Source organism: Actinosynnema sp. NPDC050801, assembly GCF_040673975.1.
Classification (GTDB): domain Bacteria; phylum Actinomycetota; class Actinomycetes; order Mycobacteriales; family Pseudonocardiaceae; genus Actinosynnema.
Genome location: NZ_JBFAQZ010000017.1, coordinates 1 through 56,574, shown reverse-complemented (window position 1 = coordinate 56,574; position 56,574 = coordinate 1). Strand labels below are relative to the sequence as shown.

52 protein-coding genes (1 of these 52 only partly in view) are annotated in these 56,574 nt (G+C 71.9%); 34 read left to right on the top strand and 18 right to left on the bottom strand.

Annotated elements, in window-relative coordinates; genetic code table 11:
* Positions 1-1,255, bottom strand: partial view of an FAD-dependent monooxygenase gene (locus tag AB0K14_RS30215; RefSeq protein ID WP_360456266.1) — the 5' portion only. Its footprint begins 356 nt before the window's first position; only the first 1,255 of its 1,611 coding nucleotides appear in the window; it begins with the start codon at positions 1,253-1,255; its stop codon lies off the left edge, out of view.
* 142 nt (positions 1,256-1,397) lie between these two features.
* Here AB0K14_RS30215 and AB0K14_RS30210 point away from each other — a divergent pair, with 142 nt between their 5' ends.
* Genes AB0K14_RS30210 through AB0K14_RS30130 form a run of 17 tightly spaced genes read left to right on the top strand, consistent with a single transcriptional unit; the run spans position 1,398 to position 17,119 of the window.
* The gene (locus AB0K14_RS30210) at positions 1,398-2,144 is read left to right on the top strand and encodes a 3-oxoacyl-ACP reductase family protein (protein ID WP_360456263.1); all 747 of its coding nucleotides are present in this window, start codon (positions 1,398-1,400) and stop codon (positions 2,142-2,144) included.
* 57 nt (positions 2,145-2,201) lie between these two features.
* Entirely contained in the window at positions 2,202-2,507 is a 306-nt protein-coding gene (locus tag AB0K14_RS30205) for a phosphopantetheine-binding protein (protein WP_360456261.1), read from the top strand.
* Entirely contained in the window at positions 2,504-2,983 is a 480-nt protein-coding gene (gene fabZ / locus AB0K14_RS30200; RefSeq protein WP_360456258.1) for a 3-hydroxyacyl-ACP dehydratase FabZ, read from the top strand. Before AB0K14_RS30205 ends, fabZ begins: the two co-directional genes overlap by 4 nt.
* A 7-nt stretch (positions 2,984-2,990) precedes the next feature.
* Positions 2,991-4,064, top strand: a complete 1,074-nt coding sequence (locus AB0K14_RS30195; RefSeq protein WP_360456255.1) for an aminomethyl transferase family protein — start codon at positions 2,991-2,993, stop codon at positions 4,062-4,064.
* 45 nt (positions 4,065-4,109) lie between these two features.
* Positions 4,110-6,383 carry a beta-ketoacyl-[acyl-carrier-protein] synthase family protein gene (locus AB0K14_RS30190; protein WP_360456252.1) on the top strand — a complete coding sequence of 758 codons (2,274 nt, stop codon included), beginning with the start codon at positions 4,110-4,112 and terminating at the stop codon, positions 6,381-6,383.
* Positions 6,380-7,108, top strand: coding sequence for a nitroreductase family protein (locus AB0K14_RS30185; protein ID WP_360456249.1), 729 nt, complete (start codon positions 6,380-6,382; stop codon positions 7,106-7,108). The genes AB0K14_RS30190 and AB0K14_RS30185 overlap by 4 nt, the downstream gene beginning before the upstream one ends.
* Complete coding sequence (locus AB0K14_RS30180; RefSeq protein ID WP_360456246.1) at positions 7,105-8,355, top strand: FAD-dependent oxidoreductase; 1,251 nt, start codon at positions 7,105-7,107, stop codon at positions 8,353-8,355. Before AB0K14_RS30185 ends, AB0K14_RS30180 begins: the two co-directional genes overlap by 4 nt.
* On the top strand, positions 8,352-9,233 hold the full coding sequence (locus AB0K14_RS30175) for an alpha/beta hydrolase (protein WP_360456243.1): 882 nt from the start codon (positions 8,352-8,354) through the stop codon (positions 9,231-9,233). The genes AB0K14_RS30180 and AB0K14_RS30175 overlap by 4 nt, the downstream gene beginning before the upstream one ends.
* A 50-nt stretch (positions 9,234-9,283) precedes the next feature.
* On the top strand, positions 9,284-10,198 hold the full coding sequence (locus AB0K14_RS30170) for an ACP S-malonyltransferase (RefSeq protein WP_360456240.1): 915 nt from the start codon (positions 9,284-9,286) through the stop codon (positions 10,196-10,198).
* A complete protein-coding gene (locus AB0K14_RS30165; RefSeq protein WP_360456237.1) occupies positions 10,195-10,638 on the top strand; it encodes a phosphopantetheinyl transferase in 444 nt (147 codons plus the stop codon). Before AB0K14_RS30170 ends, AB0K14_RS30165 begins: the two co-directional genes overlap by 4 nt.
* On the top strand, positions 10,629-11,477 hold the full coding sequence (locus tag AB0K14_RS30160) for an ester cyclase (protein WP_360456234.1): 849 nt from the start codon (positions 10,629-10,631) through the stop codon (positions 11,475-11,477). Before AB0K14_RS30165 ends, AB0K14_RS30160 begins: the two co-directional genes overlap by 10 nt.
* Positions 11,478-11,496: 19 nt before the next feature.
* Positions 11,497-12,270 (top strand): alpha/beta hydrolase, encoded by a 774-nt coding sequence (locus tag AB0K14_RS30155; protein WP_360456231.1) that lies wholly within the window; start codon positions 11,497-11,499, stop codon positions 12,268-12,270.
* The gene (locus AB0K14_RS30150; protein WP_360456228.1) at positions 12,267-12,782 is read left to right on the top strand and encodes a phosphopantetheinyl transferase; all 516 of its coding nucleotides are present in this window, start codon (positions 12,267-12,269) and stop codon (positions 12,780-12,782) included. Before AB0K14_RS30155 ends, AB0K14_RS30150 begins: the two co-directional genes overlap by 4 nt.
* Entirely contained in the window at positions 12,773-13,801 is a 1,029-nt protein-coding gene (locus AB0K14_RS30145; protein WP_360456226.1) for a right-handed parallel beta-helix repeat-containing protein, read from the top strand. The genes AB0K14_RS30150 and AB0K14_RS30145 overlap by 10 nt, the downstream gene beginning before the upstream one ends.
* A gap of 13 nt (positions 13,802-13,814) precedes the next feature.
* Entirely contained in the window at positions 13,815-14,753 is a 939-nt protein-coding gene (locus AB0K14_RS30140; RefSeq protein ID WP_360456223.1) for an ABC transporter ATP-binding protein, read from the top strand.
* 30 nt (positions 14,754-14,783) lie between these two features.
* Positions 14,784-15,977, top strand: a complete 1,194-nt coding sequence (locus AB0K14_RS30135) for an ABC transporter permease (protein WP_360456220.1) — start codon at positions 14,784-14,786, stop codon at positions 15,975-15,977.
* Positions 15,974-17,119, top strand: a complete 1,146-nt coding sequence (locus AB0K14_RS30130) for an ABC transporter permease (RefSeq protein WP_360456217.1) — start codon at positions 15,974-15,976, stop codon at positions 17,117-17,119. The genes AB0K14_RS30135 and AB0K14_RS30130 overlap by 4 nt, the downstream gene beginning before the upstream one ends.
* Positions 17,120-17,353: 234 nt before the next feature.
* Here the strand turns inward: AB0K14_RS30130 and AB0K14_RS30125 are convergent, their stop codons facing one another.
* Both AB0K14_RS30125 and AB0K14_RS30120 read right to left on the bottom strand, forming a co-directional pair.
* On the bottom strand, positions 17,354-18,889 hold the full coding sequence (locus AB0K14_RS30125; protein ID WP_360463391.1) for a non-reducing end alpha-L-arabinofuranosidase family hydrolase: 1,536 nt from the start codon (positions 18,887-18,889) through the stop codon (positions 17,354-17,356).
* A gap of 410 nt (positions 18,890-19,299) precedes the next feature.
* Entirely contained in the window at positions 19,300-20,247 is a 948-nt protein-coding gene (locus tag AB0K14_RS30120) for a WYL domain-containing protein (RefSeq protein ID WP_360463388.1), read from the bottom strand.
* A 60-nt stretch (positions 20,248-20,307) separates the two neighbouring features.
* Here AB0K14_RS30120 and AB0K14_RS30115 point away from each other — a divergent pair, with 60 nt between their 5' ends.
* Positions 20,308-21,441 (top strand): epoxide hydrolase family protein, encoded by a 1,134-nt coding sequence (locus tag AB0K14_RS30115; RefSeq protein ID WP_360463385.1) that lies wholly within the window; start codon positions 20,308-20,310, stop codon positions 21,439-21,441.
* A gap of 266 nt (positions 21,442-21,707) precedes the next feature.
* Entirely contained in the window at positions 21,708-22,340 is a 633-nt protein-coding gene (locus AB0K14_RS30110; RefSeq protein ID WP_360463382.1) for a hypothetical protein, read from the top strand.
* 10 nt (positions 22,341-22,350) lie between these two features.
* Here AB0K14_RS30110 and AB0K14_RS30105 read toward each other — a convergent pair whose 3' ends face one another.
* The 6 genes from AB0K14_RS30105 to AB0K14_RS30080 all read right to left on the bottom strand — a co-directional run bounded on the left by AB0K14_RS30105 (position 22,351) and on the right by AB0K14_RS30080 (position 29,152).
* On the bottom strand, positions 22,351-22,914 hold the full coding sequence (locus tag AB0K14_RS30105) for a TetR-like C-terminal domain-containing protein (RefSeq protein WP_360463379.1): 564 nt from the start codon (positions 22,912-22,914) through the stop codon (positions 22,351-22,353).
* Positions 22,907-23,743 carry an alpha/beta hydrolase gene (locus AB0K14_RS30100; protein ID WP_360463376.1) on the bottom strand — a complete coding sequence of 279 codons (837 nt, stop codon included), beginning with the start codon at positions 23,741-23,743 and terminating at the stop codon, positions 22,907-22,909. The genes AB0K14_RS30105 and AB0K14_RS30100 overlap by 8 nt, the downstream gene beginning before the upstream one ends.
* Before the next feature lie 263 nt (positions 23,744-24,006).
* Positions 24,007-24,762 carry an NPP1 family protein gene (locus AB0K14_RS30095; protein ID WP_360463373.1) on the bottom strand — a complete coding sequence of 252 codons (756 nt, stop codon included), beginning with the start codon at positions 24,760-24,762 and terminating at the stop codon, positions 24,007-24,009.
* A 45-nt stretch (positions 24,763-24,807) separates the two neighbouring features.
* Positions 24,808-26,037 carry a PQQ-binding-like beta-propeller repeat protein gene (locus tag AB0K14_RS30090; protein ID WP_360463369.1) on the bottom strand — a complete coding sequence of 410 codons (1,230 nt, stop codon included), beginning with the start codon at positions 26,035-26,037 and terminating at the stop codon, positions 24,808-24,810.
* Positions 26,038-26,067: 30 nt separating this feature from the next.
* Positions 26,068-26,616 carry a hypothetical protein gene (locus AB0K14_RS30085; protein ID WP_360463366.1) on the bottom strand — a complete coding sequence of 183 codons (549 nt, stop codon included), beginning with the start codon at positions 26,614-26,616 and terminating at the stop codon, positions 26,068-26,070.
* Between the two features lie 61 nt (positions 26,617-26,677).
* Positions 26,678-29,152 (bottom strand): hypothetical protein, encoded by a 2,475-nt coding sequence (locus AB0K14_RS30080; protein WP_360463363.1) that lies wholly within the window; start codon positions 29,150-29,152, stop codon positions 26,678-26,680.
* Between the two features lie 164 nt (positions 29,153-29,316).
* Between AB0K14_RS30080 and AB0K14_RS30075 the strand changes: the two genes are divergently transcribed.
* The 9 genes from AB0K14_RS30075 to AB0K14_RS30035 all read left to right on the top strand — a co-directional run bounded on the left by AB0K14_RS30075 (position 29,317) and on the right by AB0K14_RS30035 (position 42,971).
* On the top strand, positions 29,317-29,991 hold the full coding sequence (locus tag AB0K14_RS30075; RefSeq protein ID WP_360463360.1) for an FHA domain-containing protein: 675 nt from the start codon (positions 29,317-29,319) through the stop codon (positions 29,989-29,991).
* Positions 29,992-30,079: 88 nt separating this feature from the next.
* A complete protein-coding gene (locus tag AB0K14_RS30070; protein WP_360463357.1) occupies positions 30,080-31,705 on the top strand; it encodes an FHA domain-containing protein in 1,626 nt (541 codons plus the stop codon).
* Positions 31,706-31,773: 68 nt separating this feature from the next.
* Positions 31,774-34,035, top strand: a complete 2,262-nt coding sequence (locus tag AB0K14_RS30065; RefSeq protein ID WP_360463354.1) for a serine/threonine-protein kinase — start codon at positions 31,774-31,776, stop codon at positions 34,033-34,035.
* A gap of 23 nt (positions 34,036-34,058) precedes the next feature.
* Positions 34,059-35,045, top strand: a complete 987-nt coding sequence (locus AB0K14_RS30060) for a MoxR family ATPase (RefSeq protein WP_360463351.1) — start codon at positions 34,059-34,061, stop codon at positions 35,043-35,045.
* On the top strand, positions 35,042-36,202 hold the full coding sequence (locus AB0K14_RS30055; RefSeq protein WP_360463348.1) for a DUF58 domain-containing protein: 1,161 nt from the start codon (positions 35,042-35,044) through the stop codon (positions 36,200-36,202). Before AB0K14_RS30060 ends, AB0K14_RS30055 begins: the two co-directional genes overlap by 4 nt.
* On the top strand, positions 36,202-38,280 hold the full coding sequence (locus AB0K14_RS30050; protein WP_360463345.1) for a transglutaminaseTgpA domain-containing protein: 2,079 nt from the start codon (positions 36,202-36,204) through the stop codon (positions 38,278-38,280). Before AB0K14_RS30055 ends, AB0K14_RS30050 begins: the two co-directional genes overlap by 1 nt.
* Positions 38,281-38,620: 340 nt before the next feature.
* Positions 38,621-41,881, top strand: a complete 3,261-nt coding sequence (locus AB0K14_RS30045) for a tetratricopeptide repeat protein (protein ID WP_360463342.1) — start codon at positions 38,621-38,623, stop codon at positions 41,879-41,881.
* A 158-nt stretch (positions 41,882-42,039) separates the two neighbouring features.
* Entirely contained in the window at positions 42,040-42,543 is a 504-nt protein-coding gene (locus tag AB0K14_RS30040) for a Chromate resistance protein ChrB (RefSeq protein ID WP_360463339.1), read from the top strand.
* On the top strand, positions 42,540-42,971 hold the full coding sequence (locus tag AB0K14_RS30035; protein WP_360463336.1) for a chromate resistance protein ChrB domain-containing protein: 432 nt from the start codon (positions 42,540-42,542) through the stop codon (positions 42,969-42,971). Before AB0K14_RS30040 ends, AB0K14_RS30035 begins: the two co-directional genes overlap by 4 nt.
* A gap of 4 nt (positions 42,972-42,975) precedes the next feature.
* Here AB0K14_RS30035 and chrA read toward each other — a convergent pair whose 3' ends face one another.
* The 5 genes from chrA to AB0K14_RS30010 form a co-directional block, all read right to left on the bottom strand.
* Positions 42,976-44,343 (bottom strand): chromate efflux transporter, encoded by a 1,368-nt coding sequence (chrA, locus tag AB0K14_RS30030; protein ID WP_360463333.1) that lies wholly within the window; start codon positions 44,341-44,343, stop codon positions 42,976-42,978.
* A gap of 102 nt (positions 44,344-44,445) precedes the next feature.
* Positions 44,446-44,691, bottom strand: coding sequence for an acyl carrier protein (locus AB0K14_RS30025; protein ID WP_360463330.1), 246 nt, complete (start codon positions 44,689-44,691; stop codon positions 44,446-44,448).
* 4 nt (positions 44,692-44,695) lie between these two features.
* Entirely contained in the window at positions 44,696-45,907 is a 1,212-nt protein-coding gene (locus tag AB0K14_RS30020) for a hypothetical protein (RefSeq protein WP_360463327.1), read from the bottom strand.
* A 13-nt stretch (positions 45,908-45,920) separates the two neighbouring features.
* Positions 45,921-47,441, bottom strand: a complete 1,521-nt coding sequence (locus tag AB0K14_RS30015; protein WP_360463323.1) for an MBOAT family O-acyltransferase — start codon at positions 47,439-47,441, stop codon at positions 45,921-45,923.
* Between the two features lie 80 nt (positions 47,442-47,521).
* Positions 47,522-48,874 carry a hypothetical protein gene (locus tag AB0K14_RS30010; RefSeq protein WP_360463320.1) on the bottom strand — a complete coding sequence of 451 codons (1,353 nt, stop codon included), beginning with the start codon at positions 48,872-48,874 and terminating at the stop codon, positions 47,522-47,524.
* Positions 48,875-49,003: 129 nt separating this feature from the next.
* Here AB0K14_RS30010 and AB0K14_RS30005 point away from each other — a divergent pair, with 129 nt between their 5' ends.
* The gene (locus tag AB0K14_RS30005; protein WP_360463317.1) at positions 49,004-49,264 is read left to right on the top strand and encodes a hypothetical protein; all 261 of its coding nucleotides are present in this window, start codon (positions 49,004-49,006) and stop codon (positions 49,262-49,264) included.
* A gap of 62 nt (positions 49,265-49,326) precedes the next feature.
* On the opposite strand, the gene AB0K14_RS30000 is transcribed toward AB0K14_RS30005, so the two are convergent.
* Positions 49,327-50,661: an MFS transporter gene (locus AB0K14_RS30000; protein WP_360463315.1), complete on the bottom strand. Its 1,335-nt coding sequence runs from the start codon at positions 50,659-50,661 to the stop codon at positions 49,327-49,329.
* Between the two features lie 55 nt (positions 50,662-50,716).
* Between AB0K14_RS30000 and AB0K14_RS29995 the strand changes: the two genes are divergently transcribed.
* The 3 genes from AB0K14_RS29995 to AB0K14_RS29985 all read left to right on the top strand — a co-directional run bounded on the left by AB0K14_RS29995 (position 50,717) and on the right by AB0K14_RS29985 (position 52,347).
* Positions 50,717-51,073: a metalloregulator ArsR/SmtB family transcription factor gene (locus tag AB0K14_RS29995; protein WP_360463312.1), complete on the top strand. Its 357-nt coding sequence runs from the start codon at positions 50,717-50,719 to the stop codon at positions 51,071-51,073.
* Between the two features lie 217 nt (positions 51,074-51,290).
* Complete coding sequence (locus AB0K14_RS29990) at positions 51,291-51,809, top strand: hypothetical protein (RefSeq protein WP_360463309.1); 519 nt, start codon at positions 51,291-51,293, stop codon at positions 51,807-51,809.
* A 61-nt stretch (positions 51,810-51,870) separates the two neighbouring features.
* Positions 51,871-52,347, top strand: a complete 477-nt coding sequence (locus tag AB0K14_RS29985; RefSeq protein ID WP_360463306.1) for a HupE/UreJ family protein — start codon at positions 51,871-51,873, stop codon at positions 52,345-52,347.
* A gap of 361 nt (positions 52,348-52,708) precedes the next feature.
* Here the strand turns inward: AB0K14_RS29985 and AB0K14_RS29980 are convergent, their stop codons facing one another.
* Complete coding sequence (locus tag AB0K14_RS29980) at positions 52,709-53,347, bottom strand: TetR/AcrR family transcriptional regulator (protein ID WP_360463304.1); 639 nt, start codon at positions 53,345-53,347, stop codon at positions 52,709-52,711.
* Between the two features lie 91 nt (positions 53,348-53,438).
* On the opposite strand from AB0K14_RS29980, the gene AB0K14_RS29975 reads away from it, so the two are divergent.
* Together AB0K14_RS29975 and AB0K14_RS29970 are read left to right on the top strand one after the other, a co-directional pair.
* The gene (locus tag AB0K14_RS29975; protein ID WP_360463301.1) at positions 53,439-54,089 is read left to right on the top strand and encodes a class I SAM-dependent methyltransferase; all 651 of its coding nucleotides are present in this window, start codon (positions 53,439-53,441) and stop codon (positions 54,087-54,089) included.
* Entirely contained in the window at positions 54,086-54,268 is a 183-nt protein-coding gene (locus AB0K14_RS29970; protein ID WP_360463299.1) for a hypothetical protein, read from the top strand. The genes AB0K14_RS29975 and AB0K14_RS29970 overlap by 4 nt, the downstream gene beginning before the upstream one ends.
* A 64-nt stretch (positions 54,269-54,332) precedes the next feature.
* Here AB0K14_RS29970 and AB0K14_RS29965 read toward each other — a convergent pair whose 3' ends face one another.
* Together AB0K14_RS29965 and AB0K14_RS29960 are read right to left on the bottom strand one after the other, a co-directional pair.
* The gene (locus tag AB0K14_RS29965) at positions 54,333-55,466 is read right to left on the bottom strand and encodes an ROK family transcriptional regulator (RefSeq protein ID WP_360463296.1); all 1,134 of its coding nucleotides are present in this window, start codon (positions 55,464-55,466) and stop codon (positions 54,333-54,335) included.
* 128 nt (positions 55,467-55,594) lie between these two features.
* Positions 55,595-56,302: an SGNH/GDSL hydrolase family protein gene (locus AB0K14_RS29960; RefSeq protein ID WP_360463293.1), complete on the bottom strand. Its 708-nt coding sequence runs from the start codon at positions 56,300-56,302 to the stop codon at positions 55,595-55,597.
* Positions 56,303-56,574 lie beyond the last annotated feature (272 nt).

Here is a 56,574-nt window from a genome sequence, read left to right as displayed (position 1 = left end):
GGACGTACGTCCGGTAGGGGTCCTCGACCGCCGGTGCGTCCGTGCCGTCCGGCACGACGGCGGCCGAGTCGTAGTGGAAGCCGAGGACCAGGCCCTCACAGCTGCGCCGGCCCGCCTGCTGGGCGATGGCCTCCTTCATGGACAGCTTGCCCTCCATCATCTGGAACGTGATGAAGGCGTTGGCCAGGCTCTCGCCGACGGTGCGCTCGCCGATCGGGTGGCGCTCGGCGTCGTAGGTGTCGAGCAGGGCCTCGCCGGCCGTGCCGGCCAGCACCGCCGCCAGCTTCCACACCAGGTTGTGCGCGTCCTGGATGCCGCAGTTCATCCCGAACCCGCCCTGCGGCGTCGACACGTGCGCCGAGTCGCCCGCCAGGAACACCCGGCCCGAGCGGAAGCGCGTCGCGGTCACCGCCTGTTGCAGCCACGGCATCACGCCGACCAGCTCGACGTCCAGGTCCGGCACCCCGACGGCCTCGCGCACCACCTGCACGCAGAACTCGGGCGTGAAGTCGGCCTCGCTGCCGCCCTCCGCCGGGTCGTAACCGGTCTGGATGATCCAGCGCCGCTGGTTGTCCACCGCCTCCACCGCGCACGGGATCGCGCTGCGGATGAAGTACAGCGCGCACATCCGGTCGGTCAGCAACGGCACCAGGTCGGCGTCGAACATGATGCTGATCATGTGCCCGAGCGGCGGCGGACCCTCGACGCCGATGCCGAGCCGGTCGCGCACGGTGCTGCGCCCACCGTCGGCGGCGATGGCGTAGCGGGCGCGGACGGTGGCGCGGCCGGACGCCGACTCGACCACCGCGTCCACGCCGGACTCGTCCTGGTCCAGGGACGTGAGGGTGGTGGCGAACCGGACGTCGGCGCCGGGCAGGCGTTCGGCCAGGTCCCGCAGGACCACCTCGAACCTGTCCTGCGCGCAGATGTAGGTGTACGTGGGGCTGTGCGGCGCGTCCTCGGCGACGGGGGCGACCTCGCGGTGGAAGTCGGCCGCGGTCAGCGAGGAGCCGACGCCCACGGCCAGGCTGTCCTCGCGCGGCAGGCCGACGCGCTCGACCTCCTCCGCCAGCCCCCACGCCCGCACCAGCTCCATCGTGCGGGTCGACACCAGGCGCGCCTTGGGGAAGATCGACGTGCCGGTGTGCCGCTCCACCAGCAGCGACGTCAACCCGTGCCGGGAGCACTCGATCGACGCGGCGAGGCCGACCGGGCCACCACCCACGATCAGGACGTCGACCTCGAAGTCAGCCATGCGCAGGAGCGTGCGACACCGCCGCGGGGACGTCAAGGAGGCGGATATCGAAGTGATAGAGCACTGAAGTCGCAGGTCAGTAGCGTTGCGCCGAACGACGGCGTGCGCAGCGGGCAAGCCTTGGACAACGTGGGGAGGCACCATGTTCGCCGAAGGATCGGTCGCCGTGGTCACCGGCGGGTCGCGCGGGATCGGGCGGGCCGTCGTGGTCGACCTGGCGGCCCACGGCGTGCACGTCGTGGTCAACTACTCGCGCTCGGAGGAACAGGCCAAGGAGTTGGTCGCGCAGGTCGAGCAGGACGGCGGCAGCGCGACCGCGGTGCGGGCCGACGTCACCGACGAGGACGCGGTGCGCGAGCTGTTCCGCTCCGTGCGCTCCGAGCACGGCAGGCTCGACGTGCTGGTCACCAGCGCGGGCGTGACGCGGGACCGGCACCTGGTCGCGATGAGCAGCGCCACGTTCCGCGAGACGATGGACATCAACGTGCACGGCACGTTCCTGGCCTGCCGCGAGGCGATGCGCATCATGCAGCACCAGCGGCGCGGCGCGATCGTGACCCTCAGCTCGGCGAGCGGCCTGGACGGCGGCTTCCCCGGCCAGACGAACTACGTCGCGTCCAAGGGCGCGATCATCGCGTTCACCAAGGCGCTGTCCTACGAGGCCGCGCCGCACGGCGTGCGCGTCAACGTGGTGGCGCCGGGGTTCGTCGAGACCGACATGACCAAGGTCATCCCCGCGAAGCTGCGCGACGGCTACGCCTCGCGCATCCGGCTCGGCCGCATGGGCCGGCCCGAGGAGATCGCGAACCTGGTCACGTTCCTGGCCTCCGACAAGGCGTCCTACATCACCAGCGAGACGTTCGTCGCCAACGGCGGCGGGCTCGGCTGACCCCCGCGCCGGAACACCCCCGAGCCGGAGCACCACCCAGCGGACGGAAGGACAAGCGTGACCCTCGACGAACTGCGCGCCACGGCGGCCGCCCGGCACGACACGTGCGCCCAGATCAAGAAGATGATCGTCTCCCGGCTCGACCTGCCGATCGAGCCCGCGTGGATCACCGACGACCAGCCGCTGTTCGGCCGCGGACTGGAGTTGGACAGCCTCGACGTGCTGGAGCTGTACGTGGCGATCGAGGCCGAGTTCGGCGTCGCCCTCTACGACAGCGACATGTCGGTGTTCGGTTCGGTGTCGCGCCTGGCCGACCACGTGAACCCGGCCCTGGTCGAGCAGGCGCCGACCGGTTCGGCATGACGACGACCCGGGAGCCCGTGCGGGCGGGGACGTCGCTGACCAACGACCAGCTCCGGGAGATCCTGCCGCACCGCTGGCCCTTCCTGCTGATCGACCGGGTCGAGAAGGTCGAGCCGGGTGTCGGCGCGGTCGGGATCAAGAACGTCGCGGCCACGGAGATGTGGTTCCAGGGGCACTTCCCGACCGCCGCCGTGCTCCCGGGCGTGATCGTCGTCGAAGCGATGGCCCAGCTGGCCGGCGTGGTGTTCGCCCTCGCCGGCGCGGGGCCGATCGGCTACCTCGCGGGCGTGCGGTCGATGCGGTTCCGCCGCCCCATCGTGCCGGGGGACCAGCTCGTCCTCACCGCCGACCGCACGGCGGGAGGCCGGGGCTTCAGCGAGTTCAAGGTGAGCGCCAGGGTCGACGGCCAGGTCGCCGCCGAGGGCACCATCACCATCGCCGACCCGGCAGCCACCAGCCCTACCGGAAAGGTTTGACACGACAATGGAACCCCTGACGTCGCCGGTGAAGGCCGCGCACCCCGAGGGCGCCGTGTACGGCACCGTCCTGGACGCCGAGGTCGCGCTGCGGTTCAGCACGCTCGACGCCGAGTACGAGGCGATCCGGGAGCGGGCCGCCCTGCTGGACCTGTCCGGCGAGCGGATCATCGAGCTCTCCGGCAGCGGCGCCACCGACTTCGCGCAGAAGGTGCTGGCGCGCGACGTGGAGTACCTGACCGCCGAGCGCTGCATGACGAGCCTGGTGCTCACCGAGGACGGCGCTGTCGTGGACCAGGTCGTGGTGTGGGGCCGGGAGGGCGGCTTGCTGCTGGAGTCCTCCACCGGTGCGGGCACCCGGCTGCTGGAGCACCTGCGCGCGCACGCCGAGCCCGACGTGGAGATCACCGACCGCACCGCCGAACACGCGCTCTTCGGCCTGGAGGGCCCGTACGCGTGGGGCGTGGTCGGCCGGCTGATCGACGGTGAGCTGGCCGCGCTGCCGTTCGAGTCCGTCGTGGACGGCCAGTGGGACGGCGTGGACTTCCTCTTCGCCCGCACCGGCGTGACGGGCGAGTACGGCTACAAGGTGCTGGTGCCGCGCGAGTCGGCCGAGCGGCTGTGGACCAAGGCCCTGGAGCACGCCGTGCCCGCCGGTCAGGAGGCCGTGGAGCTGGCGATGCTGGAGGTGCGGCAGCCGGTCGTGCGCCACGAGGCGGGCGAGGGTGTCGACGTGCTGGAGATGGGCGCGGGCTGGCTCGTGGACGTCACCAAGGACGAGTTCATCGGACGTGACGCCGTGCTGGCCGCCTTCGAGGGCACGGCCGAGCGCCGCACGGTGGGCTTCGCCGGCGGTACCGAGGTGCCCGCGCCGGGCACACCGGTCACCGTGGGCGGGGAGAAGATCGGCGAGGTCGTGCACGCCGTTCACAGCGTCGGGCTGAAGTCCTCCCTCGGCCTGCTTCGGCTGCCGCCGGACCTGGCCGCCGCCGGCCTCACGGTCACCGTCGGCGACACCGAGGTCGTCACGCTGACCAGCCCGTACGTCACGCCCAAGAGCTGGAGCACCCCGATCATCTGATCTGGTCACCCGGGCGGTCGTCCGGGGTCGCGAGGAGGAGCAAGCATGGCGCTGCGGCCAGTGGTCATCACCGGAGTCGGGGTGATCTGCGCGGTCGGTCGGGACCCGGAGGAGTTCTGGGCACGGCTCACCGCGGGCGGGGGCGGCATCACCGCCGTGGACGACGAGCGGTTCGCCGCGTTCGAGGCCAGGTTCGCGGGCCAGGTGCCCGACGAGTGGATCGACGCGCAGTTGCCGGCCGAGGACACCGGGCTGGACCGCACGGCCCGGCTCGCCCTCGTCGCGGCCCGGCAGGCGGTCACCCAGGCGGGACTGGCCGCGGCCACGCCCGCGGACCTGCCCGGCGAGCGGTTCGGACTGGTCCTCGGCAAGTGCCAGGCCACTCCGACCGCGGCGGGCGGCTACCAGCCCATGCACGCCACCGGCGACGTCGTCGCCCGCAAGCTGGGCATGGCCGGCCCGCGCATCCTGGTCTCGACCGCGTGCGCGGCGGGCGGCAACGCGGTCGGCCTGGCCAAGGACAAGATCCTCACCGGTGAAGCGGACGTGGTGCTCGCCGGCGGTGTCGACCCCCTGCTGTTCGGCACCTATGCGGGATTCGCGGGCCTCCAGGCCCTCAGCGCCCGCCCGTGCGGCCCCTACAGCCGCTCGGACGGCCTGAACCTGGGCGAAGGCGCCGCGTTCCTGGTGGTGGAGGCGCTGGACCACGCGCTGGCCCGGGGCGCGGAGCCGCTGGCCGAGGTCGCGGGCTACGGCCTCTCCGCCGACGCCTACCACGCCACCGCGCCGGACCCGACCGGCCGCGGCGGTGCCACGGCCATGCGCCGGGCGCTGGCCGACGCCGGTCTGGACACCGACGCCGTGGACTACGTCAACGGGCACGGCACCGGCACGCCCGCCAACGACGCCATGGAGAAGAAGGTCATGCGCGCCGTGTTCGGCGAGCGGGCACCGCAGGTGCCGACCAGCAGCATCAAGAGCTTCATCGGGCACACGCTGGGCGCGGCGGGCGCGGTCGAGGCGGTGGCCAGCGTGCTGGCCCTGCGCACCGCGACCGCGCCGCCCACCATCGGGTTCACCGACGAGGCGATCGCGGAGTCCACCTTGGACTTCGTGCCGAACAACGCGCGTGCGCTGCACATGGACGTCGTGGTGTCCAACAACTATGCGTTCGGCGGCAACAACGCCTCGCTCGTGCTGCGCCGCCCAGGCGGCCCGCGCGAGTACGACGAACTGCCCGCCACCGAGGTCGTCCTCACCGGCCTCGGACCGGTCACCGGCCTGGGCACCGGCATCGCCGAGGTCGCCGAGGCGGTCGCCAACGGCCGCACCGCGGTCGGCGCGCAGCCGTCCCTGGAAGGCCGCACGTTCGCGCCGCGCTCGCTGTGGCGGCACATGAACAACCTGTCGCGCATGGCGATCGCCGCCTCCCGACTGGCCTGGGAGGACGCCGGGCTGAAGCTGCCCCGCGCCGCCCTGGACAACGTGGGCGTCATCTTCGCCACCGCGGCGGGTTCGGTGGAGAGCACCGACGGGTTCGACGAGAGCGTGCTGGCCAACCCGAACAAGCCCGCCGTGCTCAGCTTCTCCAACGTGGTGCTCAACGCCACCGGCGGCGCGGTCTGCCAGACCCTGGGCCTGCGCGGCCCGACCACCACCATCTGCAACGGCAACGCGTCGGCGTCCATCGCGCTGGACTGCGCGGTGGAAACCATCCGGGCGGGCAAGGCGGACGTGGTGATCGTGGTCGCCGCCGACGAGGCGCCGAGTCCCGGCGACGGCGCGCAGGTCAACCCCTACGACCGGAACTCGGGCCAGGCGTACGCGTCCGCGTCGGTGGCCCTGGTCGTCGAGTCCGCCGCGCACGCCGCCGCCCGGGGCGCGACCCCGTACGCGCGGGTGCTGGGCAGCGCCCACGCGGGCTCGGGAGCGGGCGACGAGCGGTCCCTGGTGGAGCGCACCATCGCCGCGCTGCCCACCGGAGGCGTGGACCTGGTGATCGGTGCGGCCATCGGCGGCGCGACCGACGAGGCGGAGGCGGGCGCGGTGCTCGACGCCGTCCCGTCCGCCCGGCTCACCGCCACCGCGGGCCTGACCGGCGACGCGGGCGCGGCCACCGGCGCGCTGAACCTGGCGCTGGCCGCGCTCGCCTTGCGTGACGGCGTCGCACCGGCCATCCCGGGGCTGACCAGTCCTCGTGCCGGCGCGGTCGAGTCCTACGTCACCAAGCCCGAGCTGCCGGCGACGCCGGCCAAGGCCCTCGTGCTCAGCGCCGCGCCCGGCTCGGTGCGCGGCGGAACCCTGCTGGGTGCGGTATGACCGGCCTGCCCTTCGACGTGCTGGAGACCGACCGGCTGCTCACCACCACCCGGTCGGTGCGCCGCCGGCTCGACCTCGACCGGCCCGTGCCGCGCGAGGTGATCGAGGAGGCGCTGGAGGTCGCCGTCCAGGCACCGACCGCGAACGACCAGCAGAACTGGCGCTGGGTCGTGATCACCGAGCAGGCGGTGAAGGACCAGCTGGCGGAGCTGTTCGACATCTCCTGGCAGTTCCACCAGAAAGAGGTGTGGACGCGGTCCGGGCGCCGGCGCAACAACCCGCAGGCGAGGAAGAACAACGCCTCGGCCGCCACGCTGGCCGAGACCATCGCCAAGGTGCCCGCGCTGGTGATCCCGTGCGTGCTCGGCCGGCCGCCGGACATCGGCGCGATCGACGCCGAGTGGCTCGGCGCGACCGGCACCCGCAACCTCGGCACCTGGCAGGAGGGCGTGCGGATCGGGGCCATGCGGGCCAGCAACTTCTACGGCTCGATCTTCCCCGCCGTCTGGTCGTTCCAGCTGGCCCTGCGCAGCCGCGGTCTCGGCAGCACGATCACGTGCATGCACCTGCCGTTCGAGCGGCAGGTCGGCGAGCTGCTCGGCATCCCCGCCGGTGTCACCCAGGTCTGCCTGGTACCGGTCGCCTACACGATCGGCACCGACTTCCGCCCCGCCAAGCGGGTTCCGGCCAAGGAGCGCACGTCCTGGGAGAGGTGGCAGGCATGACCGTCGAGCACACCGGGATCGACGTCGTCGTGGTCGGCGGCGGTATCGCGGGCGCGTCCGCCGCGGCCAACCTCGCGCTGAACGGCCTGTCCGTGGTGCTGCTGGAGAAGCAGGAGACCTACCAGGACATCGTGCGCGGCGAGTGGATCGCGCCGTGGGGCCTGCGCGAGGCGCAGACGCTGGGCGTGGAGGACGCGTTCGGCCTCGGCGGCGCGTGGGAGATCCGCGAGTGGACGCAGTGGGACGAGACGGTCGACCCGGCCGAGGCGGAGACCGTGGACATGACGCGGTTCGTGCCCGGTGTCGGCGGCCCCATGTCGTTCCCGCACCACGAGGTCTGCGCGCTGATGGCCGAGCAGGCCGAGGACAACGGCGCGACCGTGGTCATGGGCGCGCAGCGGGTCCGGGTCACCGCCGGGACCAGCCCGGAGGTCCGCTGGACCCGTGCCGGGCAGGAGCACCTGGCCAAGCCGCGCATGGTCATCGGCGCCACCGGTCGCGGCTGCACGGTCGGTCGTCAGGTCGGCGTGTCCATGGCGACCTCGGTGCACCACTGGGGCGGCGGGCTGCGGGTCACCGGCCTGGACGACTGGCCGATGGACGTGCAGGCGATGGGCACCGAGGACGAGAAGATGTTCATGGTGTTCCCGCAGGGCGACGGCAACGCCCGGCTCTACATCAACTTCCCGACCGCCAACCGGAAGCTCTACCAGGGCCCGGAGGGCGAGAGGCGGTTCATCGCGGACTTCGAGCTGTCGTCCCTGCCCGACCGGGGCAAGGCCGTGTACGGCGCCGCGAAGTCGATCGGGCCGCTCAAGCTGTGGCCGTCGGTGGCGATGTTCCCCGAGCAGTCGGTCGTCCTGGACGGCGTGGTGCTCGTCGGGGACGAGGCGGGCAACGCCGACACCGTGCTCGGCACCGGCCTGTCGTGCAGCCTGCGCGACACCCGTGCCGTGTGCGAGGTGCTGACCGGCGGCGACGACTGGTCGCCCGCGGCCTTCGAGGGGTACCTGACCGAGCGGAAGTTCCGGATGGACCGGCTGCACTTCGGCGCGGGCATCATCGCCAAGCTGCACTGCGAGTTCGGGCCCGTCGCGGCCGAGCGCCGCCGCCGGGCGCGCGAGCTGATGGCCGAGAACTTCGCCGCGTCGGTGACCGGCCTGCTCAACATGGTCCCGCCGGAGGACGTGCCGGAGTTCGGGTTCAGCGAGTTCTTCGCCGAGAGGCTGTTCAGGGAGAGGGCATGAGCGTCAAGGACACCCTGCTGACCGGGTCGGTGCACGTCAACGGCATCGACATCGCCTACGTGGACAAGGGTGAGGGCGACCCGGTCGTGCTGCTGCACGGCTTCCCCGACTCGCACTACCTGTGGCGGCACCAGATCGACCCCCTGGTGGAGGCGGGCTTCCGCGTCATCGCGCCCGACCTGCGCGGCTTCGGCGAGTCGGGCAAGCCGCAGGAGGTCGAGGCGTACGACATGCGCACGATCGTCAACGACGTCGTGGCGCTGACGCAGCACCTCGGCATCCCCAAGGCGCACATCGTCGGACACGACTGGGGTGCTGCCATCGCGTGGATGTACGCGTTCCTGATGCCGCGCCGCGTCGACCACCTCGCCGTGCTGTCGGTCGGCCACCCCGGCGTGTTCGGCACGCCGTCGATCGAGCAGCGCAAGGCCAGCTGGTACATGCTCTTCTACCAGTTCCCCGGGGTGAGCGAGCAGCTGCTGCGGCGCAACGGGTGGCGGCTGTTCAAGGAGATCATGGGCGGCGAGGGCGACCACCAGCGCTACCCGCGCGAGTTGGCCAAGCCGGGTGCGCTCACCGCGGCGCTGAACTGGTACCGCGCCAACCGCTCGCCCGAGGCGGAGCTGCGCGTGGAGAGCAACTTCCCGCCCGTGCTCGCGCCCACCCTCGGCATCTGGTCCACCGGGGACAAGGCGCTGCTCGAAGAGGGCATGACGGGCTCGGTGAAGTTCGTCAAGGGCTCGTGGCGCTACGAGCGCGTCGAGGACGCCAGCCACTGGATCCCGCTGGACCAGCCGGAGATCGTCACCAAGCTGCTGCTGGGCTTCCTGGGCACCGAGAAGGCCGCGGCGGTGCCCACCCGGCGGCGCCGGCTCTAGCCGACACCCGGCTCGTCGGCAAGGCAGCGCAGGAGACTGGAGGTTCGCAGGTGATCGGCTTCGTGTTCCCCGGTCAAGGCACGGTCCGGATCGGCATGGGCGGCTGGCTGCGCCGCGACCCGGCGGGCGCGGCGGTGATCGCGCGCGCCGACGAACTGCTGCCCGAGCCGGTGTCCGAGCTGTGCTCCCGCGGACCGCTGGACAAGCTCGTCGACACCTTGCACGCGCAGCCCGCCGTGATCGCGTGCAACCTCGCCGCGCTCGCGGTCCTGCGGGAACGCGGCGTGGAGCCGGACATCGTCGCCGGGCACAGCGTCGGCGAGATCAGCGCGCTGTGCGCGGCGGGCGTGCTGGACGTCGACACCGCGCTGCGCCTGGTCGCCACCCGCGCCCGGCTGATGGCCGACCTGCCCGACACCGGTGGCATGACCGCCGTGCTGGGGTTGACGCCGGAGCGGGTGGAGGAGCTGGCCGCCGAGGCGGCCCGGCCGGGTGAGCCGCTGGTCGTCGGCTTGGAGAACGCGCCGGACCACACCGTGGTCTCCGGCGCGACCGCCGCCGTCGACCGGCTCGTCGCGCTGTCCGCTGCGGCCGGTGCCCGCAAGGTGGTGGCGCTCAAGGTGAGCAACGCGTTCCACTCCCCGCTGATGGCGGGCGCGCTGGACGGCTGGGCCGAGGCGGTGCGCGCGACACCGATGCGCCCGCCGCGCGTGCCGGTGGTGCCGAACGTGACCGCGGAGCCGACCACGGACCTGCCGACCATCGTGGACGCGCTGATCACGCAGCTCACCGCGCGGGTGCGGTGGACCGAGACGATGCGCGTGCTCGCCACCGCCGAGACCCTGGTCGAGGTCGGCGACAGCAAGACGCTCGCCGCGCTGCTGCGCGGCGTCGGCGCGAGCTGCGTCAGCATGTCCGACCCGGCCGCCGTGCGCAGGCTGCGCCGCCCGGAGCCCGCGGCATGACCACGTGGGGGAGTGCCGCGGTCTCGTTCGGCGAGCTGACCGCACCGTGGCAGCTGGTCGAACCGATGCCGCTGGAGGCCGTGTTCACCCGCCCGGAACGGCTGCGGTCCGGCGCCGGGCGCACCCTCCAGCACTGGGCGGGCAGGCTCGCCGCCAAGTACGCCGTGCTGCGCCTGCTGGACGAGCCCGTGACCGCGGCGCACCTGGGCGCGGTGGAGGTGCTGCCCCTGCCCGCGCCCCTGTGCAGCCGCACGGCGGCCTGCCTGCACGGTCACCCGCCGGGTGTGCGCCTGATCGGCGCGCTGGACGGCAGGGAGCCGGCGGGCACCCGCATCCGGGTCTCGGTCAGCCACACCGCCGACCTCGCGTTCGCGGTGGCACTGATCTCGGCCCGGCTGCCCGAGGACCACGACCTGGAAGTGGTGACCGCATGGACCTGATCGAGACCGCCTCGCGGTGGGCCGCGGCCTGGCGCGAGCGCGACGCCGCAGCCGTCGCGGACGCGGTGGCGGAGTTCGTCGACCCGGACACCCCGGGACCGGTGGCCGGCGCGGACCTCGTCGCGCACGTCGAGGCCGTGCTGACCCGGTTCCCGGACCTGGTGCTCGACTTCGCGCCGGCCGTCGACGCGGGCGACACCGCCGTGCTCACCTGGACCCTGACCGCCACGCACCGCGCCCCCTACCTGGGGATACCGGGCACGGGTGGCGCGGCGGCCGTGAGCGGCGTGGACGTGTTGACCGTCGTGGACGGCGTGGTGCGCGTGCGCCGCCACTTCGACCGGGTCGCGCTGGCCTCCTCGCTCGGCCACACGGCACGCTTCCTCCTCGACCGCGACGAGGTGCAGGAGTACGGCATCAGCGCACGCACCACGATGGGCAGGACCGACTACCCGCGCGTGCTCACGTTCACCTACCTGGACTTCCGCGACGACGTCGAGGGTGCGGACGTCGACCTGCTCAGCACCGAGGTGGTCAAGTCGCTGCGCGCCTCGAAGGGCTTCCTCGGCGTGGGCACGTTCGAGATCGGCACCCGCAAGTACACGATCAGCGCCTTCGACCGCCCGGAGTCGGTCCGCGCCGTGCACGCCCGGCCGCACCAGCGGTCCCTGCGGAAGTTCTTCCGAGGCGGCCTGTGCACCGGGGCGTACACCAGCGTGTGGGTGCTGGAGCGGGAGAGCTTCCACCTGCGCTGCCCCGACTGCGAGGAGGTGGTCGACGCGGGCGCGGGCAAGACCTGCGCGTGCGGCACCACCCCGACCCCCGACCCCCTGTTCTGATGACGCCAGGAGCTGCCCGATGACGGTCTTCACCGCCGACCACCGGCCCGCGGCGGGCGGTCGACCGCTGGTGGTCTTCATGTCCGCCCTGTTCGCGGGCGGCTGGATCTGGGACCACCCGTTCGCCGCCCTCGCCGCCGCCGGGTGGCCGGTGCTGCGCACCGAGGAGCCCATCTGCGGGGTGGACGCGAAGATCGCGGGTTCCATCGAACGCCTCGGGGACGCCCTGATGGAGGCCGTGGACGCGGCCGGCGCAGAGGAGGTCGTGGTCTGTGCGAACTCCCTGGGAGGTCTGGTCGCCATCGACCTCGCGGGCCGCTTCCCGGACCGGGTGAGAGCCATCGCGGTCAGCGGCGCACCCGGCCTGAGCGCCGACCCCGACGTGGGCCTGAACATGGACCGGCGCGGCGACGTGCGGTTGCAGGGCGAGCAGTTCCGCGACCGCATGCTGGCCGCCCTCTTCCACGGTGAACCCCTGTTCACCGACGAGCAGGTGGAGTCGACCGCGCAGCTGCTGCGCCAGGGCTCGGCGATGGTCGCGATGGCCCGCAGCATCCGCGCCACCAGGACCTACCGGGTCGACCCGGCCATGGACAAGGTCACGTGCCCGTCGCTGTACATCTGGGGCCGCCACGACCGCATGACGCCGATCGAGCCGTGGCTCGAACTGGTGCCGAAGCACGCGAACACCGAGTTCGTCACCGTCGAGGACTGCGGGCACATCCCGATGATCGAGCGCGGCGAGGTCTACACCGCCGAGCTGCTGCGGTTCCTCGACAGGGTCACCGGGTGACCGCGCCGCTGATGCTGTTCGGGGTGGACGTGGTGGACGTCGCCAGGGTCACCCGCGCCATGTCCTACAGCGGGCCCGCCTACACCCGGCACGTCGCCTCACCCGCCGAGCGCGACCTGCACCCGGATCCCGGCCTGGCCACCGCGGCCACGGTCGCGGTGAAGGAGTGCCTGGTGAAGGCGATCGGCGGCCGGCCGCCCGGGTTCTCCTGGCACGACTTCGAGGCGTGCGGCGAGGTGCCGCTGCCCGGTGCGGAGTGGGCCGACCCACTGCTGGCCGCCGCCGTGCCCGAGGTCGAGGCGGCCACCCGGGTGTCGATGACCGAGCGTTGCGCCTACACCGTGTTCGGTGCCAGCGGTTCGGCCGCCCTGGCGCGGCTCACCGAGCGGTCCGCCGACCCGGGCGACGGCGCGGCCGTCGTGGGCATGGCCCGCTGGGGCTTCCGCGGTGACCTGATCGTCGCCCTTGCCATACTGACCACCACGTCGAGAGGAGCGCTGCGATGCCCGTGACCGAGGCCGCGGCCGAAGTTCGCATTCAACCGGGGGATTCCGTCCAGGAGGCGCTCGACACCTGCGCGCCGGGCGCGGTGCTGCGCCTGGCCGAGGGGACCTACGAGGGCAGCCTGGTGATCGGCCGCCCGGATGTCGCGCTCGTCGGCGCGGGCGCGGGCCGCACGGTGATCGTGCCCGGCGCCGTCGCGCCCAGCGCCGTGCCGGCACTGCACGACGCGCCCGCCGACGTGGTCAGCGGCATCACCGTGCACGACGTGTCCGGTGTGACCGTCGAGGGCCTGACCGTGCGCGGCTTCTCCGGCGCGGGCGTCTACGCGCACACCGCCACCGACCTGCGACTCGTCGACGTCGAGTCGGTCGGCAACGCGGTGTGGGGCCTGTACGTGCGCGAGTCGGCCAAGGTGGAGGTGCTGCGCTGCCGCGCCGAGGGCAGCCAGTACGGCGGCATCGCGCTGGCGTTCTGCCCGGCCGCCGACGCGCTGATCGCCGACAGCGAGAGCACCGCCAACGCCTTCGGCGTGTTCGTCGACAACTCCAGCCGCGCGCGGGTGCTGCGCAACCACAGCCACGGCAACGCGGCGGGCGTGCTGCTGCTGCACCAGACCTACGAGGGCGAGCTGCCCGGCGGCGTCGCCGACGTGCTCGTCGCGGACAACGACATCACCGGCAACACCCTGGCCTCCGGCGGCGACGAGCCCGGCGTCCTGGGTTTCGCCGGCCCGCCGATCTCCGGCGTCGGCATCGCCGCCATCGGCGTCCAGCGCGTCTCGGTCGTCGGCAACCGGTTGCACGGCAACGAGCCCGGCGGCCCGTCGGTGATGGGCGCCGCGCTGGTGCTGGCCTCGTCGGCGGACTGGGGCGGTTCCGACTCGGTGGACAACTGCTTCGAGTGGAACACCATCACCGGCAACAGCCCGTTCGACGTGCAGATCGGCACCGACCCGGGCAACCAGCGCTTCCGGAACAACGTGGTGGGCGCCTCCCAGCCGGAGCGGATCGACGGGTGCGGACCCTGATCGAGAGGACGACATGACGCCAGCGCTGGTGTGCGAGGGCCTGGTCAAGCGCTACGGCGACAAGACCGTGGTCGACCGGGTCGGCTTCCACATCGACGAGGGGGAGGCGTACGGGTTGCTCGGCCCCAACGGGGCCGGCAAGACCACGACCATCTCCATGCTCGTCGGGCTGCTGCGCCCGGACGAGGGCTCGGTGCGGGTCGGCGGCATCGACGTCGACGAGGACCCGGTGGCCGCCAAGCGGCTCATCGGGTACGTGCCGCAGGAGATCGCGCTGTACCCGGAGCTGACCGCCCGGGAGAACCTGCGCTACTTCGGCAGGCTCCACGGCCTGCCGCGGCGTGAGCTGGCCTCGCGCATCGGCGAGGTGCTCGACCTGGTCGGCCTGGCCGGCCGCGGCGACGACAAGGTGGACACCTACTCCGGCGGCATGAAGCGGCGCACCAACATCGCCGTGGCCCTGCTGCACCGGCCGAGCCTGCTCATCCTCGACGAGCCGACGGTCGGCGTGGACCCGCAGAGCCGCGTCGCCATCCTGGACCGGGTCGAGGCGCTGGTCGGCGAGGGCATGAGCCTGCTCTACACCTCCCACTACATGGAGGAGGTGGAGCGGGTGTGCACGCGGGTCGGGATCATCGACCGGGGCCGTGTGGTCGCCGACGGGACCAAACGCGAACTGGTCGCCGAACTGGGTGGCACGGACCGCGTGGAGCTGACGCTGGACGGCGACGTCACGGCGGCGACCGAGAAGCTGCGGGTCGTGGAGGGCGTGTCCGAGGCGGTGGTCACCGGGTCGTCGTCGATCCGGCTGCTCGTCGCCGGCGGGCGGCACCTGCTGCCCGCGCTGCTGGCCGCCGTCGGCGACGCGGGTGCGGTGACCGGTGTCGAGGTCGTCGAGCCCGACCTGGAGGCGGCGTTCCTGCACCTCACCGGCAGCACACTGCGGGACTGACGCGGACCGAGCTAGGGATGGGCGAGAACCTTGGGGAAGAGCACCCTGCGTGCCCTGCTGGTCGTGGGCGGCCACGAGTTGCGGTCGCGGCTGCGGGACGGCACCGCGCCGCTGATCGCGCTCGTCGCGCCGATCCTGCTCGCGACCCTGTTCGGGTTGGCGCTCGGCGGTGACGACGACCCGCCGCTCAAGGCGACCATCGGCGTGGTCGACCTCGACGGTGGCGAGTTCCCGGCCAGCGTGCAGCGCGAAGCGCTGAACACCGACGAGCTGAAGGGCGTGCTGACCTTCCGCCAGTACCCGGACGAGGCGGCGGCGCGCCGCGCGGTCGACGGCGGCGAGACGGGTGCGGCCCTGGTGTTCCCCGCCGGGTTCAGCGAGGGCGTCGGCGCGGGCCGCGGCGGGCAGGTGTCCGTCCTGGAGTCGCCCGAGTCGCCGCTGGCGGGTGTGGTGGCGCGCAGCATGGTCGACCGGATCTCGGCCCTGGTCGAGGCCAGGACGCTGGCCGTGCGCGCCTCGCTGGAGGCAGGCGTGCCCGCCGACCGGGTGCAGCTGTTCGTCGAGGAGAACGGCGCGGCCGGACCGGCGTTGTCGCTGGTCGGCGACCCGGTCGCGGGCGGCCGGGTGGACCTGGCCGTGCACTACGGCGCGGGCATGGCGGTGATGTTCGCGTTCTTCGTCGTCGGCACCACGGCCCGCAGCCTGCTCACCGAGCGGCAGAACGGCACGCTCGACCGGATGCGCGCCGCGCCGGTGCCGCTGTGGACGGCGCTGGTGGGCAAGAGCGCCGTCGGGTTCGGGCTGGCGCTGGTCAGCATGTGCGCCACCTGGCTGTCGTCGGTGCTGATCTTCGGCGCGAGCTGGGGCGACCCGCTCGGGGTGTTCCCGCTGCTGCTGGCGCACGTGTTCGCGGCGACCGCGATCGTGATGCTGGTGGCCAGCCGCGCGAAGACCGACGCGCAGGCCGACGGCTACACGCTCGGCGTGGCGTTCGTGTTCGCGTTCCTGGGCGGCAGCATCGTGCCCGTCTACAACCTGCCCGAGTGGCTGCGCGGCGTCTCGCTGATCACGCCCAACGGGTGGGTGTCGGCGGGCCTGTCGGAGCTGGCGGGCACCGGCGCCGGGCCGTCCGCCGTGCTCGTGCCGATCGCCGTGGTCACCGGCATCGGCGTCGTCGCCGGCGCGCTGGCGCTGCTCGGCTTCCGCAAGGGGAGGTTCGCGTGAGGCCCCGTCCCGTCACCGCGCTGGTGCTGGCGAACCTGAAGCGCCAGCTGCGCGACAAGGTCGGCATGTTCTTCATCGTCGTCATGCCGTTCGTGACGATCGTGTTCGTCGGCATGGCCCTGGGCGGCGCGGCGGACGCGAAGCTGCCGGTGGCCGTGGTCGCCGACACCTCGGACCCGGTGTCGGCGGCCGTGGTCGCCGAGCTGGAGTCCGACGAGGCGCTCGAGGTGCGGCGCGCGGAGTCCGAGGAGGAGGTCCGCGACGGCGTCCGCCAGGGTGAGCTGGCCGCGGGCCTGATCGTGGCACCGGGTGACACCAGCCTCGAACTGGTCATGACCCAGACCAGCGGCAGCGGCATGGCCGCGCGCAGCGAGATCGACGTGGCGGTCGGCAGGGTGGCGGCGGTGCTGGAGGCGACCCGCGCGGCACGGGCCGCGGGCGCGTCACCGGAGCAGGCCGAGGAGTACGTGCGCAAGGCGCGGGAGGAGTCGGTGGCGGTCACCGTCACCTCGACGGGTGGCGAGGAGTCCGCCAAGCCGACCGGCTTCGCCTACACCGCGCCCGCGAACCTGCTGCTGTTCACGTTCGTCAACTCGATGGCCGTCGCCGCCGCGCTGGTCGAGAGCCGCCGCATCGGCATGGTCCGCCGCTCCCTGGCCGCACCGGTGCGGCGGAGCCGGGTGCTGCTGGGCGAGGCGCTGAGCCGGTTCGCGGTGGCGCTCGCGCAGTCCCTGCTGATCATCGTGGTGAGCCGGTTCCTGTTCGACGTGCGGTGGGGCGACCCGCTGGGCGTGGCGGTGGTCGTCGCGCTGTTCTGCCTGATCGCCACGGGTGCCGCGATGCTGGTCGGCGCCCTGGTGCGCTCGCCGCAGCAGGCTCCCGCCATCGGTCCTCCGGTGGGCATCGTGCTGGGCATGCTGGGCGGCTGCCTGTGGCCGCGCGAGGTGGCCGGCGAAGCGCTCGGCACGATCGGCTACCTGTTCCCGCACTCGTGGGCGATGGACGCGCTGCTCACGCTCTCCCGCCCGTCAGCGGGGCTGGGTTCGGTGCTCGTCGAGGTCGCGGTGCTGGCGGGCATGGCGGTGGTGGTGCTCGGCGTCGCGCTGGTGGTGTTCCAGCGGCGGGCGCTGGCGACGGTCTAGACGTGAAACCGGCCGCCTCACCGGGCTGACACGTTGCGCGTCTCGTGGTCGACCAGGACGAAGCCGTTACGACCCGGGTTCTCCGCGTGAGCGGGCGGGCTCGGCCTTGGCCGAGCCCGCCCGTTTGACCTCTACCCGTTCCTGATCGCTTGCTGTGACGCTCGCCCGGTTCGGCGTACGTGGTCGCCTGCGGAAATCAGGGACACCGGAGCCGGAGCTGTGCCACGCGGCCGGCTAGCGCTGCAGTGTCAGCACGCCCGGCCGGTACGGCAGGATGCCGTAGTCCATGTTGTCGGTGCTGGGGTCGCGCCCCTGGTAGAGGAACTGCAGGTTGCACGGGTCGATGGTCTTGGTCTGGTCGGGGTTGGTGCGAACCAGGTCGCCGTGGCTGATGTCCCTGGTCCAGGCCGTCGCGCCGCTGTTGGCACTGCCGGCGAAGGGGCTGGTCACGGTGTCGGCCTGCGGCTGCGGTGTCCACGTGCCGTCGAGGCTGGTGGCCGTGAACGAGCGGAAGTAGCGACCGTACCCCGTGTAGTTCTGGGCCTCGACGATCATGTGGTACTGGTTCTGGCCCTGGACCTTGTAGACCTCGACCGCCTCGAACAGGTTGAGCGCCGTGTCGCTCATGATCTTCGTGAACGAACCGAAGGTGCCCGGGAAGTTGCCGATGGGCATGCCGGCGCGGTAGATGCCGCCCTCATCGTCGGCGAAGAACATGTACATGTTCGCGTCGTCGCCGATGAGGGTCACGTCGAGGGGACCGACCTGCCGGCGCTTGCCGTCGGGCTCCACGATGTCCGGGAGGGTGGTCGTGAAGAGTTCCTGCTGCGCGGACCAGCCGTTGGGGTTGGTGGGGTCGCTGGAGGTGCGGTAGCCGAAGCTGTACGGCCAAGCCCCGTTGTAGGCGAGCACCCAGATGTTCTTCGGCGCGAAGTAGAACAGCGTCGGCGCGATGCCGTCGAAGGGGATCGTGTTCTGGGTGGCGGTGGCCATGTCGGACCAGTTCGTGAAGGGGCTGAAGCTCATCAACCCCCACCTGCCGTCTTTGCCGGCGATGGTGTTGTGCGTCGTGGCGTAGACGATGTGCTGTCCGTTGTGGACGACGTTGGTGAAGTCCTTGAGCGAGGCCCACCCCGCCTTCGGGGTCGCCAGCGGGCCGGTCGACGTCCAGCGGTACGTCGACGGCAACGCGCAGGTGCCGCCACCCCCGCCGACGCGGACGAGTTGCCACTGCTGGTTGGTGCCGCCCCAGTCGCTGTACTGCACGACGCCGGCGCCGTCGGCGGTCGAGGCGTTCTGCACCTCGGCCACCTTGCCGCTGTTGCGGTTGACCAACCGGACGTAGCCGCTGTCGGAGTCCGCGAGCCGGAACTGCTGGTTGGCGCCGTTGCCGTCGGTCCACTGGTGGATGGCGGCACCGTCGGCCGTCGACCAGCTGGACACGTCGATCACCTTGCCCGAGTGCCGCGCCTTGATCCGGTAGTAGCCACCGCCGGAGTCCACGAACTGGAACTGCTGGTTGGTCCCGTCGTGCCGGGCCCACTGCGTGACGGCGGCGCCGTCGGCGCTGCTCACCCCCGCCACGTCCAAGGCCTTTCCGCTGTTGCGGTTCACCAGTACGTACCAGGCGGTGGTGTCCACCGTGGCGGCCGACGCCGGCGTCGTGACCACCGAGAGCAACCCGCCCACGAACGCCAGCGCTGCCGCAGCGGCCAACCCCGACCGCCACCGACCGCGCCACCTCGCGGTGCGCGCAAACCCAACCGACATAGCGTCTTTCCTCTCATCATTGGGGGATCGCCGACATGAGGCGGGCCGCATCGGCGCGGACGCCGACGACACCCGCGCACGGACAACTTCCCGGAAAGTGCGGTGTTAGCGTTAACAATTTCCGAGGACGGTCCGTGCCGGATACTGAGGTATACGATTGTTAGTAGCCAACGGTGGTGCGACCTGGCCGCACCACGAGGACTGTGAACGATAACATCGGCGTCGTCAAGATGTGACGGGAAGGTTTCGGGGAAGTCCTGCACCAGGGGCTGGGCCTCGCCGAGGCCCAATGCCGTCAAGCCGACCCCGGCCTTTCACCAACCGTCGGACCCGCGATCCGGGCGATTGTTCGAGGACCTGGGCGGGGCTCCTCGCCCGCCCGCCCACGGCCTCCCGGGTGGTTGCGGTGGTCAGGCGCGGGCGTAGCGCTCGGCGAGGGTGCGCAGCAGTGGCCTGAGCTCGCTGGGCGACTCGACGGTGAAGTCCATGCCCAGCATGCCGATGTAGGCGGCGATCGTGTCCAGCGAGTCGGCGCCGGTGACGAGGACCGAGGTGGTGTCGGTGACCGTCTCGACCACGCCGACGCCTGGGTGGATCCGGTCGAGGACGGCCTGGGCCGGCGCGTCGACCCGCAGGCGTGCGTGCACCTGCCAGCCGCTGAACGCGACACGGCGCATGGTGAAGCTGGTGTAGTCGTCGTCGGGGAGGGCGGTGGGGGCGAACCGGCGGTGGGTGCGCATGCGTGGCGTGATCCAGTCCGCCCGGTAGACGTCCCACTCGCCACTGGACGGGTCGCGGGCCACGAGGTACCAGCGTCGCCTCCAGGCGAGCAGGCGGTAGGGCTCGACGAGCAGCGAGGTGTCGCGGTAGTCGAAGCGGAACCACTCGACGTCGTGGATCGCGGTCGCGATGGTGCGCAGCACGGTGGGGTCGACCTCGGGGTCCGGGGCGTCGGTGTCGGTGTTCTCCGGCGCGTGGTCGACGACCGAGGCCAGCGCCTCCACCATCGGCCGCAGGCGGGGCGGCAGGACCTGTTCGAGCTTGGCCAGCGCGCGGGCGCTGGAGGTCTCGATCCCGGCGATGCCGCGGCCGGCGCGCAACCCGATCGCCACGGCCACCGCCTCCTCGTCGTCCAGCAGCAGCGGGGGGAGCTTGCCGCCCGCGCCGAGCCGGTAGCCGCCCGTCGCGCCGCGGGTGGCCTCGACGGGGTAGTCGAGCGTGCGGAGGCGCTCCACGTCGTTGCGGATGGTGCGGGTCGTGACGCCCAGCCGCTCGGCGAGTTCGGTGCCGCTCCACGACGGTCGCGACTGGAACAGCGCCAGGAGCGCGAGGAGCCGCGCCGATGTGTCCGCGGTCACTGCGACCACCTCCGCCTTATAGGAACGAATTCTTCCTATAAGCACTCTAACGTCTGTGTCATGACGAACACGGAGATCCGCCCCTTCCGCATCGAGGTCACGCAGGCCGAGCTGGACGACCTGAACGGTCGCCTCGACCGCACCCGCCTGCCGCAGCCGGCGCCGGGCGACACCTGGGAGCACGGCACCCCCAACCACTACCTGCGGGAGGCCGTGACGGCGTGGCGCGCGTTCGACTGGCGCGCCGTCGAGGAGCGCATCAACGCCCACCCGCACTTCGTCACCGAGATCGAGAACCAGCCGATCCACTTCATCCACGTCGAGTCGCCGCACGAGGGCGCGACGCCGCTGCTGCTCGCGCACACCTACCCCGGCTCGTCGGTCGACTACCTCGACATGATCGGCAGGCTCACCGACCCCGTCGCCCACGGCGGGCGCGCCGAGGACGCGTTCCACGTCGTCGTCCCGGACGCACCCGGCTTCGGCTTCTCCAACCCGGTCACCGAACCGGGCTGGACCACCGCCCGCGTGGCCCGCGCCTACGACACCCTCATGCGCAGGCTCGGTTACGAGCGCTACGGCGTCCACGGTTCCGACCACGGCGCGATGGTCGCCCGCGAGCTCGGCCTCCTCGCCCCGGAGGGTTTCCTGGGGTTGCACGTGCTGCAGCTGTTCTCCTTCCCGTCGGGCGACCCCGCGGAGTTCGAGCGGCTCGAACCGCAGGACTACGCCGGTCTGGAGCACATGCAGTGGTTCCAGAAGGTCGGCGGCTACAACACCATGAACGCCAGCAGGCCGCAGACGGTCGCGGCCGGGCTCAGCGACTCGCCGATCGGGATGCTCGCCTACAGCGAGCTGTTCAACTCCTTCGGCAACGGCACGTCCCTGGTGCCGCTGGAGACCATCCTCACCGAGGTGTCCGTCAACTGGTTCGCGAACGCCGCCGCGGGCATGTCCCGGTCCTATTTCGACAACGCGGCCGCCCCCGCCGACGAGCCCGCCCCGGTGAACGCCGCCCCGACCGGCGTGGCCGTGTTCGCCGACGACTTCCAGACCATCAAGGTGTTCGCGGAACGGGACAACTCCAACATCGTGCACTGGAGCCGTTTCGAGAAGGGCGGCCACTTCGCCGCACTGGAGGTCCCGGAGATCGTGGTGGACGACATCCGGACGTTCTTCGCCGCCCTGCGGTGACCTCTTCAGAACGGCCTCCCGACCCCCGGTCCGCGACAGGCGGATCCGGGGGTCGGGCTTTCTGCCTCGGTCAGCCCACCGGCCGCTACCCGAGCCGGGCGTGAAAAGCGTCCAGGCTGAGACGGGACCTGGAGTTGTGGTGGCGCACGAGGAGATTCCGGTGGGTCGGACGGCGAGTCGTGATGGCCGGTGGCCGGGTGGCAGCGTTTGGCGCGTTGCCGGAACGGGGATCCGCGTACTTGCGGATCGAGTGCGGGGAGGCGCCGGTGGACGAGGAGGTTCGGCGGGCGCGTGACGAGGTGGTCAACATGGTGGCGCTGCGCCCGGTGGCGACCTCGATCGACCGCGGGGCACTGCCGCGCAGACTCCTCCGGCGCGACCTGGGGCTGTCAATGGCGTCTGGTGTGCTGAGCCTCGTGGCCGCGGCGGCGGTGGTGGCTGTGGGCCCGGACGCGTGGTTCACCACCGCAGCCGGTATCGGGTTGGCCGTGGTCGGCGCGAACGCGATCGTCGAGGTCTTCCAGGAGTCGCGCCGGCGGACGGGCGAGGTCGCACGCATCCGCGAGTACGGCGCGGACGAGGTCGACACCCTGACGGATCTGCGCGCTGACGTGCCGAGCCCCCTGTGGGGCACGGTCGTCCGGGTGTTGTACGAGCTGCTCCTGCTCACCATGGTGGCGATGGTCCTGGCCTGGTCGGAAGGGGCATACGCTCGGGTGGCCGTGGTGGCCGCCCTGATCTGCTGCCTCATCGCCGCCGTGCTGAGACACCGGTACGCCCGCCGTCGGGAGCGGTGGAGGGCGGACTTCATGCGCGGGGAAGACGTCGCGCTGCCTCCCCTGCCGAACAGTTGGCGCGTTCTCGTGCCGCGCCCACCGGACGCTCAAATCTCTTCCTAGTGCGTGAGGTTCATGTGGGGCGGAGGGGAGTTCGGAGGCCCGTGACCACCATGTGGATCAGCAGGTCGTAGGTCTCGTCCAGCTTTTCGGGTAGTTGGAACGCGTTCTGCGCTTCCAGCACCGCGAAGCCGTGCATGGTCGCACGCAGGCAGCGGGTCGCGTGGATGGCTTCGGAGTCCTCCATGCCGTACGCGCGCAGGGCGGCCAGCATGATGTCGACCAGCCGCTGCCCGGCCTGCGCCACCATCGGCTCGGGTGTCTGGACGAGCGCGGAGTAGCGGTGCGGGTGTTCCACCACGTACTCGCGCCAGGTGGTCATGAGCGCGCGGATCGCCTCGTCGGCGGAGCGGCCGAGCACCGCGCCGCCGATCCGCTCGGCCAGGTCGTCCATGATCTGCACCGACATGAGCGCGCGCAGCTCGGCCAGGTTCCGGACGTGCTTGTAGAGCGACGGCGTGGCCACGCCCGCGCGGGAGGCCACGGCCGCCAAGGTCAGCGCGGCCGCGCCCTCGTCGTCGACCAGGCGCAGCGCGACGTCGACCACCGCGTCCGCGGACAGCGCCGCCCTAGCCACGGGTGCCCGCCCGGAGGAAGGCCAGGACCGCCGCGGCGACCTCGGCCGGGAACTGCACGTGCGGGTAGTGGCCCGCCCCCTCGATCACCTCGACCCGGCCCAGCCCTGGCGGCATGGCCGCCACGATGCCCTCACCCTCGGCGCGGGCATCGGTCCAGTCGGGGTCCAGCGAGCCCTCGACGACCAGCGCGGGGCAGCGGATGTCGCCGAGCCGGGCGCCCGCGTCGGTGGGCGCGGACATGCCCATGCTGCTCACCACCGCCATCCGGCCGGGCCTGCGCAGGTCCGCGTCGAGCCCGGCGACGTGCTCGGCGAAGCCCGCCGGCTTGGTGCCGGGGTAGGCGTGGTCGAGGTAGCGCTTCCACAGCCCGATGCTGCGGAACATTCCCGCGCCCATGAGCAGCGCCATTCCCTTGCGGTAGCGGGCATTGGAGAACAGACCGCCGAAGTCGATCTTCTGTGCCCGGGTGAACGGGCTGATCTGCACGATCGTGCTGACCGACTCGGGCTCCTGCGCGGCCGCGATGGTGACGGAGCCGCCGGTGAACGAGTGGCCCACGAGCACGGCCGGACCGCCGAGGTGCCGGACCAGGGCGAGCAGGTCGGCCGCCGAGTCGGTGCGGGTGTAGGAGGCCCAGCCGGTGCTGGACTCGCCGTGGCCGCGCTGGTCCACGACGGCGACGCGGTACCCGGCGTCGGCCAGTCGGACGGCCACCTCGCGGTAGGCGGTCCGGTTGTCGCCCATGCCGTGGGCCAGCACGATCAGCGGCCCCTCGCCGATCACGTCGTAGGCGAGCCGGCCGCCGTCGAGCTCCAGGAACTGCGTCATGTCCATCCCCTAACGGCTAATGGCTGTAGCTCATAAGCTAATGCCATTAGCCACCCCTGTCAACCGCCTCGGCACGGGCCGCCGAACCGCCACGTCGACTCCGGATGTGACGGGTCATCGGCGGCCGGTCGGTGGTGTCGACCGATGACGGGTTGGTCCATGAACCGGTGACCAGGCACTACCGGCACGCGCCGAGACCGTCCTACGTGCACGGACGTCCGGGAGCGAGCGCCGGTAGTGCCTGGATCACGCGGCACCGGGCCTTAGGCGTTGGGGTTGAACGGCACGTTCGCGGGCTTGGCCTTCTTCAGTTCGCCGGCGAACGTGCTGTCCTTGATCCCGAGGGAGGCCGGGCTGAAGTTCGCGTTGACCAGCTTCTCGCGGATCCCGGGCGGGAAGCCGTTCCAGCCCACCAGGGTCGGGTACTGCCACGCGCCGTAGTGGTTCTCGGGGTGCTCGCCGGACTTCGCGAACCGGAAGCTGTGGGTCAGGCCCTTGTGGTAGACGACCCGGGCGTGCGTTCCGGACCACTCGACGGCGGTGGCGGCGCGCGTCGTGTACTCGCCGTGCGCGGAGACCGAGACGTAGCGGGCCTGGTCGCGCGAGACCCACACCACGACGTGCTCGAAGTCGTGCGTGTGCCCACCGCCCGCGAAGCTCGCCTGGTCCTTCTCGAAGTACAACGCGTACACGTAGGCGCACCACCCGTGGTTGCACTTCGAGCGGACGTACGAGTTGGTGTTGTCGAGGTCCGAACGGTCACGGCAGTTGCCGTCGACCGCGCCGGACGTCTTCAGACCGCGGGCCACCCTGCCGTCCCGACCCACGGCCGGGGTCGGGTAGCAGCCGTCGCCGTCGTAGTCGAAGGCGGGCTGCCACTTCATGGCTTCTTTGCCCGCGTCGGCGGGCAGCGCGCTCGGCGGTGCGGCTTGGGCAACGGCGGGCAGGCCCGTCATGAGCGCCACGGCGCCCAGGATCGAGACGGCCGCGCGCCGTTTGCGGGAGGGGTGTCGGTTCATCGCTGTTCCTTTCGAGTGCGGGGGAACTGGCGTGTGCGGAGGTCTTCAGGCGGTGGCGCGGCGTACCAGCAGGCCCTCGGCCTGGTTCCGCCCGACGCCGTAGCCGGGCACGACGGCGTCCGGTGTCCAGTCGAGGTCGGTGACGACGTCCTTGCCGGTGCGGGCGTCGAGGACGACCCCGCTGTTGGCGCGGGCGTAGACCAGGCCGTTGTGGACGGCCGCGACGTCGGGCGCGACGCGGCCCGCGGCCTCGTCGGGCAGGGACCACAGTGGTTTGCCGGTTGTGTCCAGGGCGTGGACCCGTTGGTGGCTGAAGCACACGATTACGTCCGCGGCGGCGGCCGCGCACTCGTTGCGGTCGGGCAGGGTCGACCTGACCGCCCCGTCGGAGGCGCCGATCAACAAGGTCTGGGTGTCGAAGAAGGAAGCCGAACCGAACCGGACCACGTCGTCGTCGACCACGGCCGCCCCGAGGTCGTCCACGCGCACGTCACCGGTCCAGCGGACCTGTCCCGAGCCCGCGTCGATCCCCTGCGCGACCGTCCCACCGGATTCCGTCTCGCGGGTGCCGACGACGATTCCGCCCGCGAGTCCGATCGGCGCGAAGCCCGGTGGCGTGTCGATGAACCTGCCGGCCCGCGCGTCCACGATGGCGCCGGTGACCGTGCCGCCCCGGTGCGCGATCGAGAGCACCGCACGGGTCTCGTCGGCGCCGACGACTCGGGCGCTCGCGCCCTCCGGCGCGTCGCTTCCGGTGAACGGTTGCCGCGTCGACCACACCTGCCGACCGGTCGTCGCGTCGACCGCCCCGGCGACCAGCTCGAACCGGTCCTGCTGCGTGCCGCTGCCCTCGGTGCGGTGGATGCCCGCCCACACCAGGCGCGCCGGGCCGCTGTCGGCGAGTCGGAAGAAGCTGTTGTCCACCCGCGGGCGGGTCGCGCTCGTGAGGGGTGTCGACGCCTGCCAACGCTCCTCGCCGTCGCCGAGCGAGATGGCGTGGATGGTCAACGTCGGGCCACCCCGTCCGAGCGAGTCCTGCCCCTCGGCCATCGAGGTGAAGGCCAGGCCGTGACCGACGAGCGCGCTCGCGTCCGGTGTGATGCGCATCGGCTTGTCGGAGAACGCTTTCGGCGGGTCGAAGGTGGGTGCCGCGCTGGACACCGGTGTGCTCGGGGGTGGGGCCGACGCGCGTGACGTCGTGGTGCCGGGCCGGTCGTCGCCGCAGGCGGCCAGGAGCGCGAGCAACGACAGGAAGGCAGCGGTGCGGGCTGGCATGAGGACTCCGTGTGCCGGTGGGGAGACGGGTCAGGACGACGGCGGGGCCGGGGTCGTCCGGGAACGTCGGACCAGGCCAATGGCGTTGTACGCGGCCACTGTCACCGCGAGCAGGACGGTCGCCCAGAAGCCGAACCGCGACTCGACCATCTCCTCCGCGGTGCCGCCCTTGAACTCGTTGTTCTCCGTCGCCGCCGAGACCAACGCGTCCTGCAAGGACACCTGGCCGACGATGAGGAAGAACGCCACGGCAGCCCCGACACCGACGGCGAGCCAGTGCCCCGCCTTGGACCGGGACAGCAGCACCAGACCGGCGACGGCGACGAGCACCGCCACGATCATCAGCGGTTGCGCGGGGATGGCGCTGCGTTCGGCGATCCGGGGCGCGTCCTTGTCCTGGTTGACGCCCGTGACCGTCGGCTCACCGCCGAAGGTCGCGTCCCACCCGGTGTAGGTGATGTCCACACTCGCCATCGGCGTCTCGCAGGACACCGCCGTGAACGGGAAAGCCAGGCAGAGCAGGATCAGGACGAGCAGTGACAGGTTGACCGGCCGGCGTTTCGACGAGCTGTTCGACATGCTCCGAGTGTCGCCGGCTCACGACAACCGCGGTATGGGAAGGGTTTCCCAACCGGGACGGTCACCCGACGCGCCACACGCAGCCCAGGCTCTCGGTGAACACCGTCCCACCCGGTGCCTCCCCGGCGTGGTCGACCGTGTACCACTCCCGTGACGCCTCCCGCACCAGGTAGCGGTAGATCATCACCTGCCCGGAGCCGCACTGGCCGCTCACCGGCTTGAGCGTCAAGCCCACCTCTCGCAGCAGGGACCATTTTGGCTTCTGGGTATCGTCATCCAGCGTGAAGTAGTGGTTCGGAGCCGCTCCACCACAAGCGGCATCGCTCTCGGTGCACATGAAGTCCCGCACCACATGGGCCGTCCCGCCTTCTATCCCGCCGACGCGGTACGCGTGCCCGAGGTACTCGCCCTGCGTGTAGCCCGCCTCGACCGTGCCGGCGAAGCGGATCAGGTAGACCTTCCGGCTCCTGTCGTTGCTGTGGAACCGGTGCAGGGGCGCGGACTCGTAGAGCGAGTAGTGCACGACCACCACCGAGCCGACGGGGTGCAGCGTGCCCGCTGCCGGTTCGTGCGCGGCCACCACGGCCTGGTGGTGCACGCCGTCCGGTCGCGCGTCGCAGACCCAGCCCTTGGCCCGCACGGCGTCGCACGCGGCTTGCCAGGTCATGCCGACCATGGGGTCCACGGTCGGCGACGGTGCGGCTTGGCGGAACACGGTCAGCACCACGGGCTGCCCGATCCGGACCGGCTGGCCCGGCACGGGCGTCGAGGACTCGACCGTCCCCGCGGGACCGCCGCCTTCGCTGCCCTGCACGACCTGGCACGGCACCTGGTTGGCGGTCTCGGCGATGATCGCGTTGCAGGCGGCGTCACCGGCGTGCGTCCCGCCGCGCAGGTCGGGCATCGGCACGAAGTCCCAGTACCGGACCGAAACCTCGGTGCCGAGGGCGACGTGCCCGCCCGCCGCGGGCGACTGCTCGGCGACCACGCCCAGGGACGGCCAGTTCGGGCCTGCCGCCGTCATCGGCTGCTCGGCGCACGCGTCGGTCCCGGGACGGGCCACGGTGGTGTTGACCGAGTCGCACGCCGCGGCCAACCGCCGGCCGATGACGTCGGGCACGCGGGCGTTCTCGCCGTAGACGTTGACGACGACGGTGGAGCCCTCGGGCACTCGCGTGCCGCCACGCGGTTGCGTGTCGCGCACCGTCCCGGTCGCGCCGCCGGGGCCGACCTCCACCGCCTGGCACACGAGGCCGACGGCGTCCACGGCGTCGCACGCCTGCTGCCGCGCGGTGCCGGGAGGGATCGGGGGAACCGTCACCTGGGGCGCCGTCGGGGGAGCCGTGGTCGTCGTCCGTGATGCCGTGGGCGGTGCCGGCGGTGGGGGCGTCATCGAGGTGCTCGGCGTGGTCGACGTGCTCGGCGGTTGCGAGGACGACCGGGGGTCGGGGTTCTCGGTGTCGGTGTCGACCCCGGGCGCCTGGCCCTTGTCGATCACCGACTGCCGCCCGTCCGGGTCCATCGCCACCGTGCGGCGGTCCGCGCGGTCGTTGGCGACCACCCTTCGGTCCTGCACCTCCACGGTGAACTTCGGCGACGTGCCCGGCACCGCGACCGACGCGGCGGCCGTGCCGGTGCCCAGGTCGAACGAGCGCAGCTCGTGCTGTTCGTAGTCGGGGACGTAGGCCCTGCCGTCCAGCACGACGGGTGCGCCCAGGTTGTGCTCGACGCCCTTGGGCACGTCGAACTCGTGCCGTTGGCCGGTGCGGGGGTCGACGGACACCAGCCTGCCGCGGCGGTCCAGGACGAGCAGGTACCGACCGGCGCCCTTGGGCGAGGGCACGACGACCGTGCTGCCGTGCGGCACGGGCTCGCGGCTCACGGACTTCAGCGGCGACGCGGCGACGTCCAGCGCCTCGCCCGCCTCGGTGATGCCGATCGGGCGGCCGTCGGCCAGGGTCAGGTGCCTGATCGGCGCGGGAGCCCGCACGACGTCCTTGACCGCGCCGCGGACCACGTGCGCCACGGTGCCGTCGTCGGTCAGCACCCACAGCCCGGCCTCGCCGTCGCCGACCGCGATGGGCGTGGCGCCGGGCACCGCCACGGGAGCCTGCGGTGTGCCGTCCGTTTTGATCAGCTCGACCACGTCGTCGGCGGGCCGCACCAGGTAGGCGGCCGATGCCGCGGCGACGACGACCGGTACGTCGTCGGGGCGCCGGTCCGGGGCGGCCGCCGTGCCGACCGAGGTGTGCTGGGTGCTCATGTCCTCGTTGAGCACGGTCACCTGCCCGGTGGTGCGGTTGACCGAGGCGACGCGGCCGTCGGCGAGGCGCACCAGCTCCAACTCCTGGTCGCCCGTCGTCAGCCCCCGCGCCTCGCCCTCGACCCGTTCGCTCTCGGTGTTGACCACGACCACGCCGTCACCATGGTGCATGTTCACCTGAGCATCGCTCAGTTCCGTTTCCGTCATGCTGTAACCGGCGCCGACAGAGGCGGCGAACACCACGGCGGGCACAGCGCCGATCAGCACCAGCATTCGCGACCTGCTTTTGCGGCGTGAAGTCGGTTCGTCCACTTGAGTTCTCCAGTACGACGATCGGCGCAACGCGGTCACGAAAATGGTGTCGTGTGCTCGGGCAGCGTACAAAAGTGCTCGCGAGGGGGAAGTGGGGAGTGCTTCCCAATGGGATTGGGGTGCGGGTGAGCGGACAGTTGTCGGTGCGCGTCGGCGATCGGACCTACACCGTGGTGGCGGGTGAGGCGTTCACGTTCGGCAGGTCACGCGAGTGCACGGTCTGCCTGGGCGGTGACGACGCCGCGGTCTCACGTCGGGCCGGGGTCGTCACCTCGGACAACGGCATCTGGTTCGTGGTCAACACCAGTACCCGCAACGGGTTCGACCTGGTGGACGACCAAGGGCTGCGCAACCCGGTCGGACCGGGCAAGCGCCACGTGCTCCAGGGATCGGTGCGCGTCCACGTGCCGGGCAGCGGTCCTCGGCCGCACGTGGTGGAGATCGACGCCGACGAATTCGACCCCGCAGAATTGCGGGAATCGCCGACGGGTGAACCGACCGTCAACGGTGACGACGTCGTGCTCACGCACGAGGAGAGGCTGGCCTTGATCGCGTTGTTCGCGGGCTACCTGCGCAAAGGGGAGTTCCACGATCCCTATCCCCGCACTTACGACGCCGCGGCGAAGAGGTTGGACTGGCCCCGCACGACGCTGTTGCGCAAGGTCGAGTACCTGCGCACCAGGTTGACCAAAGCGGGGGTGCCGAACCTGAACGGTCCTCACGCATTGATCAAACTCGCCGAGTTCGTGCTGTGGAACAAGCTCATCACCGAGAAGGACCTGCACCTCATCGGGCTGTGAGCGGTTGGGGAGTGCTCCCGATCCCGAGAACCGGACGACGTCCCTAACGTCCCGGCCGAGCGGGTGTCGAGGCGGGGAGTCGCGGGCGGTGGAACTGGAGTTGGTGTGCGTCGGGCGTGACGGGGTCCGGCGGGCGGTGGTCGTCGACGTCGAACCGGACGAGCCGGTCGCGCACCTCGCCCGGTCGCTCGGCTGCCGGGAGGCCCTCTACCTGGGGGCGGTCGCGCTGCCGGGGTGGTTGCCGGTGCACCGGACCGACGTCGTCCACGGTTGCGTGCTCGGGATCGACGCGCCGCCGCCGGTGCCCGTCGGGTCGGCGGTCGGGGGCGGCTCCCGCGAGGTGGCGGTCGTCGGCGGCCTGCACGGCGGACCGCGCACGACCCTCTACCCGGTCGGGGTCATGACCGTCGGCCGCGCCGCCGAAGCCGACCTCGTCCTGGTCGACGCCGAGGTGAGCAGGCGGCACGCCCGGCTGGTGATCTCGGCGGTGGACGACCGCGTGCGGGTGGAGGACGTCGGCTCCCACAACGGCGTCCGGTGGCGGGGACAGGTGATCGCGGAGCCGGTCGACCTGGCGTCGGGTGACGTGGTGGAGCTGGGGGAGACGGTGATCGGCGTGCGCGAGGTGGTCACCGCGGACGCGGAGCTGACCAGGGAACCCGGCACGCGCGTGTTCCACCGCCCGACCGGACGGGCGGCGCCGACCGCGGACTCCCCGGAGCGTTCGGCGCGCTCGCGAGACCCTGACCCGAGTTGGCTGATCGGCGCCGCGTGCGCGCCGTCGTCGCGGCTGTGGGAACGGCGTGCCGGGGACCCGGACTTCCTGCGCCTGCGGCTCGGGCTGCACGACCGGCCCGCCGAGCCGCGGATGCCGTTCGCCGATCCGCCCCCGGTGTTGCGCGCGGTGCCGGTCGGGGTGGACCTGGCCGACGTCGGTGTCCTCGGTCTGGCCGGTCCGCGCGGCGCGCTGCTGGCGTCGGCGCGGGCGACCCTCGCGCGAGCCGCCGTGCTGTGCCCACCGGACGAACTGGCGATCGTGCTCGTCACCGGGCCGGAGAACGCCGCGGCGTGGGACTGGTTGACCTGGTTGCCGCACACCCGGCCGCGGTCCGCGGTGTTCGACTGCGCGCGGCTGGTCGCCACGGACGACACCCAGGCGCGGGCCCGGCTGGGTGAACTGCGGGAGCTGCCGGCGACCCGGCACGGCCGACCGCCGTCGTGGACGCTGGTCGTCCTGGACGGCGTGCGCCGCCTGTCCGGGCTGTCCGGCCTGACCGAGGTGTTGACCGGTGGACCGGCCGGCGGGGTCGTGACGCTCTGCCTGGAGGAGGACCCCGACGCGCTGCCGCCGTCGTGCGGCGCGGTGCTGGCGGCGTCCGGCGACACCGGCGGCCGCGCCGTCCTGCGGTGCCGCGACCAGCCGGCGGTGACGGACGTGCTGGTGGACGGCGTGCCGGTCGAGCACGCCACCCGCCTGGCCCTGGCGCTCGCGTCGATCCGCCTGCCGGGAGACGCACCCGTGCACCGGACCGCACCGGGGCCGCGGGTGCGACCACGCCTGATCACCGAGCTCGGTCGCTCGACCGGCACGACGTGGGTGGAGGTCGACTCGACCGTCCCGGTGGGGACCGCCGTGGTGGCGTCGGAACGCCCCGGGGCGGATATGACGGGCGTTCACCTGTCGAGGCCGGCTGGGGGAGGCACCGACCGATGACTATGTTGGCCCGCGTTCCGGTGACGGCTTGCGTGGAGCCGGACCCGGTGAGCGGCGGAGGTGCGAGCGTGGTCCCCATCGATCGATTACCCGGCTACCGGGTGACGAGCACACCGGTGCGCTCCGGTCCGTTCGCCGTGGCGCCCGCGGTGCGGGAGTCCGACGGCGCGGACGTGGCGGTGCGCGTGGTCGTCGAGCCGCTCGACCGCGCCACGCTGCGCCGCTTCCGCACCGAGGTGTCCGCCACCGCCACCGTGCTCGAAGAGCTGCGCAACCCGTGGATCGTGCCGCTCGTGGACCACGGCCAGACCGCCGACGCACGCCCGTTCCTGGTCACCGAGGGCATCGGCACGTCGTTCGCCGACGAGCTGGCCCAGCGCGGACCGCTGCCCACCGACGAGGTGCTGCGGGTGGTCCTGACCACGGCGCCGGCGCTGGTGTCGCTGCACGAGGCCGGCGTGCTGCACCGGGGCCTCGGCCCGGCGGCGCTGATCCGCCAACCCGGTGGACGCGTGCTGCTGGACGTGCCGGTCGTGCCGGTGCTCGCCGAGATCGCCGCCGCCTCTACCTCCGGCTCCGGGCACGAACCGCTCGAAGTGCTCAACGGCGGTGACTGGACGCCCGAGGCGGAGGTGTACGCGTTCGCCTCGACCGTGTGGACGCTGTTGACCGGCAGGCCACCGGTCACCGGGTCGTGGGCCGAACGACTGCTGCACCTGCTCGACGACACCGCCCCACCGCCCGTCGCGCCACCGCGGCTGTCCCCGCACCTGGTCGGCGTGCTGCGGGAAGCGCTGGAGCGAAGACCGGAGTACCGGCCGCGCTCGCCGGCGTCCCTGGCCGTGCGGCTGCGCGACGGGATGTCCGAATCCCTGGGCGACCCCGCCGCGCGCCGGACGACAGCACCGCAGCGGACCACGGGCACGCAGCGGACCATGGGCACCGACTACGAGCTGCTGTCGCAACTGGGTTCGGGCAGCACGGGCACGGTCTGGCGGGCACTGCGCCGCAGCGACGGCCGCGAGGTGGCGGTCAAGGAGCTCACCGCGGAGGCCGACGCCGACGGCACGGCTCTCACCCGCATGGTCCGCGAGCACGCCACGTTGCGCGGCCTGACCCACCCCCACCTGGTGAAGGTCCTCGACCTGGTGGTCGACCGCGGCCGGGCGGCGCTGGTCATGGAGTTCGTCGACGGCGCCGACCTGCGCGAGATGCTCCGGGCCGGGCAGGTCGAGCGCGGCGAGGGCGTCCGGTTCCTGGCCGAGGTCGCGTCCGGGCTGGCGCACCTGCACGAGCGCCGCATCATCCACCGCGACGTCAAGCCCGCCAACATCCTCGTCCGGACCGCCGGCGACCGCCGCAGGGCGCTGCTCACCGACTTCGGCCTGGCCAAGCAGCTGGGAGCGCCGGACCTCACCAGGGTGGGACTGCTGCTGGGCACCCCGTCCTACCTGGCGCCCGAACTGATCGCCTCGGGGGTGCCGACACCCGAGGCGGACGTGTACGCGCTGGGCGTGACGGCGTACGAGGTGCTGGCCGGGCGCCGGCCGTTCCCCGGCGCGACCACCGACGAGGTGCTCCACCAGCACCGGACCCGGCTGCCCGACCGGCCCGCCGGGCTGCCGGACCCGGCGTGGCGCTTCCTGCTGGCGTGCCTGGAGAAGGATCCCCGCGCACGTCCCGGCGCGGCCGAGGCGGCGGACGTCCTGCACGACCTGGTCCGTGACCTCACCCTCAGCCCGGCGCAGCCCGCCGAGGCGACCAGCGGCGCCGGGGTGACCAGCGGCGCCGAGGCGACCGACGGCGCCGAGGAGGTGACGCGCACGAGCTACCACCGCGTCGGGAACGACGAGGCGCCGGACGCGGCCCTCACCCGGACCAGCGCCCGCCGCCCGGAACCGGCCCCGCCCGCGGCGGACACCCGGCCGCGTCGTCGGTATCCGCGGGTGGTCGCGACGGTCGCCGCGGCCGCGGTGGCGGTGGTCGCATCGGGATACGGCATCGGGGTCTTCGTCGCGAACATCTTCGGCTCCGACGAGATCACCCCGTCGCGCCCCCCGTCGAGCACCGTCCACCGGGTGCGGGTCGACGCGGTGGTCGAGGCGGACGGCGGGGTGAGCCTGTCGTGGCCCGCCGAGGCCACGGCCCTGCCCGGCCTCGACCGCTTCGTCGTCATGCAGGGCACCAGCCTGCGCGCCGAAGTGGACCCCGGCACCACCACCTACCGCGACCCCCGACCGCGCGAATCCGGTTGCTACTACGTGATCGCGCTGGGCACCACGGCTCCGCCGCCCGACCCGGCTCCCCAACCCGCCTGCCCGACACGCTGACACCACCACGAGGGACCACGACCTTGACCACTCACACCACCGCCGCCGATCCCCGTGACCGGGCGCTGCGGTTCCAGGCGACGCACGACACCCTCCTCGCCGAGGTCGAGCGGGCGATCAAGGGCAAGACGACGGCGATCCGGCTCGCGCTGGCGTGCGTGTTCGGCGGCGGCCACCTGTTGATCGAGGACGTGCCGGGCACCGGCAAGACGTCGCTGGCCAAGGCGTTGGCCACCGGGGTCTCCGGGAGCTGGCACCGCATCCAGTTCACCCCGGACCTGCTGCCCGGCGACATCACCGGTGTGTCCATCTGGGACGAACGGGAACGCGACTTCCGCTTCCGCGGCGGGCCCGTGTTCGCCAACGTCGTCCTGGCGGACGAGATCAACCGCGCCGGGCCCAAGACCCAGTCGGCGCTGCTGGAGGTCATGGAGGAGGCGCAGGTGACCGTGGATGGCGTGGCGCACCCGGTGCCGGACCCGTTCCTCGTGGTCGCGACGCAGAACCCGATCGACCTCGACGGCACCTACAAGCTCCCGGAAGCGCAGCTGGACCGCTTCCTCATGCGCATCTCGCTCGGCCACCCGGACCTGGAGGACGAGACGGCGATCCTGATCAACCGGGCCTCCGCCGCGCCGCCGGAATCGCGCCCGGTGACCACCTTGGAGGAGGTGGCGTGGATGCGCCGGACCGTCACCGGCATCCACACCGCGCCCGAGATCGCCCGCTACGTCGCACTGCTGGCCAGGGCAACCCGCGAGCACCCGCACCTGCGGCTGGGGTTGAGCACGCGGGGCAGCCTCGCTCTGCTCCGGGCCGCACAGGCGTACGCGCTGGGCCACGGCCGCCACTTCGTCGTGCCCGACGACGTGCGGGCCGTCGCCGGTCCGGTCGTGGCCCACCGGCTGGTGCTCACCGCGCAGGCCCAGGTCCGCGGCGCGACACCCGCCGCCGTCCTGGGCGAGGTGCTGGGCTCGGTGCCCGCGCCCACGCAGGCGGTGCCGGCGTGAGCAGCCGGGGCCCGCTCACCGCGGTGGGCTGGGCGGTGGTGTCGGGCGTGGTCGTGCTGGCGGCGGCCGGGACCCTCCTCGGCTACCCGGTGCTGGTGTCCCTGGCCGGCACGGGGTGCGCGCTGGTGGTCACCGGTGGGGCGATGGTCGTCGTGCGACCGCGGGTGCGGATGACCCGGGAGATGTCGTCGGAACGGGTGTCGGCCGGCCAACCCGCGATGGCCCGGCTGATCGTGCGCAACCCGGGCCGGCTGCCCGCGCCCGAGCTGCTGGTCGTGGACCGGGTGGGCGGCCAGGCGGTGGAGGTGGCGGTTCCCGCCACGGTGCCCGGCGGCCTGCGCCCGGTGCCGTACTCGCTGCCCACCGGGCGCCGGGGCCGGTTGCCGGTCGGCCCGTTGCTGGTCGGGCGCCGTGATCCGCTCGGCCTGTTCCGGCGCGTGCAGCCGCAGGGCGGTGTCGACGTGCTGTGGGTGCACCCGCGGGTGCACCGCGCCCAGCAGATCCCCGTCGGCACCGTGCCGGACTACGAGGGACGTGCGGAGGCGTCGAGAGCCGGCACGACGAGCTTTTCCTCCCTGCGCGACTACGTGCCGGGCGACGACCCGCGACGCATCCACTGGCGCTCCACCGCGCGCGTCGGCAAGCTCGTGGTGCGCGACTCCGTGGACACCATGGAACCCACCGCGGCCGTCGTCCTGGACACCCGCGAAGCGGTGCTCGACGCCGCGGCGTTCGAGCACGCGGTCGAGGTCGCCGCCTCGATCGCGCAGTCCTCTGTGGACGACGGACGGCCGGTCACCCTGCACGTGGTCGGGGAAGGCGGCGGTTCGCCCGACGCGGTGTCGTTGCTGGACCGGTTGGCCGCGGCCGAGCGGATCGCGGACGCCGACCCGGTGCGGCTGCTGGACGAGGTGGACCGGGCACGGGCCGGGGGAGCGCTGGTCGTCGTCACGGGAGCGGGGGAGGATGCCGTGACCACCCTGCTGGCGGACCGGCGCAGGCGGTTCGCGCCGGTCGTGGTGATCCAGGTGGTGGGTGAGCGCCAGGCGGACGTCCTACCGCACCACCGGCGTGGGATGACGGTCCTCGGCGCACGCACCGCAGCGGAGGGCGTTGCCGCGTGGAACCACCTCGCGCTGGGCGGGGTGGCCGGCTGATGCGCTCCGTGCGTGTGGTGTCGGCCGCGGCTCTCGGCGCGCTGGCCGCGTGGTCGTTCCGACCGGCGTTCGACTCCGGTGCGGGGCTTGCCGTCACCTGGGCCGTCGTGGTGCCCGCCGTGGTCGTGGTGGTGTGGGAGCTGCTCACCGCGTCGTTGCTCAAGCGGACGGCCGGGGGCGTGGGCACGGCCCTGGCACTGCTGTGGGTGGTCGTTGCCGCCGCCGCGGTCACCCGTCCCGGGTCCGCCGCGCTGGAAGGGCCGTTCCGCCTGCTGACCTCGGCGTTGCCCACCGACGCGGCCCCACCCCAGCTGGCCGCCGTGTCGGTGCTGTCGGGCCTGACGGCGCTGGCTGCGGTCCAGGTGGTGACCAGGAACGCCCTGCTGCCGCTGGTGCCCGCGCTGCTGAGCCTCGGGTTGGGGCTGTCGCTCAGCGCCTCGGTCGGTCCGCTGCCCGCCTGGTACGTGCCGGTCTTCGTGGTGGTGGCGGTCGTGCCCGTGCTGTTCCACGGCGGTTCCGCCTCCCGCGTTCGCCTCGTGATGGGTGTGGTGGCGGTCGTGCCCGCGGTCGCGGCGGCTCTGCTCCTCGGGCCGGCCGACCCCGCGGTGTCGCGGCCACCGGCGAGCGCACAGGCGCTCGTGGACGCGCCGGTGCGACCCAAGCCGCACACCAACCCGATGGCCCAGTACCTGGCGCTGCGGGACCAGAAGCTGGTGCTGCGGATCGACGGCACGGCCTCCGCACGTGTCGAGCGGTTGGGCATGGTCACGTTGACCGAGTTCGACGGCCGGGGTTGGTCACCGGGATCGACCTACCGCCGTGCGGCCCACCAGCTGCCCGCGCCGCCCCAGGGCACGGCGCCACGCCGCCAGGTCAGCGTCGACCTGAGGGTGCTCACCCCCGACAGCATCGGCTGGCTGCCCAAGCCGGGATGGCCGCGGCGGGTCAGCGTCACCGACCTCGGCTTCGCCGGCGACACCGGGGATCTGGTGGTGCCCGCGGACGGGGACACACCTGCGGGGTACCGGATCGAGTCGGAAGAACCGTTGGTACCACCGGAGTTGCTGAGCACCGACCAACCCGCGCCGCGCGCCGACCGCCCGGACTTCGTGCTGCCACCGGACGTGCTGGCCTTCGTCGACACCGCCACCGCCGGGCGTCACACCGAGCTGGACCGGTTCCTCGGCCTCTACCACAACCTGGGCGCCGAGCCGTTCCACCATGACTCCTCCGAGGAGGCGCCGAGCGGCAACGGCGTCTACCAGATCTCCGCGTTGCTCAAGAACCACCGGGGGACCAGCGAGCAGTACGCCTCCGCGTTCGCCGTGCTGTGCCGGCAACTCGGGTGGGACGCCCGCGTCGTGCTGGGCTTCAAACCCCGTTGGGACGGCGACACCCTCGTCGTGGAGGGGCGGGACGTCCACGCCTGGACCGAGGTCCGGTTCGACCGGTTGGGCTGGCTGCCGATCGATCCCAGCCCGACCCGGGAGGCACCCCGTGCCGGCGGGGATCCGGCCGGTCAGCCGGACCGGTCCGACACCGGCACGGTCCAGCTGCCGCCGGCTCACGACCCCGCACCCCCGTCGGAATCGGACGCGACCGCGTTCCCCGTCGCCGCACCCCCACCGCCGTCCGAGTCGGTCGCCATGCCGATCGTGGTCGGTGCGATGCTCCTGCTGTTGCTCCTGGTGCCGTTGCTCAACATCGTGCGCCTGCGCAAACGCGGTCGGGGTTCGACCCGGCGGCGGGTTCTGCAGGCGTGGGGAGAGGCCGTGGTGGCGTTGCGCGCCGCGGGCGCTGCGGTGAACGAGCACCAGACGACCGGACAGGTCGTCGAAGCCGCACCAGTTGGTTGCGTCCCGGTGCTCCACCCGTTCGCGGACCTGGTGGACCGCGCCGCCTACGGGCCGGACGAGGTCACCGAGGAGATGGCACTGACCGCCGCGGGGCTTCGTGACCAACTCCGGGAACGCCTGCGTGCCGCGTCACCGTGGGGACGACGGACCGCCCGCCTGTTCGACCCCCGGCCGTTGGTGGCGCGCCGCCGTCCGGCCGAGTACGGGCAGCGCTCGCCGTGAACGCGGGGCGGTGCCACCGTCGGCAGGGACTGCGCCCTGGCTCAGCTGACGTGATCAGGGCTCGGTGGAGGTGACCAGCGGACCCCTGTGGCCAGTCGCTCCAACAGGCGGTCGGATCGGCGGATGCGTGTGATCACGGCTCGGTGCCGGCCGCTGCGGAGGGACTTGAGGTGCAGGTGAGGCACCCTGCCGCTGCGGCAAGCAGGACCGGTCGGGTGAATCCGTCGGCCGAACGAGGGACTACTGGGTCAAATGACGCAGAACTCGCCCGCCCCAGTCGGTAGAACTCTGGGCCATCGGCACGACACCACCGGTCTTCCCCTGGCGGAGGAGGGTTGGCATGGCGGGCATGAAGCGGCACGCGCTACATCGCACGATGGTCCTGGTCGACGTCGAGCGCTTCGGCGCCTCCACCCGAACCTTGCACCACCAGCTCGACACCCGTGAGGGCCTGTACGCGGTCGTCGCCGAGGCGTTGGTGGCGGCCGGGGTGCCATGGGACGCCTGCCATCACGAGGACCGCGGCGACGGCCTGTTCCTGCTGGTGCCTCCGCAATACCCCAAGGCGCCGCTGGTAGAGGTGCTTCCCGAGGCGCTGGCCCGCGCGGTGCGCGGGTACAACAACACCAGCCACGACGCCGCCAAGGTGCGATTGCGGCTGGCCGTGCATGCCGGCGAAGTCGCTTTCGACCAACAGGGTGCCACCTCCACCGCCCTGACCAGCGCCTTCCGGCTGCTCGACACCGCCTCGCTCAAGGAAGCCCTGGCGGGCTCGCCCGGAGTGCTGGCCATGGTCGTGTCCCGACTGATCTTCGATGACGTCGTGCGGCACTGCGCCACGCTCGACCCGGCCACCTTCCGGCCGATCCAGGCAGTCGCGAAGGAGTTCCGGGACCTGGCCTGGATCGCCCTGCCCGACCACCCCTACCCGCCCGACGTCACCGTCCTGGCCGCACAATCGCCCTCCCACGTTCCACCCGGGGCCACGTCGGATGACCACGCGGTGGACCCGGGACTGCGCTACCTGGAGGAGCTGGCCGCCAAGGACGAGCCGCCGGCGGTGGAGGTCGAGGATGAACGGACCCCGTTCGACTACCTCGACCCGCGCCGCCGGGTCGTGGGGTTCCTGCACCGCCCGGAACTGGACCGGCTCGAGGAGTGGTGCCGGTCGGCCACCACCCGGCGGATGCGCCTGGTCTGCGGCCCCGGCGGTGCCGGCAAGACCCGTCTGTCCGTCGAACTCGTCCACCGCGTCCGCCGGATGCCGGGGTGGACCGCGATCCGGGTCCGCCGCACCGACGTCGACCTCAACCGGCTCGTCCCCGCCCTTGAGGGGCGGAAGGTCCTGCTGTGCCTCGAGGACGGCGAGGAGTGGGCCTACGACCTGTCCGAGCTGCTCAAGACCAAGCAGCAGACGCACCTGCGCGTCCTGTTGCTGGCCCGGACCTACGGTGCCTGGTGGGGCAGGCTCCTGTCCACCGAGGGACAGGTCGTGAACCCCGAGGAGACGAACCTCTCCCCGCTCGCCGAGGAGTTCGACCGCCTCGCCATCCTCCGGCGGGCCTACCAGGACTTCCGCGCCGAGATCGCGCCGAACGCCCCGGAAGAGGCGCCGCCCGTGCTGGTCAACGCCGCACCCGACGCGACCAACGCCTTGGAGCTGCTCGGCGCGGCGCTCGCGGTGGTGCTGCACCTCCGCGAGCACGACGGCAGGCCACCGGAGGGCGAGATCCGGTTGAAGGACTCGCTGGTCCACCTGCTGGGACACCAGCGGAGGTGGTGGGAGAGCTGGGTCCGCACCACCCACGGGGACAACGCCCCGGCCGACGGGCGCGACTTCAGCAGCCGCGTGCTGCTCCTGCCCGCCCTCTACCTGGCGGCCGACCGCGAGCAGGCCAAGCTGGCGCTGGAGCAGGTGTTCGCGGGCTGCGGGCTCGACCCCGACCTGCCCGGCAGCGTGGCAGACGCACTGGCCAGGGTGTGGCCGCCGCCCCAGCGCGCCGGTATCCAGCAGTATTGGGACGCGTTGCGGCCGGACCGCCTCGGGGAAACCCTGGTGCTGGAAGTGCTGCACGAGGCCAGGGACGAGGAAAGCGCGGCGGGCCTGATCAGCAGGGTCTTCCGCGCGGGTGCGGACGAAGCGCAGGCAGAGCACGCGCTGACCGTGCTGATCCGCGCCGAACAAGCGACCACCGACGAGCAGCTGCGGCGACGCGTGCGCGCGTGCGTCAGAAGCCTGCTGGAGGACGCTCCGGAAGCGTTCCTGCCCGCCGGCGTGTCCGTGGCCGCCGGGCTCACCGAACCGGGGTCGCTGGTCGACCTGATCCAGGCCGCTGCGGCGCACGCGGACGAACTGGCGCTGCGCCGCGCCGCCGTGGCCGTCCCGCAGAGCAACAACGCGCTGGCGCACTTGGAGGCGCACCTGTGGCGGCGCCGTGCGGAGCTGCTGCTGCGGGAGCACTCCCGGAGCCTCACCGTGTCGCAGCGGGTCGCGCTCGCCGAACAGCACCGCTGGCAGGCGCACGCGCACATGCGCGCCGAGGAGAACACCTCGGCGCTCGACGCGGTCAGGCAATCGGTCGAGTACTACAGCGCGGTCGTGGTGACGGCGGGCCGCGGTGAGCTCGCCGAGGATTACGCCGGCGTGCTGGAACTCGCCGCCGACGCGGCGACGCGGGCGGGCATGCACGAGGATGCGTTGCGGTACAGCCGGCACTCGACCGACCTGTACCGGGACCTCGACGAGGACGGCGCCATCCAGCGGACCCTGCGTGCCCAGGGCAGCCTGCTCCAGGAGATGGGCAGGCAGCAGGAGGCGACCGAGGTGCTGGAGGAAGCGACGCGGCACGGCCTGGCCTACAAGAGCCAGATCGACAAGTGGTTCAGCGAACTGCTCCCGCCCACCGGGAACCAGGCACCCCGCACCTACGAAGGTCCCCGCCCGGCACCCGACAACCCGGCGATGCGGGTCGTGTTGCCGGTCGGGCACTTCGCCGGACCCCTGTACACCTCGCCCGACGCCGCGGCACCCGAGTCGTTCGAGGTCCGCTTCCGGCACGGGATCTTCTCCCTCAGCGCGGCCGAGTACGCGGTGTGGGCGGTGTCCCACGGCGATCCGAGCCTGCTCGGCGACCCGGCCGACCAGGTGCCGAACACCCGGGAAGTCGTCGAGTACGCGGCGCGGATGGCGGGTGTGACCGAACCGGAACCGGTCTTCGACAGCCTGGTCGAGGACGGTCTGCTCGTGCACACGGAGTTGACCGGGGAGCCGGCGCGGGAGTTCGCCCGCCGCCACCGCGTCGTGCCGCTCGTGCTGGGCCTGGGCAACTCGCCGCAGAACCCGGTGCTGTTCCAGATCGGCATGCCCGACGCCCCGCGCGCGACGGTGGCGTACGACATCTACCACCTGTGGTTGTTCACCCACCGGGCACCGAATCTCTGGGATGCGTTGGTGAACATGGGCAAGGAGGCGGAGCAGTCGAACGCGGAGAGTGACGGTGTCGAGCTGGTCAGCGACCCCGACGTGCTGCTGGAGACCGCGCTGGGCGCCTTGCGGGTCCTGGTGTCGACCAGTTGCGCGTACGTCGACCGCTGCGATTGAGCCAGTGGGGTCCGGCCGCGCGCTACGGTGACTTGATCGAGGACGAAGCCCGGCGCGCTCATCAGACCACCTTCGTTCCTCAGGTGTCCCAGCCGATGCGACGCAACCGAGGTTACAGTTCACGTGAGGGTGTTGCGGTGCGTGGGGCGGAGGTCCTGATGGGTGGAGCGTCCCGACCGCACGTGCCCGGCGACTGGGTGTTGCTGTCCTACCGGATCCCGCGTGAGCCCTCGACCCCGCGGATCACCATTTGGCGCAAGCTCAAGCGCGTGGGGGTCGCGCAGATGTCCGACGGGCTGGTCGCCCTGCCGTCCGACGCCCGCACCCGGGAATACCTGGACTGGATCGCCGACGAGATCCTCGAAGCCGGCGGCAGCGCGGCCATCTGGATCGCCCGACCGGGCACGGTGGCCACCGAACGCGACCTCGCCGCCGCGATGGCGGACGCACGGGCGGCCGAGTACGCCAAGGTCGCCGCCGAAGCCGACGCCGCGGCCGACCGGGACGAGACCGCGCGGCTCGCGCTCGCCCGTCGGCTGCGGGCCGAACTCCGCCGCATCCACCGCCGCGACTACTTTCCGCCGCCCGAACGCGATCACGCCACCGCCGCCGTCGACGCACTCGTCCGCCCCGTACAGCACCCGGAGGAACAGCCGTCGTGAAGTGGGCCACCCGCGCCACCATCCACATCGACCGCGCCGCCTGCGCCTGGCTCATCCGCCGGCACGTCGACCCGGACGCCGAGTTCGTCTTCGTCACCGACCCCGCCGAGGTGCCGGCCGACGCCACCCCGTTCGACATGCGCGGCGTCGTGCTGTCCCACCACCACGGTGACTGCAGCTTCGAGACCATCCTGCGCCACTACGACCTCGACGACCCCGTCCTCTGGCGGATCGCCCGGATCATCCACGAAGCCGACCTCGACGACGAGCGCTACGACGCGCCCGAGGCGCCCGGCCTCGACGTCGTCCTGCGGGGTCTGTCCATGGTCTGCACCGACGAGCGGATCCTCCACCACACCGGCCCGGTCTTCGACGGCCTCTACGAGTTCTACCGCCGCTCGACCCTGCTCGGCCGCGAACCCGCCTGACGCATCAGGCGACGGGCAGCCCGACCAGCGCGGCGACCGCTCCGAGACCGGCGCAGACGGCGAGGACCCGGAGCATCGGCCAGCGCAGGGCGAAGACCAGGACCAGCGCGATGGCGGTGATCGCGGCGGCCACGGGGCGGAAGCTCGTCAACTCCGGCAGGTTCAGGCGCACCGGGCCGGCGTGCAGGGTCGTGGTGGTGGTGAACAGGGTGTGCAGGGCGAAGTAGAGCGCGAGGTTGGCGATGACGCCGACCACGGCGGCGGTGATGCCGGACAGCGCGGCGCCCAGGCCGCGGTTGTGCCGCAGCCGTTCGACGTAGGGCGCGCCGAGCAGGATGAACAGGAAGCAGGGCACGAAGGTGACCCAGGTGGTCAGCAGCGCACCGATCACGCCAGCCACCCAGGGGTTGAGGGTGCCGGGGTTGGCGTAGGCGCCGAGGAACGCGACGAACTGCACCACCATGATCAGCGGGCCCGGTGTCGACTCGGCCAGGGCGAGCCCGCGCACCATGTCCCCGGCGGACAGCCAGCCGTAGACCTCGACCGCGCGTTGGGCGACGAACGCGAGCACGGCGTAGGCGCCGCCGAAGGTGACCAGGGCGGTGCCGGAGAAGAACACGCCCTGGGTGGTGAGCGTGCTCCCCGTGCCGGTCAGCACGGCCACGACGACGACCGGGGCCGTCCAGAGCAGCAGGCCGACACCCAGCACGGCCGCGCCCCGGCGCAGCGAGGGCTGTTCGTGGTGCAGGGTCTCGTCGGAGATCAGCGGCGCCGGCCCGTCGGCGGCACCGTTCTTCGCCGCGGTGGTGAAGGCCGCGGGGGCGAGGCGGCTCAGGCCCCAGCCGAGGACCGCCGCGACGGCGATGACGACCGGGAACGGCACCGCGAACAACGCCAGGGCCAGGAACGCCCCGGCGGCGAGCGCGACCAGCGAGGGGTGGTGCAAGGCCCGCTTGCCCACCCGCACAACGGCCTGGACGACGATCGCGACCACCGCCGGGGCCAGTCCGGCGAACACGGCGGTGACCGCGGTGGTGGCGCCGAAGGCGACGTAGATCGCGGACAGCGCCAGCAGGGCGAGCATGCCCGGCAGCACGAAGAGGGTGCCCGCGATCAGTCCACCGCGCCGACCGTTGAGCAGCCACCCCACGTAGATCGCGAGCTGCTGCGCTTCGGGGCCCGGCAGCAGCATGCAGTAGTTCAACGCGTGCAGGAACCGCTGCTGCCCGATCCACCGCTTCTCGTCCACCAGGGTGCGCTGCATGACCGCGATCTGCCCCGCCGGACCGCCGAAGGTCTGCAAGGAGATCAGGAACCACGCCTTGGTGGCCGTGCGCAGCGGGATCACGTCACGGGTAACGGAGTCGGTCATCGGCGCCCCCAGATCAGTCGGCTCAGTGTAACCACGGTTGCACGAAGTCCGGTGTGGTGGTCCACCCTGCGGACGTCGGAACCGGCTGCCGCGGGCGCGTGATCAGGTCGGGTAGAGCTCGCTCTCCTGCACGCCCTTCTTCAGCAGCATGGCCCGGATCTGCCCGACGGAGCGCAGACCCACCATCTCCGACCGGGAGAACTTCAGCCCGTAGGCCGTCTCGATGTGGACGATCAGCTCGATGTGGCGCAGGCTGTTCCACGAACCGATGGTCGTCGGGTCCGACTCGTCCGTCAGCTGGTCGGCGGGCACGCTCAGCACCCGCGCGACGATCTCGTGCAGTGACATGGGGTTACTCCGAACGTCGGGTGTCATCGGTGAGCTCGGTGCGCATGAGCTCCGGCCAGTGCGCTTCGTCGAAGCCGTGTTGCGCGAAGACCGCGAGGATCCACCGCTCGATCCCGAGTCCGACGCACGCGGTCTCGGCGAGCTCGCCGGTGCCGGTCGTGATGCCGAACTGCTCGGCGAAGAACGTGCCGTGCACGTTGACCGACCCGGCGGCGACCGTGCGGACGCGTCCGTCGGCGTGGCGGCCGATGGCCAGGCGGATCTCGTACTTCGACTCCATCGACTGCTGCCAGAACCTCCGCGCGCCGGCCACGGTGGCGAAGAACGGGTCCGTCGCCAGCTGGACGGTCATGTCCAGGTCGAAGGCCTCGGCGAGATCCACGATCAGCTCGACGGAGCGGTCCCGCCACTGCCGCGTCCGGTCCCCGTCGGCGAGGAACAGCAGTTCCCGGACGGTGAACTCCGAGAGGCGGTCCAGGCCGGACACGTTGGTCGCCTCGTGGCGGAAGACGCGTCCCTGCCAGCTCAGCGCTACACCGTCCGGTGGCAGCGCGCTGTCCTCGAACGTCTTGTACGCGGGCAGGCACGCGGCGGGGTTGAGGCCCATCCGGGGGAGGTCCAGCGCGTCCAGGGCGGGCCGGCCCGGTGCTCCGGGTTGCGCGTTGGCCTGCCGGAACTCCTCGATCACGTCGATGTCCTCGGTCAGGTGCGTCACCCAGTTCACGTTCTGCGGATGCGCGTCGAGGTAACCGCAACGGGCCAGCAGGTCGTTGCCGATGAGCGCGGAGAAGCTGCGCTCCTCGGCGCCGTAGGCCTGCCGGTACCGGGCCGTCGCGGCGGCGTCGACGAGCTGTCCCAACCGGAGGGCGGGACCGGCGAGGCCGACGTGGCCCTCACCGAGGTCGAACAGCCAGCGCCGCCGCTGCAACTCCTCGTAGACGTTCTCCTGGAACGGTCCGGTGGACCGCCGGGACGTCGTGTGGGAGATCTTGGTCAGTTCGCCGCGATAGCCGCTCAACATCGCCGCGAGGTAGCGCTCGACCTTGTCGACGACCGCGTCGAGATCGGCACCGTCGGCGATGCCGACGACGACGGACTTCCGGTCCGGGCTCACCTCGGCGGAGGTGACGTCCTTGGCGACGTAGGCGAACTCCTTCACCAGTTCGTCGGCGAGTTCCTCGTCGACCGGTTCCGCCAGCGCGAAGGTCTGTTGCATGATCGCGATCCCATCAGAATTGGTAGTACAGGAACGGCGAGTTCTCGCTGACCATGGCGAGGGCGACGACGAGGACCACCCCGACGCCCAGCGCCCAGGCCACGCTGGGCCGCCAGGTGGTCCGCCGCGGTGCGTCGGCCGTCGGTGCTTCCCGCTCCATGCTCTGCAGCGCCACGTCGTGACCGGCGAACACCTCGTGTGAACTCCGTGGCACGAGGGCGACCGCGAGCAACACCGGCAACCACAGCAGCACCGGGGCGACGTGCACCGCGCCGATCACGACGGTGCCGTAGAACTCGCCCGGCGTCGCGCCGCCGCTGCTGGTCAAGCCGGTCATCGCGCCGAGGACCCGGCCGGCCGACCCGATGCTCCCGGCGCGGAAGAAGACCAGCGACACCACGAACACCAGGATGGTCAGCGCCCAAGCCACGACGCGGGGGATCTCCGGCAGGTGGTACGCCGTGCGGACCTCTCGCCAGATGTGGTTGACGGCGAGGGCGACGCCCTGGATCAGGCCGAAGACCACGAACGTCCAGCCGGGCCCGTGCCACAGGCCCGCGACGGTGAACGTGATGATCACCGGTACGACCACGACCCGCAGGAGCCGCCGTGGTCCCGAATGTCCCTTGACGATGCTGTGGCGCATCCCCGAAGTGGCCAGGGGGGTGTAGACGTAGTTGGTGAAGAACCGGGTCATGGTGATGTGCCAGCGTCGCCAGAAGTCGATGATGCTCGTCGCGGTCAACGGCGAGTTGAAGTTCAGCGGCAGCCGGAGGCCGACCATGAAGCCGAGCGCGAGGGCCATGTCCGTGTAGCCGGAGAAGTCGAAGTACAGCTGCAAGGTGTAGGCGATGGCGCCGAGCCAGGCGTTGAGGACGCCGAGGCTCCCGCCGGATTCCGCGGTGCGGAACATCGCGTCCGCGAACGGTGCGACGTTGTCCGCGAGGACCAACTTCTTGAACAGCCCGAACGAGAAGAGGGTCAGGCCGATCGCGATCTGCTGGAACCCGATCCGCTTCCCCGGCGACTCGTCCATCTGGCTGAACATCTCACGTTGCTGCACGAGCGGTCCGGCGGTGACGTACGGGAAGAACGTGGCGAACAGGAGGTACTTCGGGAACGTCAGACCGCCCACCTGGCCGTTGTGCGCATCGATCAGGCAGCCGATCTGGATGAACGTGTAGAACGAAATCCCGACCGGGAACAGCTGCTTCACGAAGTCGAGGTCGGTGCCGGCCAGCGCGTTGACGTTCTCGATGAAGAAGTCGACGTACTTGAAGTACGCCAGGATGCCCAGGTTGGCCAGGATCGCGAGCCCGAGCACCAGGACGCGGAAGCGGTGGTCCGGTTCCAGGCGGCCGAGCAACCGCAACGCGCCGAAGTTGAGCAGGACCGAGATCCCGAGCACCGGCAGGTAGCGGATGTCCAGGAACGCGTAGAACGCGAGCGAGGCCACCGCCAGCCAGATCAGCGACGGCGTCGGGCTCGGCAACTTCTTCGCCAACAGGAAATAGGCGGCGAGCACGACGGGCACGAAGACGAAGATGAACAAAGGAGAGTGGAAAACCATCAACCGGCCTTTCCCCGTGACCTATCCGGCCGCATGCGCTTCGACTACTGCTCGGCCGGCCAGGGCACCGATGTCAGGATCCGGCCGAGGCAGGCGGGTTTGGCGTGGTGCCAGTCGATGAACTCGCCGGCGTCGCACCCGACGCGTCCGGGGTCGAAACTGCCGACCGTGGTGGTGCCGTACGTGCTCTCCCAGCGCTCGGCCAACTGCTCGACCTGGCCGAGCGCTTCGCCGAACGGCCGTCCTCGCATCGCGTCGTAGAACGCCGGGTGGAACGGCGTCTGCGCGAACACCACCCGGACCTCCTTGGACTGGAGGTGGGCCAGCAACTTCTCCAGGGCGGTGACCGCGGCCGGATCGATCGCCGGGCGGACTTCCTTGTTGGCCTTGGCCTTCTTGCGGGCGTCCTCCACGGCGAACTCCGGCGTGAAACGCCGCGTGTTCCGCTGCGACCACTGCAGTGAGCCGTCGGACCCGATGACGTCCAACGTGGCCTTCTCCGTGTCCGTCGTCGGTCCGACGGTCTCGGTCTGCGCGGCCTTGAGCTTGACCCGGTCGACGAGCACCCGGACGGAAAGGGGGGCGGTCCACTTGTCGACCGGCAGCGTGTCGAGGACGTCGTGCGACTCGATGCCGAGCCGGTCGGCCATCTGCCGGTATTCGGGGGTCCATTCCCGCCAGTCGGTCGGCACGCGCACGTCGATCGGCTCGAAGGTGATGTACCGGAGGCTGAGGATCAGCGTGTCCGGCAGCCGATCGTGCTCTTCGAGCAGTTGGGCCAAGGCGAGGAAGTCTTCGACGTAGTCGCTGTGGACGTGTGCGTTGAAGAGCTTCTGGGTCGGCAGCAGGTCGGCCGACGCCTCCTGCCAGCGGCTGCCGCCGAACACCACCACGTCGGGCGTCTCGGTGAGCAGTGCGATCTGCTGGCGCCGCAGGGAACGCCAGTTGATGTTCGGATCGTAGAGGGCGAAGTTCTGCCCCTCGTTCAGGCTCTTCGCCATCTCCCGCACGTAGTCCTCGTCGTAGGCGAGCGGGTCCAGGCGGACGTTCGTCAACGCCACCGCCGCGTAGAACAGGACCACCATGCCGGTGATGATCGCGAGATAACGCCGACTTCGCCCGGTCGGCGGTGCAGCGGGCTCGCTGCGTAAATCGGCCTCGCCCGCCGAGTCGGAAATCGCCACGTCTGCCACGCCCCCCAGGCTGAAATACAAGCCGGCCAGGAGCACGCTGGGTGCCGTGGCCGTACCTGCGGTGTTCCCCCTGAATTCCAGTGGGACCACGCTAACCCGCGCAACCATGGTTGCAAGGGTCCGAACAGGTGAACGCGGTAGGGCCTGGTGGTGGTCCGCCCATTGCCGATACGATCGGGTAAAGATCACCAGAAATGAGATCAAATGTCGCGGACGGTAATGTTCGTTTGCCCGCACGGTGCCGGGAAGAGCCGTATGGCGGCAGCCTGGTTCAACCGGGTAGCCCCTTCGGGTTGGTCCGCGACCTCTGCCGGGTTGGAGCCGCAGGAAACGGTGAGCGCACATGCCGTGCGCCTGCTGGCCGGCACGCCGGTGGCGGACCTCCTGGACGAGACGTCGCCGAGGCCGGTGTCCGCGGTGTCCGATCCGGCGGTGGTGGTGACGATCGACTGCTCCCTCGACTCCGCGCCGGGCGCCGTGTCCTGGCGGCTGGACAACGCCGAGTTCGAGGAACCGATGTGCTCCGAGATCCGGCAGCGAGCCGAGGAACTGGCCACCACGTTGGCCACCGGTGGGTCGACCCCCGACCGGTGACGTCGGTCGGAACGGCGGGCTGCGCGCGGCTTCCGTCGGCTGCCGATGACTGACCGGCGCGGCTATGCGGGCCAGCGGTGGTGGAGGTCGTCGATCCGGTAGGGGTGCACGTGCCGCCAGCGGCCGTCGACGAGGTCGGCGTTGTCGAGGTGGTCGTGGTCGTGGTCCAGGTCGTGCTCGTGCTCGACCGCCTCGGGGTCGCGGGCCGGCCAGAAGTGGACGGCGAGCACGGTAGCGGTGATCGTGAGCGCGGTGAGGACGGCGAGGGCCGCGGGCATCCCGGCGGCGGTGGCCAGCCACCCGGCGAGCGGGTAGCAGAGCAGCCAGCAGGCGTGGGAGAGGGAGAAGTCGGCGGCGAACACGGCGGGTAGGTCGGCGGCGTGGGCCGAGCGGCGCAGGAGCCGACCGCCCGGGGTGAGCACGAGGGAGCTGCCCGCGCCGATCAGCGCCCACAGCGCGAGCAGGAGGGGCCAGCGCGAGCCGTCGAGCAGGGCGGTGGTGGGGATGGCGAGCAGCAGCACGGCGGCGAGGCCGGTGCAGGCGCGCAGCATCACGGTCCGGTCGGCGAACCGGTCGAGGATCGACGGCAGGGCGAAGGCGGCGATGAGGGAGCCGAGCCCGTTGGCGGCCAGGGCGACGGCGACCGCGGTGTCGTCGCGCCCGAGCAGGTCGCGGACGTAGGTGACGGTGTTGACCAGGACCATCGACCCCGCGGCGGCCACCGCGAGGTGGACGGCGAGCAGACCGCGCAGCCGGGGCGTGGCCAGGTAGATGCGGATGCCCCTGGTGGTGGCGGCGATCGTCCGGTCGCCCGCGCGCGGATCGCGGTTCGCCGGGAGCGCGGCGGAGAGGACCAGCAGGGCGGATCCGGCGAAACCGGCGGTCGTGCCGATGAACAGGTCGTCGTAGCCGACGAGGACGAGCACGACGGCGGCGAGCAGCGGGCTGAGCAGGCTCTCCAGGTCGTAGGCCAGGCGGGACAGGCTCAGGGCTCGGGTGTAGTCGCGCTCGTCGGTCAGGATCTCCGGGATGGTGGCCTGGAAGGCGGGGGTGAACGCGGCGGACGCGGCTTGCAGCAGGAAGATCAGCAGGTAGACCTGCCAGATCGCGTCCACCCACGGCAGTGCCAAGGCGATCGCCGCGCGGACCAGGTCGAGTGCGACGAGCAGGGTCTTGCGCGGCAACCGTGCGGCGAACGCGCTCGCGATCGGGGCGACGCCGACGTAGGTGACCATCTTGATCGCGAGCGCGGTGCCGAGGACGGCTCCGGCGTCGGGTCCGGCGAGGTCGTGGGCGAGCAGGCCGAGGGCGACGGTGGCCAGTCCGGTGCCGACCAGGGCCACCACCTGCGCGGTGAACAACCTGCGATAGGTGCGGTCGGACAGCACGGCGAGCATGGCGCGGCCTCCGTTCACTGGCGTCCGGTGCGGTTCGGTGACACCATACGTGCTCATGTATGCACGCGACGACGTTGCAACAACGCATGACTGGCAACAGCTACCTCCTGGCGGGCACGTCGACGCGGCGGTGGACGGCTTCCGGATGCTGGCCGACCCGACCCGGTTTCGGATGATGTGGCTGCTCAGCGGCTCGGAGTACGACGTGACGACCCTCGCCGAGGCGGTCGGGACCGCGCGGCCGGCGGTGTCGCAGCACCTGGCGAAGTTGAAGCTGGCGGGGCTGGTGTCGGTGCGCCGTGACGGTCGCCGTGCGGTCTACCGCGTGCGCGGCGGTCACGTCCGGCGGCTGTTGGGTGAGGCGGTCGAGGCGGCCGACCACCACGTGACCGGTCGACCGGACCACGACTGAGCCGGAGGCTCGCATGGACAAGCGTGTGCAGGCCGTGTTGATCGTGCTCGCGGTGGCTCTGGTGCTGGTGGCGGGCTACGTCCTGGCGGCGAACTTCTAGGCCGCCGGCCGGCTGCGCGGGGCGGATGCGCACCCTGGGACGGCCACGGCGGACGCGTTGCGCCCCGCCGCCACCAGGCCGGTGACACCGGCTGCGCGGTCGCTCTACCCTGCGACCATGACCACCTCCGGGTTCGCGGCGCGCGGTGCCCGGAGCGTGGCGTTCGCGGTGACGTCGACCGCCTTGGCGTGCGCCGCGCACGTCGTGGGCTCCGGCGGGCTGCCCGACATCGGCACGACGATCCTGCTCACCGCCCTGCTCGCGTTCGCCGGTCGGGCGTTGGCGGGCCGGTGGTGGGGGACCGCCGGTGTGGTGGCGCTGCTGGGGCTGTCGCAGGTGGTGCTGCACGTGATGCTCACCTGGCTGTCCGGTCTGAGCCACCACGGGTTCGAGCCGACCGCGGCGATGCTCGTCGGTCACGCGTGCGCGGCGGTGCTGACCGGGCTCGTGCCGGCACGGGCCGAAGCCGCCGTGTTCGCGATCGCGCGAGCGCTGGCCTCCTGGTGGCCGGAGCCGCTCACTCCACTCGGCGCCCGCCGTCCACTGTGGGTGGTCACCGCACCGCGCGACCCCGCCGTCGTGCCCGACGTGCTCCGGAGAGCCCACGCGCGGCGCGGACCGCCGTTCGACTCCTGACAGAGAACCCCTCATCTCGCCTGCCGGCCGAGTCCTTCACCCTGTCCAGGAGAACTTCGCCATGTCCACACGTCGCACGTCGGCCGTGCTCGCCGTCCTCGTCGCCGCACTGGCCGGGTCGCCCGGCACCGCCTCCGCCCACGGCATCGGCTCCGCCGCCGGTCTTAACGCCTGGCAGTTCATCCCCCTCGGCATCGAGCACATGCTGCTCGGCTGGGACCACCTGCTCTTCATCGCCGGCATCGTGCTGCTGGCCGGTGAACTGCGCCGCGCCGCCGCGTTGATCTCCGTGTTCGTGCTCGGCCACAGCACCACCCTGATCGTCGCCACCCTGGCCGGTTGGCAGGTCGACGCGGTCGCGGTCGACGTCGTCATCGCGCTGAGCGTGCTGTTCGTCGGCGTGGTCGGCCTCATCGGCCGACCCAAGGACTGGCGCTGGTTCACCCTCGCGATCCTCGCCTTCGGCCTCGTGCACGGCCTGGGCCTGTCCACCCGCCTGCAAGACCCGGCGCGCCGCGCGTGGCCAACGTCGTGCTGATCGTCGCCGGACTCGCCACGGCCGTCGTGCTGCCGTTCCTCCCCGCCCCGCAGGAGGTCGACGACTCGGCGTTGGGTCAGTGCCAGGTCGGCCCGAACCAGGAGACCTACCAGCTCAGCGAGGAAGGGCATCCCGGCAAGGACTTCTACGAGCCCGCCGAGACCTACCCGGAGGGCGCCTTCGCGCACGTCATCGGCGACGGCTACCTGCTGGTGCACTACCCGGCCACCCTGCCCGCCGACCGGCTCGACCTGCGCGGAGTTCGACCTCGACGCGCTCAAGGCGTTCACCGAGGGCTGGTTCGACGACCCGCGCTCCAAGCCCGCAGACCAGTGACGGACCGCCGCACGGGGCCGCACAGCTACCGTCGATCGCCCGGCGGTGTGGGCGACGCGGGCGGCAGCAGGAAGGCGAGGGTGCTCTCGGCCAGTCGCGACTCGACCGCGTCCGGGTCCGCGGCCGTGGTCCGGCGGAACTTCTGCGAGGCGAGCAGGGACAACAGCCACCACGCCGCCGCCTCGGTGTCGAGGTCGGCGCGCAGCTCGCCGCGCTCACGGCCTCGTTCGAGCAGCGCGGTCAACGCCGTGGCGAAGCGTCGGGTGGCGACGCGGGCGGCGGCTTCGACCTCGGGGGTGTCGGTGATCGAGGACGCGTCGGCGAAGATCGCCCCGACGGCGCCGGCGCTGTGCACCGCGCGCAGGTGGGCGGGGTCGAGCATGAGCCTCAGCAGCCCAACAGCCGGTTGTCCGCTCTCGGTCATCCGCTCGATCATGCGGCAGATGTGGTCGGCGGCGCGGTCGACCACCGCCGCGAACAGGGCCGACTTCGTGCCGAAGTTCTGGAACACCACCGGTTCGCTCACGCCGACCCGCTGCGCCACGGCGGAGGTCTTGCCACGCAGGTAGCCGACCTCGGCGAACACCTCGGTCGCCGCGACGAGGATCGACTCACGGCGGTCCTCGCCGCGCATGCGCGTCCGCCGCGTGCGCTGTTCGGTCACGGGCCGATCGTAGTCACCCCTCTTGCGCGCCTAACTTAGTCGTGACTAAGCTCCGGGCACGTTCTTAGTCGTCACTAAGTAAGGGGTCGTCATGCACAAGCTGCGCTTCCACGGTGGAGCGGGTGGTGACGCGCCGGGCGCGATCCGGCACGCGCACGCCTACGAGCTGTTCTCCACCGTGGTCTTCCTGGGCAGTCGGCGCCGGACCTTCACCCGCCTCACCGCACTCGCCGGTGTCACCGCGGGCGACCGGGTGGTCGACATCGGCTGCGGTCCCGGCTACCTGACCGCGGTCGCCGACCGAGCCGCCGCGCCCGGCGGCAGCGCGGTCGGGGTCGACGTGTCACCACCGATGGTCGAGGAGGCTCGCCGGTTACGGGCGAGCGGCTCGTGCACGTTCGAAGTCGGGCGAGCGGAGGCGCTGGACTTCGCGGACGCCTCGTTCGACGTGATCGTCTCCAGCCTGGCCGTGCACCACATCCCGGAAGAGCACCGCGCCACCGCGTACGCCGAGATGCACCGCGTCCTCAAGCCCGGCGGACGCGCCCTGATCGCCGACTTCCGACCACCTCGCGCGAGCCTCGGGCGCCGACTCGTCGGTGTCGTGACCGGTGCGACGATGCGGGACAACCCGGTGGAGCGGATCGCACCGATGCTCGCCGCCGCCGGCTTCGTCGACCCGTCGGTCCACCGGGTAGGGCCGTTCTTCCACTGCGTCCGCGTCGACAAGGCCACCTCGTGAACCGCCACGTCGCCCGGGTGGGCGCGGTGGTCGCCATCGTCGTCGGTCTCGCCGTCCACATCGGATTCGGCTACCGCCTCGGGCTGGGCGTGGCCGCGCTCGGCCTGCTCGGCCACGTCCTGCTCGGAGTGGTGGCACACCGGGTCCAGCGCGCCGGCCGAGGACGTCGACAGACCTGAGCGGTGCAGGTGCCACCCCGGTTCCGGACGGATCAGCAGCCGGAGTCGATGGAGGCAGCTGTCCTCAGACCGCCTCGGTGATCGTCTTCCTGATGGCGAGGGCGGCCGCGGACCGGGCCCACTCGCTGAAGTCGAACGGCTGCACGTCGAGGTCGATCAGGGCGGGATCGTCCTCGTAGGTGTCCCTGATGCCCTGGTGCACGTTCGGCGCGGTCAGCTCGTAGAGGGGCAGGCCCTCGCCGGTGATCAGGATCTTCTGCGGGTCCATGAAGTTGGCCGCGGTGCCGATGAGCACGCCGAGCGCGTAGCCGGAGCGCTCGAACACGTTCCTGGCCTGCTCGTCCCCGGAGCGGACCCGTTCGACTGCCTCGTCGTAGGTCGGAGAGCCGTCGAGCTGCCGGAGGATCACGTGCGTCATGAGGTAGCTGGACGCGCAACCCCGGTGGCCGTAGCCGCAGTGCGGCCCCGCGGGGTCGACGAGGATATGGCTGAGCCGGCGCGGCAGACCGTGGAAGCCCTCGACCAGCTTGCCGTCGACGATCAGACCGGTGCCCACCCCCGCGCCGATGGTGATGACCACCATGGACGTCGTCCCGACGCCGACGCCGAACCAGTGCTCGGCGGCGGTGAGCGCCTGCACGTCGTTGTCCACGGCGGTGGGCACGCCCGTCGCCTCGGCCAGCCGCGCGCCCAGCGGTACGTCGACCCAGTCCAGGAAACCCGCCTCGGCGACCCGGCCCGCGCGCACGACACCGCCGAGGATGACGCCCAGTCGGGTGAGTCCGGGGAACCCCGACGAGACCTCGGTGATCGCGGCGATCACCTCGTCGGGGTCGCGGCTGGGCAGCGGCTGCTCAACCGAGTCCACCGCCGTCGCGGTCAGGTCGGTCACCACGGCGAACAGCCGGTCGCCGGTGAGCTTGACCCCGAGGAACCGGTGCGACGCGCCGTGCACGTGCAGCATCTCCGAGGGCCTGCCGGTGGCGGAGCGCAGCTCCGTCGCACCCTCGACCAGCAGACCCCGGGCGACCAGGGCCTTGGTCACGCGGGACAGCGTGGGCCGGGACAGGTGCAGCCGGTCGGCGAGTTCGCTGCGCGGCTTGGCGCCGTGGACGAGCAGCTCCAGCAGCACGTCGCGTTCCGCTTCGGACAGGCGCGGCCAGGACGGTGCGGCGCGGATGCGGCTCCCCGGTGACACCACCCGAAGATACCTCGCAGTGCGGATGCCGCCGTTCGGCCCGGTCCGAGGGGCAGGTGGGAGGCCCGGCGGGGCCGCTTGATCCCGCGGACCCCGGAAGTGCGGGTGCCGGCGGGGTCCGCGGGCGCTCAGGCGTTCGCGTTGCCGATGCTGCCCGGCACCGCGAGCAGGGCGTTGTACCAGGCGGTGGCCATCTTGTAGTAGCCGCGGGCGTTGGGGTGCACGCCGTCCGCGAGGTCGGCGGTGGTCAACGCGTGGTACTGGTCGACCAGGTACACCTTCTTGCCCGCAGCGGCCTTGCCCCGCACCATCGGCGGGATCGTCGCGTTGAACGCGCGCACGGTCGAGTCCATCCCGGCGATCGGGGTGATCATGGCCACGAACACGCGCGTGTCGGGCGCCAGGGTCGTGATGCGGTCGACCAGGGCGGACAGCCGGCTGGGCGCGCCGCGCGGGTCGCGCCACATGTCGTTGGTGCCGATGTGCAGCAGGACCGTCTCAGGGTTGTGGGCGCGCAGCCAGGTGGCGATGTTGCCGTGGACCTGGGAGATGGTCCAGCCGGGGTGGCCCTCGTGGTTGCGGTCGGCCAGGCTGCTCGGTCCGTCGGTCCTCGAACCGACGAAGTCGATGCCGTGGCCACCGGCAACGGCCTTCTGCCACAGGCCGACGCGGTAGCCGCCAGGCGCCTTGTCCCCGTAGGTGATCGAATCGCCCAGGGGCATCACCCGGACCGGTGCCGCGACGACCACGTCGGCAGCGGCGACCGCGGGCACGGACGGGGCGAGCAACGCCGCCAGTGCGACAGCGCCGACCAGCACACGACTCACTACTGCCATGGAACTTCCTCCACTGCTGGTGGTAGCGCCGGTGCCCCGGCGTGGTCGGAGATCGTCGCCGACCTGGCGGATGGATCACGGGAGCAGGGGCGCGGTGGCCTTGCCCGTGACGCCGGGCGCGGGGTGATGTCGCACCCCGCGCCCGGCGTCACCCGGCGAGGGGGCCGGTGTGCCGTGTCATCGGCGGGTCCACTTCTGGTTGGTCTGGTTGTTGCAGGTCCAGGAGTTGACCTGGGTGCCGTTGGTGGTGCCCTGGCCGTTGGCGTCGAGGC

What these genes read in the sequence shown, in the direction of transcription:
- AB0K14_RS30185 (WP_360456249.1), top strand. Translation starts at nt 6,380, where the DNA reads ATGACCGGCCTGCCCTTCGACGTGCTGGAGACCGACCGGCTGCTCACC.
- AB0K14_RS30085 (WP_360463366.1), bottom strand. Translation starts at nt 26,616, where the DNA reads ATGTCGAACAGCTCGTCGAAACGCCGGCCGGTCAACCTGTCACTGCTC.
- AB0K14_RS30180 (WP_360456246.1), top strand. Translation starts at nt 7,105, where the DNA reads ATGACCGTCGAGCACACCGGGATCGACGTCGTCGTGGTCGGCGGCGGT.
- AB0K14_RS29990 (WP_360463309.1), top strand. Translation starts at nt 51,291, where the DNA reads ATGACCACCTCCGGGTTCGCGGCGCGCGGTGCCCGGAGCGTGGCGTTC.
- AB0K14_RS29960 (WP_360463293.1), bottom strand. Translation starts at nt 56,302, where the DNA reads ATGGCAGTAGTGAGTCGTGTGCTGGTCGGCGCTGTCGCACTGGCGGCG.
- AB0K14_RS29995 (WP_360463312.1), top strand. Translation starts at nt 50,717, where the DNA reads ATGTATGCACGCGACGACGTTGCAACAACGCATGACTGGCAACAGCTA.
- AB0K14_RS30040 (WP_360463339.1), top strand. Translation starts at nt 42,040, where the DNA reads ATGGGTGGAGCGTCCCGACCGCACGTGCCCGGCGACTGGGTGTTGCTG.
- AB0K14_RS30050 (WP_360463345.1), top strand. Translation starts at nt 36,202, where the DNA reads ATGCGCTCCGTGCGTGTGGTGTCGGCCGCGGCTCTCGGCGCGCTGGCC.
- AB0K14_RS30115 (WP_360463385.1), top strand. Translation starts at nt 20,308, where the DNA reads ATGACGAACACGGAGATCCGCCCCTTCCGCATCGAGGTCACGCAGGCC.
- AB0K14_RS30145 (WP_360456226.1), top strand. Translation starts at nt 12,773, where the DNA reads ATGCCCGTGACCGAGGCCGCGGCCGAAGTTCGCATTCAACCGGGGGAT.
- AB0K14_RS30095 (WP_360463373.1), bottom strand. Translation starts at nt 24,762, where the DNA reads ATGAACCGACACCCCTCCCGCAAACGGCGCGCGGCCGTCTCGATCCTG.
- AB0K14_RS29985 (WP_360463306.1), top strand. Translation starts at nt 51,871, where the DNA reads ATGTCCACACGTCGCACGTCGGCCGTGCTCGCCGTCCTCGTCGCCGCA.
- AB0K14_RS30175 (WP_360456243.1), top strand. Translation starts at nt 8,352, where the DNA reads ATGAGCGTCAAGGACACCCTGCTGACCGGGTCGGTGCACGTCAACGGC.
- AB0K14_RS30155 (WP_360456231.1), top strand. Translation starts at nt 11,497, where the DNA reads ATGACGGTCTTCACCGCCGACCACCGGCCCGCGGCGGGCGGTCGACCG.
- AB0K14_RS30165 (WP_360456237.1), top strand. Translation starts at nt 10,195, where the DNA reads ATGACCACGTGGGGGAGTGCCGCGGTCTCGTTCGGCGAGCTGACCGCA.
- fabZ (WP_360456258.1), top strand. Translation starts at nt 2,504, where the DNA reads ATGACGACGACCCGGGAGCCCGTGCGGGCGGGGACGTCGCTGACCAAC.
- AB0K14_RS30195 (WP_360456255.1), top strand. Translation starts at nt 2,991, where the DNA reads ATGGAACCCCTGACGTCGCCGGTGAAGGCCGCGCACCCCGAGGGCGCC.
- chrA (WP_360463333.1), bottom strand. Translation starts at nt 44,343, where the DNA reads ATGACCGACTCCGTTACCCGTGACGTGATCCCGCTGCGCACGGCCACC.
- AB0K14_RS29975 (WP_360463301.1), top strand. Translation starts at nt 53,439, where the DNA reads ATGCACAAGCTGCGCTTCCACGGTGGAGCGGGTGGTGACGCGCCGGGC.
- AB0K14_RS30045 (WP_360463342.1), top strand. Translation starts at nt 38,621, where the DNA reads ATGGCGGGCATGAAGCGGCACGCGCTACATCGCACGATGGTCCTGGTC.
- AB0K14_RS30160 (WP_360456234.1), top strand. Translation starts at nt 10,629, where the DNA reads ATGGACCTGATCGAGACCGCCTCGCGGTGGGCCGCGGCCTGGCGCGAG.
- AB0K14_RS30080 (WP_360463363.1), bottom strand. Translation starts at nt 29,152, where the DNA reads ATGCTGGTGCTGATCGGCGCTGTGCCCGCCGTGGTGTTCGCCGCCTCT.
- AB0K14_RS30000 (WP_360463315.1), bottom strand. Translation starts at nt 50,661, where the DNA reads ATGCTCGCCGTGCTGTCCGACCGCACCTATCGCAGGTTGTTCACCGCG.
- AB0K14_RS30210 (WP_360456263.1), top strand. Translation starts at nt 1,398, where the DNA reads ATGTTCGCCGAAGGATCGGTCGCCGTGGTCACCGGCGGGTCGCGCGGG.
- AB0K14_RS30125 (WP_360463391.1), bottom strand. Translation starts at nt 18,889, where the DNA reads ATGTCGGTTGGGTTTGCGCGCACCGCGAGGTGGCGCGGTCGGTGGCGG.
- AB0K14_RS30190 (WP_360456252.1), top strand. Translation starts at nt 4,110, where the DNA reads ATGGCGCTGCGGCCAGTGGTCATCACCGGAGTCGGGGTGATCTGCGCG.
- AB0K14_RS30020 (WP_360463327.1), bottom strand. Translation starts at nt 45,907, where the DNA reads ATGCAACAGACCTTCGCGCTGGCGGAACCGGTCGACGAGGAACTCGCC.
- AB0K14_RS30090 (WP_360463369.1), bottom strand. Translation starts at nt 26,037, where the DNA reads ATGCCAGCCCGCACCGCTGCCTTCCTGTCGTTGCTCGCGCTCCTGGCC.
- AB0K14_RS30100 (WP_360463376.1), bottom strand. Translation starts at nt 23,743, where the DNA reads ATGACGCAGTTCCTGGAGCTCGACGGCGGCCGGCTCGCCTACGACGTG.
- AB0K14_RS30140 (WP_360456223.1), top strand. Translation starts at nt 13,815, where the DNA reads ATGACGCCAGCGCTGGTGTGCGAGGGCCTGGTCAAGCGCTACGGCGAC.
- AB0K14_RS30025 (WP_360463330.1), bottom strand. Translation starts at nt 44,691, where the DNA reads ATGTCACTGCACGAGATCGTCGCGCGGGTGCTGAGCGTGCCCGCCGAC.